Below are 57,671 nucleotides of genomic sequence, written 5' to 3' on the forward strand. Positions count from 1 at the left end.
CAACTCTTGTGGGAATGCTTCCGCTAATGCACTTTCAAGAACTTGTCCAAAGTTTGGAGAAGCACTCGAAATTTTGATCATGGCATGGTTACCAGCCACGAGAGCACAGATGAGTGGCCCAACTGATAAGAGTAATGGGTAGTTCCAAGGTGTAATAATGCCAATAATACCCATTGGTTGATATTGTACCCAACCTTTTGCTGGCTGATGTAATACACTGATATGGCGTTTTGATGGTTTCATCCAACCGGTTAAGTGCTTACTGTAATACTTGATTTGTTCAAGACAAGTAAGCAATTCACCAATTTTGGTTTCCATAATGGCACGATTACCATAATCAAGGTTAATTGCTTCGGCAATCTGATCTTGATATTTTACCAAAACTCTTTTAAGACGAGCTAAACGATCAATACGTTCTTTAGCAGTGGGTACCGGATGACGTAAGTAGGCAATCTTTTGCTGCTCAAGCAAATCATGTAAATGCTTAACATCATAAGGAACCTGAGTCTCTGGATTTGTTTTTGTTTGACTGTTCATCGGTACTTACCAAATATACTGATATACTTAGTTTTTAGAGTAAATACTCTAAAGAGTCAAGTTGATTTCTGTATTCACGTCTTAACCATATGAATTAACGAAGGTTATTGAAATGTCTCTACCTAAAGCTCTGAAGACAAAAGACCGGATTTTACAAATCAGTTTGCAGCTTTTTAATGAGCGTGGCGAACGGTCTGTCACAACCAATCATATTGCTGCAGAGTTGGGGATTAGTCCTGGAAACTTGTATTACCACTTTCGAAATAAGCATGAAATCATTAAGGAATTAATGTATCAGTATCAGGTAGAGACTTTAGAAATGCTCTCTTTACCTGAAGACAGACCTTTAACCACTACTGATAAAATTAACTACTTTCAAGTGTTAAGTGGTCAACTCTGGAATTATCGTTTTATTCATCGTGATGTTTATCACTTAGTTGAAAGCAATGAAGACTTTAAAAAGATCTATCCGAGATTTGCAGGCCAAGTCATGCAACAAGGGCAAAAAATTTATCAAGCCTTTGTCGACGCAGGTCTTATGAAAATGACGGCTTCTGAAATTGAAGCACTCATTATTAACCTTTGGATTGTTTTAACGAACTGGACTAATTTTTTATATATGTCTGGACATATTAGTGACAACAATCATCTTGAAGAGAAATGGGTTTGGCAGGCATTACGTCAGATGGTTTTCTTAGAGGGCCCTTATTTAATGGGTGAAAGCCGTGCCACTTATGAACAACTGCTCGAATCACTTGGGCCTTCTGATCTTTTCGCAAGCTTGTCATCCTTAAAAGATGAATAGTTGTGCTTGTTTATTTAGAGCGCTAGAATACTCGGCTTATCAAAAATTTGTCTCAATTAAGTGATATTAACAAAATGAATATGACCACTGCCAATACAGCCCGTTTACTGATTACTTGTGAAGACAAGCCTGGGATCGTACAGGCTGTATCGAGCTTTTTGTACCATCAAGGTGCAAACATTACCGCGCTTGATCAGTATGCGACGGAAGCTCAAGGCGGGCGTTATTTCATGCGTGTTGAATTTGAACTTGATCATTTACAGTCGCGTAAAGATGCATTAATTCAAACATTTGCTGTCAACGTTGCTGAGCGTTATGGCATGCAATGGCGTCTTGCATTCGTAAACGAAATTAAAAAAGTTGGTATTTTAGTTTCTAAAGTCGACCATGCTTTACTTGAGTTATTGTGGCGTCATGCACGTGGGTCGTTACCTTGTGAAATTACGCATGTGATTTCTAACCATGAAGACTTGCGTGAATCTGTTGAAAACTTCGGTATTCCATTTACTGTAATTAAAGTAACTAAAGACAATAAAGCTGAAGCTTATGCTCAAATTGATGAAATGATGCAAGGTAATGATTTATTAGTTCTTGCACGTTACATGCAGATTTTAAGCGAAGATTTTGTTGCAAAATGGGAAATGAAAATCATCAATATTCACCATTCATTCTTACCTGCTTTTGTTGGTGCAAACCCATATAAGCAAGCCTATGAAAAAGGTGTGAAGTTGATTGGTGCGACAGCTCACTATGTGACTGCTGACCTAGACCAAGGTCCGATTATTGAGCAAGACGTTGAACGTGTAAGCCACGATTATAATGTTGAGCAGTTGCGTGAGCTTGGTGAAGATGTAGAGCGTAATGTATTAGCTCGTGCTGTTAAATGGCACTTAGAAGACCGTATCATTGTAGATGGTAATAAGACGGTTGTTTTCTAATTACCTCATATTTTTAAAAGCATGCTCTTCGGCATGCTTTTTTTATGGCTAAAATAAATTTAAAATGTTATAACGTAACATAAGTTTGATGTTCGATTGCTTAGCCTTAATATTTAATTGTTTAATCAACGCTTATGTTGAGCACAGTTTGATAAATAAGAAATGAACTCAAAGTTTTTAGCGTGCTGTTTATACAAGAGAAAAGTAAGGTGATATCACTTTATGAGGTTAGATAGCACAATACTGGGTAGTGTTTTTCGCGAAAAAGTAGTTGCAAATGAAAACACTTCTCATTTATTATTGTGGCACTTTATTGTTCTATCCGATGTTTGAAATCGTTTCTCTTAATTAAAGGTCGAGATCATCATCCATTAGGTAATTAGATTCTTATGAGTCAATCTTCCGCAGCCTTAAACTCTCCTAATCCGATGAAAAAGAAAGTCATCACGGCCCTAATTGCGGTTGCAATTGGTCATATCGGGGTCTTATGGGCAGTTAGCCACATTAAGCCTGCTGAACTAAAGCCAATTGATAAGAAACCTTTACAAGTCCGCTTTGTAAAAATTCAAGAGCAACCGAAACCACTACCTCCTAAACCAAAGGAGCCGCCTAAAAAGCCGGAACCTAAGAAAGAGGTAAAAGAAGTTAAAGTTGTTGAGAAACCTGTGACTCCACCTAAACCAGTGGAAAAAATCCAGCAGGTGAAAAAGGCTGAAACTCCTAAACAAACAGTAAAGACAGAACCAAAAGTTGAACCCAAAATAGCCGCTCCAGCGACAACTGTTACTGAAAAAGTCGTTGAGAAGCCAAAACCAGTGGTACAAGAAACGCCTAAAGCTCAACCTGCACCAGATCCGTCACCAAAACGCGTTTCAATTGGTGGTTCAGGTGTACAGTGGAGCCGCTCACCACGTTTGACTGTTTCACCAAAAGATTTACAAGGTGAAGCACGCTCAGTTGTTGTACAAATTGAAGCTGACGAAAAAGGCAAAATCATCAACGTGCGTGTGACCCGAAGCAGCGGTATTTCAAGTCTAGATGAAAAAGTAGTCCGCGCTGTACGAGCTGCAAAATTTAAACCTTATATGGAAAATGGTGTTGCTTATCCAATTAAAGCAGAGCAACCCTTTGATTTAACCCCTTAAACGAATTTGAGTCCCAACGGCTAACCTTAATCAGGAGTTCGAATATGAACTTTTCAATCTATTGGCAACATGCAGATGCAGTGAGCAAAACCCTGTATTTCATTTTATTGGCAATGTCGATTGCTACTTGGACAGTTTTCATCTTACGTTTGATGGGGACTCGCCAACTAAAACAACAAGCTTATGCCCAACTTTCTAAGGCTATTACTTCGCTAAAAGCAAAGTTACAACCTTTAAGTTTTGAACAGCGTAAAGCAGTTGCAGAGCAAGCATTATTGCGCCAAATTTCTGCTGAAAAAGTCAATGCTGAAAAAGGTATTTCTGTTTTAGGAACAATTGCTTCAATTGCACCATTCGTTGGTTTGTTTGGTACAGTATGGGGTATTTTCCACGCGTTGGTTGCTGTAGGTAAGAGCGGACAAGCAGGATTGGCTCAAGTAGCTACACCAGTAGGTGAAGCGCTTATTATGACTGGTCTTGGTCTTGCAGTTGCGATTCCTGCAGTATTGGCTTATAACATTTGTGTACGTGCTAATCGTGGTCTTGCTCATGATTTACAAGATCAAGCACACAGTTTGTTAATTGATACCATGTTGCAGCAAGACTCAACTGTAAAGTCTGATGTTAAAACTGCAGAACAAAGTTATGTTGGAGGTCAAGCTTAATGGCTTTTCAATTGGGTGAAGACCACGATAGTGGCATAAATGAGATGAACCTCATTCCGCTAATCGACATTATGTTGGTGTTAATGATCATCTTTTTGGTCACAGCAACAGTTGCCAACCCATCGATTCCATTAACACTGCCTAAAACAACTGCTGAAATTATTGATCCACCACCAAAAGCGATTACGATTAGTATTAATGCAAATGGTGAAGTGGCTTGGGATACTCAAGTAATTAGCCTTGATGAGCTTCAAAAACGTTTCCAAGAAGCAGGTCAAGGTGAGGTTAAACCTACGGTTCAACTTCGTGCTGATAAAGAGTCGAAGTACGATACTGTGGCTCAGGTAATGTCTCGCGCCAGTGAAGCCGGACTGAGCGATATTGCCTTTGTCAGTGAAAACTAAAATTTAGTTGACTCAATAAAAAAGCAACCAATTTGGTTGCTTTTTTATTATTCTGATTTATTGATCTTTCATCAGATGCTGGAATTTACTATATAGCTTTAATAGCTTAGGTGGAATCGCAAAGTTGCAATAACCTTGTGAAGGGTTCTTTGCATAGTAATTCTGATGATATTCTTCGGCTGGATAGAACGTCGGCACAGGAGACAGCTCAGTCACAATATCAAGATCGTCATCTTTTAGCGTTTGAATCGTGTGTTCCGCTGCCTGCTTTTGCTCTTCGTTATAATAGTAAATAACAGAGCGGTACTGAGTACCAATATCATTACCTTGGCGGTTTAAAGTCGTTGGATCATGCGTTGCAAAGAATACATCGAGTAACTGTGAATATGTTACTTGCTTTTCATCAAAATCAACCAAGATAACCTCAGCATGCTGAGTATCGCCTTGACATACTTGCTCGTAGGTAGGGTTGATAGTATGTCCACCTGCGTAACCACTAGTTACTTTTTCTACACCACGGATCTGTAAAAATACGGCTTCGACACACCAAAAGCAGCCGCCGCCAAATAATGCCTGTTGCATTGTGTTTCCCTCTATTTCCTGCCTATTACAATAGGGTCTATCTATTTAGATTACAAAGTAAAGCATGTATAAAAAAGTAAAGAAAAGTGCATTACTTATTTCATTTTGCTTTAGGTAAACCTTGTCGAACGATTTGAGAGAAGTGTTCACTACTCTGATCTGAAAGTTGTTCAAAATGTTCAGTACGTGGATTGATATGTGCGATTTGATACCACTGCTTTAAACTAATATTTTGATTAAGGGCTTTAAGATCATATAAATAATTAGGTAAATAACCTGAGGCTATTAAACGATAATCTTTAGGAAGTTGATATGGATTAATCGCTTGAACCATATCGAAAATCAAGGTTGTACAATTACTTGTGAGCGTATTATACCATTTTGGTTGAGCACGTAGCTCATCTGACTTTTTAAGATATTCTAAAAATAGCGCTTTCTGTTCAGAACGGGGCATATTAATTGGGAAATTATAAACTTGCTCTTTACGAATGTTACTGCGTGTGTAGACAATATCTTTTTCATCGGACGCAATTAAGCTCAGTTCGTATTTTCTAAAAAAACCACCCACTGCCGAAAACTCTTCGTTCTTTTCTTTTCGAATTTCGATTGAAAAAACTAAGGGTTGTTGATTTTTAAACTCAAAACTGACCAGAGTATGGGCAATTTGTGGCCCCATCCAGTAAGAGGTAATAATATTTATGCCATTTAACTTGTTCAGGTTAAAAGTACGGGTTTCCCACCGGACATCATAAGTGCCATCAGGGTGCCAGTTGAAGTTACGGACATTATGCAAGGTAATTACATCGCCGTGTTTTTCGTAACTTAGCATATTGGCAACTTCAGGATTCCAGTCACGGTCTTGACGTGCTGTAATCGAGAAATACCAAACCAAAGAACAAGCAAAAGCTAACAGATAGATCAAAATATCTGTACGACGGCTAATGATATGGCCATTAAAATATAAGCCAGCCATACTTAAAGCAAAGGCAATCCATATGCCAATAATAATGCGGCTGCCTAACCAGCCAAAAGGTTGTTGCACCCAAAGTGCTAAACACACCCAAATGCTAGAAAGCACAATAAACAACGTGAATAGACCATGTAAAGCGCCGAAGAGGAGGGCGATAATAAATTCACGTGTTCCGATATTGTGCATAGGCGGCCATAAAATTATTTTTTATAAGTTGCAAATTCGAATGAAGTTCCTGTTTTTTCATCTACTTGCTGCTCGCTCGCAACTTTATGAAATTCACTCGGTATAGTTGGATAATGTGCATCACCTTGGACATCTAAGTCAACATGAGTGAGTTCAAGACGGTCTGCAATTGACAAGGTTTGCTTAAATATTTCACCACCACCAATGATGAAAAGCGCCTGCTTTTCGGTGTTTTTGGCATCTTCTAAAGCTGCATTTAAAGCATCTTCAATTGAATACGCAATTTTTACACCATCAAAGTGCCAGTTAATGTCACGGGTAATTACCCAGTTCACACGGTTCGGTAGAGCACGGCCCATAGACTCAAGGGTTTTACGGCCCATGATGACCACACCACCCTGAGTGATTTCTTTAAAGTGTTTTAAATCGGCAGAGATATGCCATGGCAACGCATTGCCTTTACCAATACAGTGATTTTTGTCCATTGCGACAACGTGAACAACTTCTACATTTTGCCATGCCATAATCTTATTCTCTAAACCGTAATCTAATGAAATTTAAGCCGTTGTTATACTGCAACTGGTGCTTTAATTGCTGGATGTGACTCATAACCTACAATCTCGATATCTTCAAATTTGAAATCGAAAAGGTTTTTAACTTCCGGATTAAGTTTTAATTGGCAAAGTGGTAATGGTTCGCGGGTTAATTGTAGTCGTGCTTGTTCAAAATGGTTGGCATAAAGATGTGTATCGCCACCAGTCCAAACAAAATCACCTACACCTAAGCCGCACACTTGAGCAATCATATGAGTGAGTAGAGCATAACTAGCAATATTAAATGGCACGCCCAAGAATACGTCAGCACTTCGTTGATAAAGCTGGCATGACAATTTGTTGTCTTGTACGAAAAATTGGAAGAGTGTGTGGCAAGGTGGTAATGCAACTTGTCCAGCTTCATTCGGGTTCCAACCAGAAACGATTAAACGGCGCGAATTTGGGTTAGTTTTGATTTCGTTAATTAACCATTTAATTTGGTCAAAACCATCTTGGTTATAAGTACCATCAGCATTTTTAGTTGCGCCGAAATTACGCCATTGATGACCATAAACTGGGCCTAGTTCATGTTCTGGACGGCCAAAACGTGCTGTTTGTTCTGCTGTTGCCCATTCGTCCCAAATTGAAACTTTATTGTCTTTTAAATATTGGACGTTGGTGTCGCCTTTTAAAAACCAAAGTAACTCAATCACAATAGAACGGAAGTGAACTTTTTTTGTGGTGAGTAAAGGAAAACCTTTAGAGAGATCAAAACGCATTTGATGACCAAATACAGAACGGGTTCCTGTGCCTGTACGGTCGCCTTTGTCACCGCCATTATCAAGGATATGTTGTAGTAGGTCTAAATATGCACGCATAACACTCTCGAATTCGGATTAATTCCATCAAATAAAAGGGAGACGGTTTCTGGATCAATAAACCGTGGAAGATAATAGCATGCTTTAGGAATAGTAAAAACGAGCTAAACTCTATGCTTAAAAACGCTTGGCACGATTTTGATAAATTGAAACAAGAAAAAATCCAACCAGTACAAAGCCTAAAGCTTGTATCGTTAAGATCCAATTGTGCTGAGGCGATAATATCCATACCACAATAGCAACAATAATGAGAGGGTAAATTCTAAGCAGAAACTGGAGTTTAGATTTATATGAGCTGTGCTCTGGAATTTTTGTTTGTAAATATTGCCCGAAATGAAGCCCGAACCCTAACACGAGGCTAAGAACAGTGTAAGTCGACGATAAAGGCTGAACTTGATTGGCTGCATAAATTGCAGCACAAACGACAATAATAAAGATGAGTTTGATGTGACGTGGTGCGTTATACCAATAAGCCAACATAAAAAATGAGCCTATTTGTTAAATAACGATTGTGGTGAAAAAATAAAAGCAGCAAGTGCCATAAATGCAATGCCTTGGACGCCCCAGATCAGCAAGTTAGGCATGGTTTTTACAAAAATAAGTGCAAACAAGAGGGCAATAGGCACCCACGTAAATAGGCGGTAAAGTAAACCAGTCGGGTTACTTTGAGCAAAATGCAATTTAAAGTAACGGCAGATTAAAAAAATAACCCCAGTTCCTGTAAACATTAAAATAGTATCTAAGGGTAATGGTTGATATTGATATAACCCAATACAGATTAAGAGGGTAATAATTAAGATCATTAATTTTTTAAAAGTCGGGACTTGCTTGTTAAACCAGAATTCCAGCATGGCGAATCTTCTTTCTTGGGAGATAAAAACTGTAGCATAAAAAAGAGGAGCCGAAACTCCTCTGATTTAGATGTTAACTGTTCTTTTGAGGACCCCAGTCATAAATTTTCTTTTGATAGGCATACCACATCATCCAAAGGCCAATGAGTAGCATTGGAACGGTAAGGATCTGACCTTTAGTCATCCAGCCAAATAAAATGAAACCTTGGTCGGCATCTGGTTGACGGAAGAATTCCATTACAAAACGTGCAACGCCGTAACCCATCAAGAATAGTGATGAAACGGCCATACGTGGGCGAGGTTTTGAACTAAACCACCATAAGATAATGAATAGAATTAAACCTTCACAAAGCGCTTGATAAATTTGAGAAGGGTGGCGAACCAAATGTAATGGATCGGTTGGGAAAATCATTCCAAATGGATAGTTCGGATCTGTAACCGCACGGCCATATAACTCTCCACCAATAAAGTTACCGAAGCGTCCGAACATTAAGCCTGTCGGTACACAAGGGGCAATAAAGTCGAGTGTTTGGAACCATGTTTTTTGATATTTTTTACACCAGAATAGCATTGCAATCATGACGCCTAAGAAGCCGCCGTGGAAGCTCATACCACCAGTCCAGACTTGGAATAGCCAAATTGGGTTTTCAAGGAATTTATCAAACTCATAGAAAAGCACATAGCCGATACGTCCGCCGAGTACAACACCTAGAGCGCCGTAAAACACCAGATCGGAAACCATGTCCGATGTCCAGCCATCACGCTGTTTGGCACGGTAGGAAGCAAGTCCCCAAGCACATAAAAATGCCAATAAATACATGAGTCCATACCAATGGACTTGAAGAGGTCCTAGATGTATTGCGACCGGATCGATATTAGGATAGGTCAGCATTGCTGCTCCTTGATCTTACGTTTTGACAGATTGTAGCGGAATGATGTGAAAAATGTTGTACATTCAATGTGTAAACATAGGGAACAAGAATCAATGTGTATTGTGGCTTTAGCATGGCATGTTCTGGATGATATGCCCTTGTGTCTTATTTCAAACCGTGATGAGTTTTATCATCGACCAACTGCATTGTTGCATCAATGGGAACATACACCCATCATTGCAGGGCAAGATTTACAGTCAGGTGGTACTTGGATGGGGGTTACGCCGCAGGGCCGATGGGCTGTGTTAACTAATTTCCGTGATGGACGTGATAAACAACAATACGAAACTTCTCGGGGGCATTTAGTTCAGGCTTTTCTAGAGTCTGATTTATTGCCGATTCGCTTTGCTCAGCAATTAGAACAACAGCAACAGAAATTTGCTGGTTTTAACTTGTTTATGGGAACTGCTGATCAGGCGGTTTATATGAGTAACCGCGGAGAAGCACCTCAAGTATTAGCTAACGGCGTGTATGTGGTTTCGAATGGTTTGATGTCCGATCACTGGGAGAAAACCAGACATTTAAGAACACGTTTTACGCAAGAGTTTTTGCCTATGCATCAGCAGAAAACAGAAGAGTTAAGCTTGCAATATGCAGCATGGGATATTTTAGAAGATGAGCGTAAAGTCACCACAGCACTGTTACCAAATACGGGTATTCAACCAGAAATGGAAGAGTTGCTATCATCGACTTTTATTCAAAGCCCCGTATATGGAACCCGGTGTTCAAATTTTTTAAGAATGACTAATCATGACTGGATCTGGTTGGAAAAGACACAGCAAGGCGAACATAGCGGCCAAATTGTACAGCAGCAGGTGCCTCTTAACTTTCAGAAATAAATGAACTTTAAATACAGTAAAAGAAACCTGCATAAAGCAGGTTTCTTTTGAGTTGTGGTAAGAATTATTTTTTCACAACAGATGGTGCTAGAGGATCAGCCGTAATATAACCAACCGCTGCTGCAAAGCGATCCTTGAAGTTTGCACGAATAAGAGGATCAAGAGTCGCTTTTACTTTATCGTGTAATGGAGCTTCCCAGTCACCAGGGTGCTGGAAGTTACTCATAATGTAAGTCCAGCCATTTACCGCATCTACCGCGTGAAGACCTGTCGATTCAGCACCAGCAGGTGTTGATAGAATACGGCTTAATTGTTTGGTATCTACGTTATATGCCCATAAGAAGTTATTTACGTGCATACCACTGTCTTCACCAATGAAGAGCGTACGTAAGTTTTCAGAGAACTTAAGGTTATCTGGGTTGGCAATTTTATCTGCGTTTGCAGTGTTACCTAGAGCGTCAGCAGTAGTTAGGTCTTCACCCACTAAAGCTGCTGGTGGTTCCATGTGAGTTGATACCCATTCACTGTTAATGAGCTGGCCTTTGTTATCGACTTGGCTACCCTTTAACGTATGAGCATAAACTGCACCAGCTTTTGGACCTTGCACTTGAATATCAGTAGTTTTATCAACCATAGAAGTCTGGATGTAAGACATCGCAGAATATGCAATTTTGTCTTTAATGTTGACAGTTGTACCTTCCATCTTGGTGAAACCCATACTTGCACCAACTAAAGCTGCGTAACGATGCGTTTCTAGGAAAGCTGCTTCACGTTCTTTACCTGGTACAAGTTTGATCCAGTTGTCTTTGCCGCTAAAACGGATTTTGGTATAGCTTGCATCTTTTGGATCAGATGTTTTTACATCCATCAGGTCGGTAATCTTGTATTGATCAGCCCAGCTCTTTACTTCAGCACTTGTCGCGTGACCAAGGTTAATCCAAGAAATATCACCCGCACCAGCGCCTACACCTGAGGTTTGCTTCCATTTAGCCACATAGAGTGTACCCGCAGATAAGTCTTTTTCTTTATCGGCAACAAACATGAATAAACCGCCATTGGTTGCATCATCACCCATCAATGCAGTGCGGTTATCTGGCATAACTTGAATAAGTTCGTGTGAAATACGGCCTAAACAGTAATGTTTTTTGATTGAACCCGTACCATCTGTATTTACAGTTACTTCTGGTAAATGACCGTAGTGGTAAGGGTTGCCTTTAGTACTATCACCAAATAAGTTTTTGCTAAATACTGGTAAATAGCTTCCAGCAACGTTGTTTGCGTCTGGTTCGTATTCTTCACTAGAAAGGTGAGTTCCCCATGGAGATAAGCTTGCACCACAAGTAATCCATAGACCGTTTACTTTAGAAGTATCGACATTGTGGTATTTAATAAGCGTTAAATGACCAGTTTTAGGGTCTTGGTCTAAAGTTAAAATCGCAATTGGAGATGGTAATACGCCATACATAGATATAGGCGGCAAACTTTGGTCACGAGTCGTATATTCAAATTGAACAACGTGAAATACAGGGTTACCCGTAACACCTAAAGCTTGTTTGTCTGCATCGGTAAAATCACGACCTGTTGCTTGTTTAAAGCTAATTAAAGAGCTTCCATCTGGACAATCAGAGAAGAACTGACGTTCTTGACCAGGTTTTGATTTATCGATAATCGGCTGGTTATTAATATCAACATAACCACCCGCTAGAATTTTTCCACCTTTACCATCTGCCACAAGATCGCCAGTTGTGAAGAAAGGCTTATACGCTAATGTATAGTCAGTTTTTGAGCCATCTTCCCAACTGATTGAAAGGGTTGAACCGACAGTTGTGGTTGCCATTGCTGCTGGGTTAGCTAAAGAAGGTGCAGCCATTGAGGTAAAGGTTGCATTTTTAAAATTTACTGTTGGCGGTGGAGTAACAACATTTGAATCATTATTGCTGTCATTACAGCCTGCTAACGTTGCTGCCGTAGCCATCGCACCTAATGGAAGAAAAGGAATCCCCGTAAACCATTTTAAAATATCGCGACGTGTTGGGTGGTTAGAAGCAGTTGTCATAATAAATCCGTAACTTTTGTGTATATATTTGTTGAGTTGATTCTATGGATTGGAAATGACACTTTTCTTACATTTTTAAGTCACTTTGAAGACAGTTTACAGTTTGATGATTTAAACAAATGTTCAAAAATAAAAAGCCCAAATTTTAATATCTGGGCTTTTAAAGAAAAGTTGTAAATCATTCAGCAGTCTGGCTTTTTCTCTTTTCAAGAATTCTTCCAAAGAGTAAGCCTATTTCAAAAAGTAACCACATCGGAATCGCTAACATCACCATTGAAATCGCATCTGGTGGGGTAATAAACATGGCAACAAAAAAGCATCCCACAATAATAAAACGTCTCTTTTCAGCAAGACTTTGAGTATTTACTACGCCAATTAAAATCAGTATTAAGGTTGCGATAGGAATTTCAAAAGTGACACCAAACACTAAAAATAGCTTTAAACAGAAACTTAAATAACTATTAATGTCGGTCATTGGTGCTACCGTTTCAGGTGAAACGCTAATAAAGAAATGTAGTATTGCAGGCAGGGTAATGTAATAAGCAAAAGCTACCCCTGCATAAAATAGGACAATACTGCCAACCAGTAATGGAAGTGCTAAATGGCGTTCTTTTTGATAGAGTGCTGGGCGAACAAAAGACCATATTTCATAAAGAATAAATGGCATGGCTAACACAAGTGCGACAAATAAATTTAATTTAAAAGGTGCCATAAAGGTTGCTGTCACATCTGTTGCAATCATTGACGATGATGCAGGAAGTTGTAACCTTAAAGGCTCAGATAGTAATTGGTAAGTATTATTTCGAAAGGGTAGTAAACAAAAAAATAAGAATAATGTTACCCCTACAATCCTGAATAAATGGCGTCTTAAAACGACCAAATGATTCATGATTGGCATTTGGTCTAGGTTTTCTTGACTATTTACAGTGGTTGAAGGCAGTTGGTTCATACGGCAATCTTCAATTCAACAGGAGATGTTTCGGCTATATCAGTTTGAGGAACTAAAGGCGTAATTTTTGCAACATACGGGACCTTGTATTGTTCTGATATAGGAATACATTTCCGAATAGGCTTTTGTGTTGTTTTCGGTTTTTCAGTAACTTCTAAATGCTCAGAAGTCTGCTGTTTTTGTATTTCTTCAAGCTGTTGTTGTACTTTCCGTTCCAATGCTTCGATGCGATTAAGTTCCTCTTGCATTTCTTTGCGGAACTCAGAAAGACGCAGCTCCTGATCAATCTCATTTTGCAAATTGGTAATATATCGTTTTAGTCGAACATACCAACGACCAGCAAAGCGTGCAGCTTCTGGAAGCTTATCTGGACCTAAAACTAAAATTGCAATAATTGCAAAACAGAGTAGCTCTGTCATTCCTACATCAAGCATGGGGGAAACCTTTAGCTTTTCACTGAAGTGCTTTCAGATGTTTTAACTTGTGCATCGATCGTACGAGGAGTATTTAAAGATGTAGCATCATCCTCTTCACGAACTGATTTTTTGAAGTCTTTTACTGCACCGCCTACATCTTTACCGATATTTTTTAATTTAGATGTACCGAACAATAAAATAACGACAATTGCGAAAATAACCACATGCCAAATAGATAAACCGGCCATAATTTTATACCTCTTTTTAGTTCGCTTTATCTCAACAGGTTGCCATGACAAGAATGTGACACTTATATTTCATTTTTAAGACAATATCTAAAGTAAATTAGACAAGATAAGATTTTTAAAAGTATTTCTTATAAAGTTATTTGCTGTTCAGTTCATTTAATCTTAAGGAAAATTTAGGTGAAATCGGTCATACATTTCAAAATTAAAAGGTGTAGCATAACAAACTGTTTTTGATGTGTAGGTGGGGGAAAGCGTGGGATTACTATTGCCAATATTGGCATTTATCACAGGACTATTACTTGCCCAAACTTCTATCTCTGAAACTATAAAACCTATCCTTTCTGCTTGGCTTGCACGACTCCTGATTCCGATTGTGATTATTTACAACATCGTATTTTATCAATCTGGAAGCTTGAGTTTAATGCTTTTTAGTTTTGGCTCAGCGTTTATTATTTTCTTTGCCTATTTGGCTTTATTTAAAGACCGTTTATTGGCGCTTTGCGTAAGTTATACCAATATTGGATGGCTAGGTTTTCCTTTTGCCATGGCTTTATTTGGCCCTAAAGCAACTGCACCAATAGTCGCCTTATATATTGGAATGTCACTGTTTGGCAATGCTTGGGGTGTGACTGCCGTAACAACGGAACCACAGAGTAAGCTCAATATATTAAAAAAGGTTTTAACCTCTCCACCTTGTATTTCAATATTCTGCGCTGTTGTACTCAGACTTTTAGGTGCTCAACATATTGAACACCCTGCCATACACTGGATTTATGATATTGCTAAATTTGCGATGACTTTTGCGGGTATGTGTGTGCTCGGAATGTGGCTACGTCGTACCAGAGTTTATGCAAAAGATTTAATTTACAGTACCAAAGCTCAAGCATTTAAAGTGGCCTGTGGCTTTGTTTTATGTGGGGTAGCGTATAGATTTTTACCCATTCCCAATATAAATCAGCAAATAGGTGTGATGTTTTTAATGTTCTGCCTGCCGCCAGCAGCCAATATTGTAGCGCTAGAAACACATTATCAAGGAACGGGGAGATCGGCGGCTTATATCGCTTCGGGGACGATTGTGAGTTGTGTGTGTATTGCGATTTATGCAGTGTTTTTACATGTAGTATTATAATTAATTTTAAATTTTCTTCCCCACATTTGCTTGTGCGAAGGCGGCATGGATGCCGCCAGTTAGACTGTGGCACAAGGAAGTGCCATCAGTCTAACAAAAGATTTTTGCTTACTTTTCATCTTTGAAAAGTAAGGGTTGTCTATACAAAATCTAATATGTTTTAACGTGGCATATTGTGGCTATATAATCAGCTTACTTCTGTAAGCTCTCTCTAAATAACTGCATCGCTTGTCCACGATGACTAATCTTATTCTTGTCTTCTTTAGACAACTCAGCGCTAGAAACTTGAAGCTCTGGTAACCAGAACAATGGGTCATAACCAAAACCATTTTCACCACGTGCAGCTTCTAAAATTTCACCGTGCCAGATGCCTTGGAAAATTTGTGGTAATGGATCCTCCGCATGCGTTACTAGAGCAAGTACACACACAAACATGCCTTCAATCACTTCACCATTTTTACGGTATGGTAAAAGATCATTTAATAATTTGGCATTGTTCGCTGCATCGTCACCGTGTTCTCCAGCATAGCGTGCAGAGTAAATACCAGGTGCACCACCTAAAACTGGAACACAAATACCAGAGTCATCAGCCATAGCAGGTTTGCCTGAAATTTTAGAGGCATGACGCGCTTTAATAATGGCATTTTCAATAAAGCTTAAGCCGTCTTCAATGGCGTCGGGAATATTAAGGCGACCTTGAGGAATAATTTCTACAGGTAACTTAAGTTGTTCAAAAAGTTTTTCAAACTCTGCGACCTTACCTTTGTTATTGCTGGCAAGAACTAAACTGCCCTGATCAAACCAATGTGGGGTAGACATAATAAAACCAAACTTTATAGCTAATATCGAACATGAGTTATGTTACGTGTTTTTTAAGAGGGGATATAGAGGAAAATAAATAGAATATAAAAACTAAAACCACCTTGTACAGCATACAAGGTGGTTTTAGTCGAGTAAGGTTTTTTACAGATGAACCGTTATTATTGTGCTTGGATCCATTTGTCAGCGCGGTCACGTGCTGTACGAATTTGTTCTTGTGTTAAGTTCGCTGCAAGCGCAGTTTTCTTGCCTTCAGATAAACTAATTACTTTATTGTCTAGCATGCCATCACGAGTTGAAAGCTCATACCATTGGTAAGCACCAACGTAGTTTTTCTTTTGCTCTTCCATCATCGCAAGATTATAGCTTGCACGGTTATCACCGTTGCTTGCTGCTTTTTCGAAGTATTTACGAGCCATAGACTCATCTTTCTTAACGCCAATACCATCGGCGTACATACGACCTACATTTAACTGTGCTGGTGATAAACCTTGGTCAGCAGCAGCTTTAAACCATGCGAAAGCTTGCTTCTCATCTTTTTCTACATCTTTACCATATTGGTAGTGTGTACCTAGGTAAAACTGTGCGCCTGCTTGACCAGATTTTGCAGCTTTCTGAAGGTCACTTACCCCCATTGTTGAAAAACGTGCAGCCTGACTCGCAACCGATTGTGGCTGGGCGATATAATCTGCATGAGCCTGCATACTTAGCAGTCCTGCAAATAGTGTGCTAAATAATGTCTTTTTCATAGTGCACTCACTCGATAAATAGCGACTTCACCAAACAAATTCGGAACATGTTTGCTTAACAGGCTTCCCTGCTGGTTTCCATTGACGGCGAGTCGATTAATAATTTGTATCTGATTTTCAGCACAGAGTGCTTCAAAATCTTTAAATGTACATAAATGAATGTTCGGGGTGTTATACCACATATATGGTAAAGCATCCGACACAGGCATCATTCCTTTTAATGCAAGAAAAGAGCGAGTCTTCCAATGCGCGAAGTTTGGAAAAGTAATAATTGCCTGTTTACCTACACGCACCATGTCTCTTAATAAAACATCGGGTGCATCTACGGCTTGCAAAGCTTGTGCCATTACCACATAGTCAAAAGACTGGTCAGCAAAGCGGCTTAAACCGAGATTCAAATCTTGTTGAATAATATTTAACCCGCGACTGACGGCAATTGCAATCTTTTCTTGATCAATTTCTAAACCATAAGCACGAATTTGATGTTTTTGGCTCATATGAGCGAGTAATTCACCATCACCACACCCTAAATCGAGCACGCTTGAGCCGGGTTTAATCCACTTTTCTGCCAGTTGTTGATCAATACGCATTAGCTTGCCTCCAGTGATGTCGATTTTAAATGTTCTTCACCGCCTAGGAAAGCGCGCATGGTTTTGACATACAGGGGAATCGGAAATAAAAACGAGTCATGACCTTGTTCAGCATCAATATCAAGGTAACTGACCGGCTTATGATTGGTAATAAGCGCGTCTACTATTTCTTGAGAGCGGCTTGGTGCAAAACGCCAGTCAGTTGTGAATGAAACGATGAGGAACTGACATTTGGTTTTACCCATTGCTTCTGTAAGTGAATGACCGTATTCGCGTGAAGGATCGAAATAATCCAAAGCTTTGGTCATAATGAGGTAAGTATTGGCATCAAAGTTACGGCTGAACTGTTCACCTTGATAACGCAGATAGCTTTCAACCTGAAACTCGACATCAAAACCGTACATAAATTTGCCTGATTTTAAATCACGGCCAAATTTTTGTTTCATCGCTTCTTCAGAAAGATAGGTGATATGGCCGACCATACGAGCCAGAATTAGTCCGCGTTTCGGATAGCTATCATTTTCTAAGTAACGACCATGGTGGAAGTCTGGATCAGACAAGATCGACTGACGTGCCACTTCGTTAAATGCAATATTTTGTGCTGAAAGTTTTGGTGCGCTGGCAATAATCACACATTTTTGCAGGCGGTCAGGGTAGTCTACAGACCATTGTAGTGCTTGCATGCCCCCTAATGATCCACCAACAACCGCATACCAGACATCTACAGCCAAACGGTCGGAAAGCATGGCTTGAGTCTTAACCCAGTCGCGTACCGTTACTAATGGAAAATCTGGTCCATAAGGGCGATTGTCATTTTCAGGGTTTGGCGAAGTTGGACCTGTCGACCCACTACAGCCACCAATATTATTGAGCGAAACTACAAAGAACTTATTCGTATCAATTGCTTTACCCGGGCCAATACAGCTATCCCACCATCCAGCTTTTTTATCATCTTCGTGGTGATAACCCGCTGCATGATGATGTCCGGAAAGGGCGTGACAGATTAAAATGGCATTTGATTTATCTGCATTTAAAGTGCCGTAAGTTTCAACCATTAATTCAAAACGTGGTAAAACACGGCCACATTCAAGATGTAATGGTTCTTCAAATTGGAACTTTTGCGGAGTGACTAACCCCACTGAATCAGCTGGAAAAGACACGGGAACATTTCGCCTTTTAAATCTTTCAGGAATAAAAAGAAAGGATACCAAGCTAGGTATCCTTTCAAAAGAGTTTTTTTAAATTAAACAGCGGCGGCAACAACCTGATCTGTACTTAGAACACCTTGATCAATCAAACGGTTGGTACATGCAATAATAGCTTCAATTGATGAGGTGACTGTGTTGTCGTGAACGCCAGCACCAAATGAGCCTCTACCTGTACCTTTCACTTGAAGTTCAATTAAGGTTAATGCTTTGGCATTTGCGCCTGAACTAATACTACGTTCTTCATAGTTCAATACGTCAATTGGTAATTGAAGTGCGTTTAAGAATGCAGAGATAGGACCATTACCTTCGCCACGAAGTTGTTGTGTTTCACCCTCGACATCAACATCAAGTTCGATAATTTGAGTACCGTTAATGTCTGATAACTTGTAGTGTTTGACCGTGTAATGTTGGTTTTTCACATCAACATATGTGTCTTTAAATAATGTCCAGATTTCTTTGGCATTAATTTCTGTACCATTTTCATCAGCGTATTGTTGAACAACCTGACTGAATTCGATTTGCAAACGGCGCGGTAATACAACGTTGTAGTTTGATTCTAATAAGTAAGCGATACCGCCTTTACCAGACTGACTATTTACACGAATGACAGCATCATAGTCGCGGCCCAAATCTTTCGGGTCGATTGGCAAGTAAGGCATATCCCAGATTTCTTCGTTTTTCTGGTACTCGAAGCCTTTTTTGATTGCATCCTGATGTGAACCAGAGAATGCAGTAAATACCAAGTCACCTGCATATGGATGACGAGGGTGTACAGGTAAGCCAGTACATTCTTCAACTGTTGCAATGACTTCATTAATGTTAGAGAAATCTAACTCTGGCGCTACACCTTGGGTATACATGTTCAATGCAATGGCTGCAACGTCAACGTTACCAGTACGTTCGCCGTTACCAAAAACACAACCTTCGACACGATCAGCACCCGCCATAATGGCAAGTTCCGATGCTGCAATACCACAGCCGCGGTCGTTGTGACAGTGAACAGAAATGATCACGCCATCACGACGTGCCAAATTGCGATGCATCCATTCAATTTGGTCTGCATAAACATTTGGAGTTGAAACTTCGACAGTCGCAGGTAAGTTTAAAATCACTTTATGTTCTGGACGAGCATCCCAGATTTCTGTCACAGCATCACAAACATCTTTAGCAACTTCTAATTCGGTTGCAGAGAAACATTCTGGGCTGTACTGGAAAATCCAGTCAGTTTGAGGATATTGCGCTGCATACTCTTTCACTTTTTGAGCTGCATTAATTGCTAATTGTTTCGCACCATTTACATCTACATTCAATACTTTCTGACGGAAAGTTGGAGAGTTCGAGTTATAAATATGTACGATTGCGCGTTTAGCACCTACTAAAGATTCAAAAGTGCGTTCAATTAAATGATCACGTGCTTGCACCAAAACTTCAATATATACGTCATCAGGAATATGATTTTCTTCGATCAACATACGAGTAAAATCGAAGTCAATTTGAGATGCAGAAGGGAAGCCAATTTCAATATGCTTAAAACCGATTTTTACAAGCATTTTGAACATTTTGAATTTTTGTTCCATGTTCATTGGTTCAAAAATTGCTTGGTTACCGTCACGTAAGTCCGTGCTCATCCAAATCGGTGCTTTTGTAATTTCATTATTTGGCCATTGGCGGTCTGGTAAATCGACTCGCTGGTACATACGGCGGTATTTTTTGCTTGGGTCAGCCAACATCATGAGAAAACTCCTTATCTCGTAGCACGGTTGCTCTAGGTATCGTGTGAAAGGCAACGTTCTACAGTTATATATGGTATCTAATACAGAAAAATTAAAGCGAATTTGAAAAGGTCTGCTCTAAAATGCAGAGAAAAAATTATACGCGCGCGAGGCGCAGCATCAGGAGTTCGAGATGATGTCTTGCTTGGATAGGCGGGGCAAACAAGTAATTCGTTTTCATCTATAGACCATGAAATAGTAAGTTTAGTGGTTTGCGAATATGCTCTTTGTCTAGATATACCACATCTGAACAATGATTACACGTTGTGCAAAAGTCTTATACTCATTTTAATTTCAGTGTTCAGAAAATAATTTTCTAATTTTGCGTTGTTTGATGTTTTATGGAAAATAATTTTCATTATTTTGCCTTATTGAGATAAAAATAATTGATTAGACTAAATAAGGCAAAAATAAATAGAGTTACAGTTCTGACCACATACGGATGAGATTATGATAAATATTAGTCAGTTTCATCACTTCAGAATAACTATCGCCATGTGATTTACGTAGTTCACGTATGCTTTCATCTAAGTTAAATAAAAGATGGCGTTTACTATCATCGCGAACCAAACTTTGCACCCAGAAAAAAGAGGCAAAACGAGTACCTGATGTAATACTACTGACTTCATGCAAGCTCGTAGAAGGGTAGAGTACGACATCGCCCGCTGGTAATTTAACTTCGTGATAGCCATAAGTATCTTCAATGACCAGATCGCCGCCTTCATATTCATCAGGTTCGCTTAGAAATAAGGTACAAGATAAATCGGTACGTAGCTGTTCTGAAGTCCCACGTATAAGACGAATTGAGTTATCTACATGGAAACCAAAACTTTCATACTCGTCATAACGGTTAAACAGTGGTGGAATAATTTTGTGGGGAAGGGCTGCTGCTTGAAACACAGGATTTTGCCAAATTGCTTTAATGACAATATCACTTAAGTGATGTGTAAGCGGGTCTTGTTCAGAGAGTTGTTGATTTCTTTTAACGGAGGCAGACAAAGTGCCGGCAGTTACTTTACCACCTACCCAATTTGCCTCTTTCATGAGCTTGCGAAACTCGGCAACTTGCTCTTTGCTTAAAACATTGGGGATATGATGAATCACAGCAAACACCTTTTAAGTAGATACTTTATTTATAAAGATAGCCTCATTACGAGGCTATCTTTATATCTGCTTTAATTAATACCATAAATAAATTATGGAATTAAGTTTTAGTATTTAAAGTTAATGGCTAAAACGGCGTTACGACCATTGCCTTCAAATGCATAGTGAGCTGGGTGAGCACTTGTAAAATAGCGTTTATCAGAAATGTTATTGATATTAAGCTGTAAGTTTACGTTCTTGTTGACATCGTATTTAGCCATAGCATTGTAAATGGTATATGTTGGCAAATATTTGTCTTCAAGCATTGTTGTGCCAGTATTTGTATTGGTAAATACTTTATCACGATACTCGGCACCAGCACCTAGAGTTAACTTAGGTAGTACTCGATAAGTAGACCACAATGTCGCACTATTTTTAGCGACGAATGGCAGAGGTTTGCCTTCTTGAGCAACTGCGTTATAAGCCGCTTTTGTCAGTTCACTATCCAAATAGCTATAACCCGCAGAAACATCCCATTTGTCAGTTACTTTACCGTTGAACCCAACTTCGAAGCCATCAACTTTACTTTCACCAGCATTGGTTGTGGTATTGGCATCAATAGCGATACGAGTATTTTGTTTCTCGGTACGGAAAATAGCAGCTGTTAAGTTTGCACGATTATTGAAGAGATCCCATTTAGTACCAACTTCGAAAGTACGTGCTTTTTCTGGAGATAAATCATTTGCTTGTTGAGAAGAAGTGGATAAGGCATCTGCACCATCACCTTGGTCTACCCCAACTGGGTTTGCAGAAGTTGCGAAACTTGCATAGATACTACCATTTTCAGTTGGTTTGTAGACTAAGCCAGCTTGATAAGAGAAATAGTCACTATCATTTTCGAATTTCTGACCAGCTGCAATACTGATGTCATTTGAGTAATTACCGTTAGTTCCTCCCACAGTTTTATAAATATTTTTATTATATTTACGCTCAGTTTCGAATTTATCCCAACGTACACCCAAATTTAAAAGCCATTGCGGATTAAATTCGATGCTATCTAATGCATAAAGAGAAACAGTACGGCTGCGAGTTGTATATTGATTTTTAATGGTACCTAAAGTATCAGTAAATGCTCCATTCATTGGATTGTCTACTGAAGTACACCAGCCATTCGAAAGCGCACTGCTTACAGGACAACTGGTGTTATGTACTGTTGATGTGGTGCCAGAGGCATCAGTAAACGTATAAACACCTTGATTTGATTGTTGGTAGCTCCACTCGGCACCTGTATTAAAAGAGTGTTTAAGCGCACCTGTATTGAATTTACCTTTTAATGCAAGCTGATCGCTATAACCATCTGTGTCTACAATACGACTTAAAGCACGACGCGAAATAGTACCGTTTTTCGTTACATTGCCTTTTGAATCATCGGCATTGGTATAGATGTAATCTGATTTAGATTTTGTATAAGACATCGTGTTTGATAATGTTAAATCATCAGCAAGATCTTGTTCTAATTTAAACGTGCCGATATGGTTTTCACGTTTATCAAAATCACGAGCTTTCCAACCGTAGTATGTGCCTTGTTTTACATCAATTGGTTTCCCACCAACAGGAAGGAAGGGAATACCTGCATCTGGTTCATCATTACTACGTAAATAGTAGTAGCTCAGTGTTCCACGAGTTGCTGTATCTAGGCCAAATGCAAGACTTGAAGCAATACCAGCGCGAGCATATTCCGCACCGTTGTTTGAACCAGCTTTTTCGTTTTCATGACCCATAACAACAACACGACCAGCAATGCCATTACCAAAGTCTTTGTTTGCATCAAGCTGGATATGGCGATAGTTGTCGGTGCCACCTTGAACACTACCTTGGTAAACATCACCTTCATGGGCGACTTTAGGGATTAGATTAATACTACCTCCAACACTACCACCGCCGCCAAGCGCAGAAGAAGAACCTTTAATGACTTCAACTTGCTCAATAGCGAACATGTCGCGATTTTGAGAAGTTGAATTACGAACACCATCGACATAAACAGATGATTGAGCGCTATAGCCACGAATATATGGCATATCGGTAAATGGAGTACCGCCTTCACCTGCACCTAATGTAATACCTGGTTCATAGCGTAAAGCTTCGAGTAGGGTGTTAGAGTTTGAATCTTTAATTAATTTTTGAGAAAGAATAGAAACGGATTTTGGAGTATCTAAAAGGGGAGCAACTAATTTTGAATTTGCCGACTCATCTACTTTTAAAGATTCTTCGTGAGTTGCTTGAGTATGAATGGTTGGTAATTGGGAAATAGTTTCTTGCGCCATTGCAGTTGTTGCAATCATAGAAAGGGATGATGCGATTGCAGATGAAACAATTTTTTTACGTGTTCTAATCAATGACATGACTTTCAGGACTTAAATACAAAACGTTATGCGAATAATAATAATTCTTATTTATATGTACAGTTTGTGTTAATTGGTTTTGTCGATAGGATTGTGAAGAAAATATGAAAGATTTAATCGGGTTTTGTCGCTAAAAATTGCTAATTAATTAATTATTATTAATTTTTATGAAAAACGATAATTATTGGTAAATTAATTGTAATTTTAGATTTATGAAGAATAACTAAAAAATTACTTTGGCTTAAGATTGAGTTAAAAAAAATTAAAAAATCATAAAATTATTGTGAAATTTACTGAAAAAACGGCCTTCAATTTACTGATCTGATCGGTTAATTTTGTATATCTTGAAAGTTGTCATATAATACAGCACTTTTTTAAAAACTGTTCCTACTAACTAATTTTTATCGAGGAAGCCATGCAAGTAACGACTGAAGCGGTTTCGGGCGTTGCCCGTCGTTTAAATGTTTCTGTACCGACGAGCCGTGTTAACGAGCAATTTGAAGCTCGTTTGAAGCGCACTGCCAAAACTGTGAAGATCAACGGCTTCCGTCCAGGCAAAGTACCTGCAAACGTTGTTCGTCGCGAATACGGTGCAAGTATTTATCAAGAAGTTGTGAATGACATCATTCGTGACAGCGTATTTGAAGCGATTCAACAAGAAAAAATCAATGCGGTAGGTATGCCGAACATTGAGAAAGTTGAACATAAAGAAGATGCTTTAGTTTTTGAAGCAACTGTAGAAGTTTATCCTGAAGTTGAAGTAAAAGCATTTGACGGTTTAGAAGTTGAACGTAAAACAGCTGAAATTAAAGACGCTGACGTTGACACTATGATCGAAAACTTGCAAAAACAACGTCAAACTTGGGCTGTGACCAAGGGTATGGCGAAAAAAGACATGCAAGTGACTTTTGACTTCGAAGGTTCTATCGACGGTGAAAAGTTCGAAGGCGGTTCTGCTGAAGACTTTAAACTTGTGTTAGGTTCAGGTCGTATGATTCCTGGCTTCGAAGACGGCATCGTTGGCATGAAAGCTGGTGAAGAGAAAGTAATTGATGTAACTTTCCCTGAAGATTACCAAGCTGAGAACTTAGCTGGTAAAGCAGCTCAATTCAAAATCACTGTGAAGCAAGTTGAAAAACCTAAACTTCCAGAGATTGATGCTGAATTCTTGAAAATCTTCGGTGTTACTGAAGAAGAAGGCGTTGAAAAATTAAAAGCTGACGTTCGTAAAAACATGGAACGTGAAGTTCGCAATGGTTTACGTAACCAAGTTAAACAAGCTGCATTTGATGCTCTTGTTGCTGCTAACGAAGTTGAAGTCCCAACTGCAATGGTTGCTCAAGAAATTGACCGTCAACGTCAACAAATGGTTCAACAGTTCACTCAACAATTTGGCGGTGCTGGCGCTCAATCTTTCGACAAGAGCATGCTTCCTGACGAATTGTTCAAAGAGCAAGCAGAGCGTTCAGTTAAGCTTGGTATCTTAGTAAGCAAAGTATTAGCTGATGCTAAACTTGAAGTTGACCAATCACGTGTTGATGCTTACATCGACGACATGGCTTCTTCTTATGAAGATCCAACTGAAGTGATCGAATACTTCAAAAATGATGCTCAACAACGTCAACAAATTGAAGCTGTTGTGTTAGAAGATCAAGTTGTTGATCACATCTTAGCTGCAGCTAAAGTGTCTGACAAAGCAGTATCTTACGAAGATTTATTGAAAGAACAACAAGCTCGCCGTATGGGCTAATCTTTTGAGAAATCTGGAAAAGGCGCTATAGGCGCCTTTTTCATTTTTTGGTATGTGGTTAATTTGAGTACGCCATGCAGTACTTAGGTATAAATAATATAATATTTCAGTGCGAACCTTTTGCAATTTGAGAAATTATCCCGCATATTGTTGCCATAGGTTAAGTCACAAAAAATTTAGGAATAAATAACGTATGTATGTTCCAACAATTGAAAATGCTTTAGTTCCTGTTGTGGTTGAACAATCTTCTCGCGGCGAACGTTCTTTTGATATTTATTCACGACTTTTACGTGAGCGCGTCATTTTTCTAACTGGTGAAGTTGAAGACAACATGGCAAATTTGATTGTTGCTCAAATGTTGTTCTTAGAAGCTGAAAACCCAGATAAAGATATTCATCTTTATATTAACTCGCCAGGTGGTTCGGTAACTGCTGGTATGGCGATTTATGACACGATGCAATTTATCAAACCTGATGTAGTAACATACTGTATGGGGCAGGCTGCATCTATGGGCGCATTCTTATTAAATGCTGGTGCTAAAGGTAAACGCTATTGCCTTGAAAATGCACGTGTAATGATTCACCAACCATTAGGTGGGTTCCGTGGTCAGGCATCAGACATTGAAATTCACGCTCGTGAAATTCTATTTATTAAAGAACGCTTGAATCGTTTGATGGCAGAACACAGTGGTCAAGACTATGACACGATTGCCCGTGATACTGATCGTGATAACTTTATGACTGCACAAGCAGCAAAAGAATATGGCTTAGTCGATCAGGTATTAAGTAAGCGTCCATAAGGGGAGTTTTTAAGTGGCTTGAGTTGTTGGAAAACGCCTCCATATAGTCATTTAGCTCTATTGCTTGCCCTCATATTTAAGATTCTATTTGTGGAGAGAATATGTCCGAACATCCTCAAGGACAAAAACATTGTTCATTTTGCGGTAAAACGCAGTCTGAAGTCGGGAAACTGATTGCGGGCGAGGACGCATATATTTGTAATGAGTGTGTAGATGTCTGCTTAGACCTTGTACAAACCAGCCAACAGGTTGAAGCAGGTGACTGGGCGAGCAAGGCATTGCCAAAACCGCATGAAATACGTGCTGCGCTTGATCAATATGTGATTGGTCAGGATCTTGCCAAAAAGACATTATCTGTTGCCGTTTATAACCATTATAAACGTTTGAAAGTCGGGCAATCTGGTCATGTGTCTAAAGATGTGGAAATTGCTAAAAGTAACATTCTACTGATTGGACCTACTGGTTCAGGTAAAACATTACTTGCTCAAACATTGGCTCGTTTATTAGATGTTCCATTTGCGATGGCAGATGCGACCACTTTAACCGAAGCGGGCTATGTCGGCGAAGACGTTGAAAATATTGTACAAAAGCTTTTGCAAAAAGCAGATTACGATGTAGAAAAAGCTCAAAAGGGCATTATCTATATCGATGAAATCGACAAGATTACACGTAAATCTGAAAATCCGTCGATTACGCGTGACGTTTCTGGTGAAGGTGTACAACAAGCATTGCTTAAGATGATTGAAGGTACTGTAGCTTCAATTCCGCCACAAGGTGGACGTAAACATCCGCAGCAAGAGTTCATTCAAATTGATACCTCAAATATCTTATTTATTTGTGGTGGCGCATTTGCTGGACTGGAAAAAATTGTACAACAGCGCCAAGAAAAAGGCGGAATTGGCTTTACAGCTGACGTGAAGAAAAAAGATGAAAGCAAGAAAATTGCTGAATTGTTCCGTCAAGTTGAGCCAACTGACTTAGTGAAATTTGGTTTAATTCCAGAGTTTATTGGCCGTTTACCAGTTATTGCGACGCTTGAAGAGCTTGATGAAGAAGCATTAATGCAAATTTTGACAGAACCAAAAAATGCATTAACTCGCCAGTATCAATACTTGTTCAACATGGAAAATGTTGACCTTGTATTTGAAGATTCAGCTTTACGTGCAGTTGCTAAGCGAGCGCTTGAGCGTAATACTGGAGCTCGTGGTCTACGTTCGATTTTGGAAAATGTTTTACTTGAAACAATGTATGACTTACCAAGCCGTACAGATGTAGGAACAGTTTTCATTAATGAAGCAGTGATTAATGGTGAAGCTGAACCTGTTTACAAGCCAGAACGTCAGCCTAAAGAAACAGCAACTCATGAAAGTGTTGCTAAGGCAGATTTAAAAGTAATTGATTCGAAGTCTGCTTAGATTTCATTCATCTAAAAAGCATGAATCGCGCGAGTGATTCATGCTTTTTTTGTTTTCAATTCATGTAGGTGGTGTTAATCTAAAAAAACAAAATGCGCATAGTTTTGCGATATAGAAAAATCAAAAGAAAACGCTTTGAGGGATGTCATGCGTTATTTAATTATTGCATTAAGTTGTACCGCATTACTTGCGGGTTGCCAGAGTTCATCACACTTGGCAAAGAATCCAGCTGAGCTGACTGCGACTTTACCTAAAGTTGATGTTGATAAAGCACCTGGTGTATTTGATCAATACCATGTGGGTGGTTTTAGCATGGGGGGATGGGTCAACCAAAAACTAGGTCAGACATTTGTACAGATTAAACCGCAAAATGAACATGCAGCAGTAGTCTATCTCTATCGGCCAGATACCAAATGGAACCGTCAGGAAATTGCAGCAATTAATTTATTTGTAAATGGCAAACGAATTCCAAGCTTATTGCATAACCATTATTACTGGATTGAACTGCCAGCAGGAAGTTATCGTATTTCTGCAAGTCGGCCTTTATTAGGTATTCATTTTCAAGAGCCAAAATATATTGATATTACGGTCGATGCAGGAACATCTTATTATTTAAAATACGATGAAGAAAACAAAATGGACCGCGGTGAACACACTGGCCCATTTATGTTAATGCAAGACAACATTGGACGTAGAGAGATTGCTTTTACGGAGCTTAAATCTTCTAGCTACAATTTTGTTGCTGAAGATGCTTCAGGAAAGATTCGACATAAACCGCAAGAGCTAAAACCAGCCAAATATGATGAAAAATCAGATGTCCATCTGATTAAACCATTTAAGTTGTGGAACCCTTTAACGTGGTAATGGCCTACAAAGGATAAAGAAAAGTTAAGACTTTTCTTTATCTTTCATGAGTGGTGCAATAATTTTAAGCATCTCTTCTTGCATATGATCACGTGCTTTAGGGTCATTAAAGGTTTGTTGTCCCAACTCCATCATGTATTCTGAAATTTGCCCCATAATCTGTACGTTTTTACGCGTAATTGATTGACCTTCTGGGGTTTTTAAAAATTTCAGATTTGCCTGAATTTCTTCTTCAGTATATGTCTTTAAATAAATATCTTGTAAGGCTTGCGTGGTTTTTGGGCTACTAATGAGCTGGTTACTCGAATCTTTTAAAAGTAAGCCTAACTTTTTGGCGGCCTCTTTTTCTTTCGGACCTAAAGTTTTGATGCCCGTAATATTAGTGATGATCTGTTCAGCTTGTTGATCATAATAAGGCGTTAATTCATTAATTGATTCTTTCAGTAAATAATCAATTTGGCTCATTTGCATGAGTTCTTTTACTGAGCTTAATTTCGCAGGAGAGGCAAACAAGCTTGTTGTAATACAGCTTAGGCACAGGCTGATTGAGAGATTTTTAAGAATAGGGCGGATAGTCATGAAATGACCTATATGCAATATATGGCGGGTGGGTGTATTTATTAATAACATAGATTAGCGAACTAATTGTTACAATTCTTTTCAATTTCCAAAAAAAATTATAAGGCATAAAAAAAGCACCGAATTCGGTGCTTTTCTTGATTAGCCTGCTGCGGCATCGATTACTGGAATTTTTCCAATTTTCGCTTGCCAGATTTTTGGGGCCACTGCGTGAATTGATGTACCGTTTACATCAACCGCTACAGATACAGGCATATCTTCAACTACAAATTTGTAGATTGCTTCCATACCTAAGTCAGCGAAGGCAACAACTTCAGCTTCACGAACAGCTTTAGATACGAGGTAAGCCGCACCACCAACTGCCATAAGGTAAGTTGCTTTGTTGTCTTTGATCGCTTCAATTGCTGTAGGACCACGGTCAGCTTTACCAATCATACCGAATAGACCAGTATGCTCGAGTACTTTACGTGTGAATTTGTCCATACGTGTTGCAGTTGTAGGACCAGCAGGACCAACAACTTCATCACCCACAGGATCAACTGGGCCAACGTAGTAAATGAATTTACCTTTAAGGTCAACTGGTAATTCTTCACCATTGTCGATCATTTCAACCATACGTTTGTGTGCCGCATCACGACCTGTGTACATTGTACCGCTAAGAAGTAATGTGTCGCCCGGTTTCCAAGAATCCATTTCTTCTTGAGTAATGGTATCAAGGTTTACACGTTTAGACTGTGAAGAGTCCCAAGTGACTGAAGGGTAGTCTTCAAGTTTTGGTGCTTGAATATGAGCTACGCCTGTACCATCAAGCTGGAAGTGAGCATGACGAGTCGCAGCACAGTTAGGAATCATACCAACTGGTTTGCCCGCAGCATGACATGGGTAATCTTTGATTTTAATATCAAGAACAGTGGTTAAACCGCCAAGACCTTGAGCACCAATACCAAGAGCATTTACTTTTTCAAAGATTTCGATACGAAGTTCTTCGATTTTGTTCTCTGGTCCACGGCGAAGTAATTCGTCCATGTTGATTTCTTCCATGAGTGCTTCTTTCGCAAGCATCATGGCTTTTTCAGCAGTACCACCAATACCGATACCGAGCATACCAGGAGGACACCAGCCTGCACCCATAGTCGGAACAGTTTTAAGTACCCAGTCAACAATCGAGTCAGATGGGTTAAGCATCGCAAGTTTAGATTTGTTTTCTGAACCGCCACCTTTAGCAGCAACAGTAATATCTACTTTGTTACCCGGTACGAGTTTGTAGTGAATAACAGCAGGGGTGTTGTCTTTTGTATTTTTACGACCAAATGCAGGGTCAGCAAGTACAGATGCACGAAGAACGTTGCTGTTTTCAAGGTAACCTTGGCGAACACCTTCGTTTACCGCATCGTCTAAGCTCATTGTTAAATCGAATTTAACATCTAAGCCCACTTCAAGGAAAACGTTAACAATACCAGTATCTTGGCAAATTGGACGATGACCTTCCGCACACATGCGAGAGTTAATTAAAATCTGTGCAATTGCATCCTTTGCAGCTTTGTTTTCTTCGCGATCATAAGCACGGCTCATCGCTTGGATAAAGTCTTGCGGGTGATAGTACGAAATAAACTGTAGGGCGTCCTTGATTGATGTAATCAAGTCATCTTGTTTGATAATCGTTGTCATACCAGAAAATCTCTTGAGCGGGCTGTTAGCTAGCGGGCTAAATTATATGACAAAAACACAATCTTGTGGGGGATTGGTTGATCTTTTGACCGAAAGTCGAATAAGACCAATACTAAGTGATTTAAAACTAAGAATAACCAACAGCTAAGGCAGTTATTTGAGAATAAAAAAAGCCATTTGAGCGGACATCAAATGGCGAGAGGTAGAAAAGATTAAATGATATTAATTATTTGGCAGCAGCTTGTTGTTCAGCCTGAATTGCTGTTAAGGCAATAGTAAAGACAATGTCATCTACTAAAGCACCACGAGACAAGTCATTGACTGGCTTGTTTAGGCCTTGCAGCATTGGTCCAACGCTGACTACATTTGCTGCACGTTGTACTGCTTTATAGGTCGTATTACCTGTATTTAAGTCTGGGAAAATAAATACATTGGCACGACCAGCTACGCGTGAGTCTGGTGCCTTTTGGCGTCCTACACTTTCAACAGAAGCTGCATCGTATTGGAGTGGGCCATCAATCAGTAAATCAGGGCGGCGTTGCTGTGCAATTTGAGTTGCTTGCTGTACTTTCTCAACATCAGCACCAGTGCCAGACGTACCAGTCGAATAGCTGATCATGGCAATACGTGGGTCAATTCCAAACGCTTTTGCAGAGTCAGCAGACTGAATCGCAATTTCAGCAAGCTGGTCGGCTGTAGGGTCTGGGTTAATTGCACAATCACCGTAAACATAAACTTCATCTGGTAAAAGCATAAAGAATATGGATGAAACCAGTGAGTAAGAAGGTGCGGTTTTAATGAGCTGGAAAGCAGGGCGTACGGTGTTCGCGGTTGTGTGAACTGCACCAGAAACCAAACCATCTACATGATCTAGCGCCAGCATCATGGTGCCAAGAACTACGGTGTCTTGTAATTGATCTTTGGCTTGTAACTCATTGAGTTTGCCTTTGCGGAGTTCAACCATTGGTGAAACATATTGGTTGCGAATGCTGTCTGGATCAATAATTTCCAAGTCAGCTGGTAGTTCAATACCACGTGCTTTTGCAACGTCTTGAACTGCATCTGGTTTTGCTAGCAAAATACAATGTGCAATACCACGAGCCTGACAAATAGCCGCTGCTTCAATGGTACGTGGCTCATCGCCTTCTGGAAGCACAATTCGTTTTTTAGCTGCAATTGATTTTTGCACTAACTCATGACGGAATGCAGAAGGAGAAAGGCGTGGAGTTGCACCGTTATTACTGTGCTGTTTAAGCCATTCGACATCGATATGACTTGAAACAAAACGAGTCACTTGCTCGGCACGTTCAGTATCATCGATTGGAATTTCATTACCAAAATCAGATAAGCGCTGTGCCGTTTCCAGTGTGTTTAAACGGGTGTGTAAAATTGGTAAGCCTTGTTTGATAGCGCTTTGGCAAAACTCTAAAAGCTCAGGGGCAGGTGCTTCACGTTCGGTCAGTACCAAGCCTGCCAATGGAATACCGTTACTGGTTGCCAAGCTACCTGCAAGTAAAACGTCGGTACGTTCAGACGCACTAATAATCAGTTCGCCAGCAATGAATTTATTCAATTCATATTCAATGCTTGAGGCAATTAAACTTGAGTGCAAAATACGACGCGTTTTTGCTTCGCCTTGATGGACCCATTGACCATCAATCACGTTCGCGATGTCTAAAGTTCTAGGTACGCTTAGTGTATTACTAAATGGAACTAAACCAATAATTGGTAAATCGTTCGATCCAAAGTAGCGATTGTATTTTTGCAGTTCTGTCGTAAATTTTGCGATGTCTTCAGTTGGACGCAGCGATGGGTCGAATGCAACAGGAATCTGAGCTGTTTCTTCAGGTAAGCCGCGTGTACGCATGAAGAGTACACCTGCTGTTCGGTTAGAAGTTGCACCACCAAATTGCCGTAAGTGAGCTTCAACTTTCTCGGCTGTTTTACGTGGGTTTTGAATGTCAGCAGTGCTCACTAAAACTACTTCTGCATCAAGAGCTTGGGCAAGACTAGCATTAAGCTCACTGGCAAAATGGTCTTGCCCATTTGGCAATAAGCCTTCAACAATAATCACATTATTGTCGGCTGCGATACTGCGATGAAGACTTACTGCTTCTTCAAGTAGCTCATCAACTTCACCTGACGCAATGTGTTGGGTTAACTTTTCATGAGAAATCGATTGAACAGTTTTACCTTGAAATAAATGACCAAATAAAGATGTAGTTCGGTCTAAAGTTTCTTGATCTACCTGAGAAAACGGTTTTAAAAAGCCTGCTTTAATCCCATTACAATCAAGTGCATAAATCATACCTAAGCAGGCAGAGGTTAAACCAACCCCTTCACCTGTAGGAATTAATAAAATTGTATTCATATTAACCTATAAATAAATGAATAACGTTCTTTGACTTCTGTAATTAAGCAAGGCTAACTTCAGGAGATGTATTTTGTGAAACGTCTACAACCTGACGAGTTTCTTTGGCAATACGGCCTTCTTCATCGGTTGGAATCACCCAGATTTGTGGTCCTGTACCGCTATCAATACGGCCTTCTGTACCACGTTTTAAATTGTTGTTCTGGTCTTTATCGAGCTGTAAACCAAAGTGAGGTAAATAAGCTAAAGTCTTTTCACGAATGTAAGCTGAGTTTTCACCAATACCACCTGTGAAGATCAGGCCATCAATACTTGGCAAACCACAGCTTAATGCTGCAAGTGATTTTGCAAGGCGGTAGCTAAATACTTCAATTGCAAGACGCGCATCTTCGTTGCCATTTTCAGAGGCTTCAATCACTGTACGCATATCGTTAGAGAGTTGTGATAAGCCAAGTAAGCCACTTTCGTTATTTAAAACTTTATCGATTTTTGCTAAGTCCCAACCAAGATTTTTTGCAAGGAAACTGTGTAAGCTTGGGTCGACATCACCACTACGGGTACCCATTACAACACCTTCAAGCGGAGTAAGACCCATAGAGGTATCAACACTTTGTCCGTTCCATACTGCACAAGTTGAGCTACCATTGCCTAAGTGTGCTGTTAACCAGCCACCTTTTTGGAAATTCCCAGCCAGTTCACTGCCTCGGTCTGACACATACGCATGGCTTGTCCCGTGGAAGCCATAGCGGCGAACGTTATGGTCTGTATATAAGAATTTAGGAATTGCATAACGGTATGCATGCGCAGGCATGGTTTGGTGGAATGCAGTGTCGAATACGGCAACTTGAGGTAATTCAGGAAATAGGCGCATCGTTGCTTCAATCCCGATTAAGTGGGCTGGGTTATGAAGCGGTGCAAGAGGGGTGGCTGCACGAATACGTTCTATAATTTCAGGAGTAAGTAATTCAGCTTTGGTGAGGCTTCCACCATGTACGACACGGTGACCGATTGCTTGAGGTTTATAGTTTGCAAGACGTGCAAGTAAAGTTTCTAAAGCTTTGGCGTGATCAGCATAAGGAATTGAAAGCTCTAGTGGTTCTCCACCGACTGTAATTCCTTTAATACGAGCATCAGCCGCCCCTAAGTTTTCTGCTAAACCATAAATACGATCTTCACGACGGTCTGAAACCAGCGCGTATTTAATAGATGAAGAACCGCAATTAATAACTAATACTGATGTAGCCACGTTGAAATACCCAAGTCCTGATTTAAAAATAGTTTTCCTAACTTCCTGATCAAAAGGCATTAATTGCAACATGCATTTAGAGCAGGTTGTGATGTTTTAACATGTGTTGTTTTTCTGTCCAAGATAGACTTTAGCCCATTAGACTTAAGCACTATCGACCATCAAATTTTTTATAACTAATATTCGTTGAGTATAAAGCTTAACCACTGTATTTATTGTTTTTTTGTAGAAGAATTAAACAGTTTTTTGTATATATTTATGAAAAGTCAATTTTGAATCAATGTAATTTTCAACTATTTGGTATAAATTTTTTAAGAAAAAATAAATGTTGTTATTTTAATCAAACTAGAGGGGAGTATTACAAATAATATACGTAATTGAAATTAAGTTTTAATAGTTTATACATAGGATAAAAAGGATAAATTATAAACATTTTTAATATCTAACTAAGTATAAAAAAGTCAGTGCTCACCCATTTATAATAGATATTTTATTGCTTTGATATTATGAGAAATTTCTCATAGTTATTAATGTTTAATTTACCCGTAAATATAGTCAAAAATAAAATCATTTTCTTGTTTAAAACTTAAACATTATTTGTCTTTAATGCTAAGGCCTAGAGTATTGCTCGGAGTTATAAGGACTTGCATGTCGCTTTTTGCCTTAATAATATTGTTCCTCCCCCTTATCAAATGATGATGAAATATATCATTTGGTCTATTTTGTTTTTCCGGCTTATCCGGTTGTACAGGAGCGTCCAGCATGGACTTGCCGAACCCAATATTGGCAAAAGTTACCGAGCGTGTAATCGCGCGTAGCCAAAAAACTCGTTCTGCATATTTACAACGCATTGAACATGCCCAAGGTAAATTTCCTGCTCGTGGAGCACTCTCATGTGCCAATCTTGCGCATGGTTTTGCCAGCATGGAAGATAATGAAAAATTAATTATTAAAGTTGGCCGTGAACCAAATATTGGCATTGTGTCTTCATATAATGAAATGCTTTCAGCACATGCCCCTTATAAAACCTTCCCAGACATTATAAAAACAGCTGCCCGTGAAAATGGTGGTGTTGCTCAGTTTGCAGGTGGTGTCCCAGCAATGTGTGATGGCATTACTCAAGGTAATGCCGGTATGGAATTGTCATTGTTTTCACGTGAAACAATTGCGATGAGTACAGCAATTGCACTTTCTCATAATATGTTCGATGCCGCATTGTGTCTCGGCGTATGCGATAAAATTGTGCCGGGCTTACTGATTGGTGCCTTACAGTTTGGTTATTTACCGACTATTTTTGTACCTGCGGGTCCAATGAGTAGCGGTTTATCGAATGATGATAAAGCCAAAATTCGTCAACAATTTGCGACTGGTCAAGTGGGCCGTGATGCCTTACTTGAAGCTGAATCGGCTGCCTATCATGGTCAGGGCACATGTACCTTCTATGGTACTGCCAACAGTAATCAAATGTTGATGGAAGTCATGGGATTACATTTGCCAAGCGCTGCATTTGTACACCCTCACACGCCATTACGTGATGCTCTCACTGCCGAAGCGGCTAAACGTGTGCTTGACTTAACTGCTGAGCGAGGCAACTACACACCAATTGGTCATGTGATTGATGAAAAAGCCATTATCAATGGCATTGTGGCTTTACTCGCGACGGGTGGTTCAACCAATCACACATTGCATCTGATTGCGATTGCACGTGCGGCTGGCATCTTAATTGACTGGGATGACTTTGATGAGTTGTCTGCTGTTGTTCCATTGCTCGCAAAAATCTATCCAAATGGTAAGGCCGATGTAAACCATTTCCAAGCTGCGGGTGGGGTGGCATTCCTTATTCGTAACTTACTTGAGGCTGGTTTACTCCATAACGATGTAACGACTGTTGCTGGTAAAGGTTTACAGCACTACACCAAAGAGCCGAAGTTGATTGACGGTAAGCTCACTTGGGTGGATGGTGTGGTTCAAAGTCTTGATGACAAAGTGCTCCGTAGTATTGATGCTCCGTTTCAACCAGATGGTGGTTTGCGTTTAATGCAAGGTCGCCTTGGCCGTGGGGTTATCAAGATTTCTGCTGTTGCGCCAGAGCATCGTAAAGTTAAAGCGCCAGCAATCGTGTTTGACTCTCAAGAAGCAGTACAAGCAGCGTTTGATCGTGGTGAGTTACACCGTGACTTTATTGCGGTGGTTCGTTTCCAAGGTGCTCGCGCGAATGGTATGCCTGAGTTACATCGTTTAACGCCTGTGTTGGGTGTTTTACAAGACCAAGGTTTCCACGTTGCTTTAGTCACGGATGGCCGTATGTCGGGTGCTTCAGGCAAAGTGCCGGCAGTTATTCATTTATCTCCAGAAGCGTTATTGAATGGTCCAATTGCTAAAGTTCAAACCGGAGATATGTTGATGATTGATGCTGAGGCTGGTGTACTCGATATTGAGTTAGATGAGCAAACTTGGCAGTCACGCCCTGTTGCACAGCCAGAACATCAGGCAGAAAACGAAGTTGGCTTTGGCCGAGAATTATTTGGTGTATTCCGTGCAGCAGCAGCACCTGCTGAGCACGGTGCATCTGTGTTTGGTGCGCTTGTTGGCGAAGAGCCACAAACGCATATTTGAGACAAAGGAATTACATAGTAATGAGCAAGATTGAAGATGTTGTCAAATTAGGCCCAGTAATTCCTGTGTTGGCTTTTGACTCTGCCGAACAAGGTGAACATGTCTCACGTGCATTGCATGCGGGTGGTGTAAAAGTACTTGAAATTACTTTGCGTACTGCCGCAGGTCTTGCTGCGATTGAGCGTGCAAGCCAGTTGGCAGATGACATTGTGGTGGGTGTGGGAACAATTACCAAACCAGAACATTGTGCCCAAGCCAAAAAAGCAGGTGCTAAATTCGGGGTATCTCCTGGTTTAACGAAAGATTTGCATTTGGCTGCACAAGATGCTGGCTTACCTCTATTGCCGGGTGTGATGACACCAAGTGACCTGATTCAAGCGATTGAGTTAGGTTATGAGATTGTGAAGTTCTTTCCAGCTCAACAAGCAGGTGGAGTAGAGATGCTAAAAGCATTCTATGGCCCATTTCCAAACTTGCGTTTTTGCCCAACAGGTGGAATTACAGCACAGTCAGCGCCAGATTTCTTAAAGCAACCTAACGTAGTTTGTGTAGGTGGTTCATGGTTAACGCCTAAAGCTGCTGTTGCTGCACAAGACTGGGCTGAAATTACGCGTTTAGCTCAAATTGCGAGTCAGTTGAGAGCATTGTAAATGTAGTCAATATTTATAAAAAATGAAGTGCATTCTATGCGCTTTAAAGGCTGTGTTGATGTGGCCAGTTTGTGCTGGTCACACCTAAATATAAAAAATTAATGTCTTAACAGTAGGAATTACTGTGGTTGAAGACCTTTATTTGGGCAGTATGCCTAAATAATTACTCCAAGGAGAAATGTCACATGGAGACCGTTCAGGGTGGCATGTTGCTTATTTATACTGTAATCGCGATTATTGCATTGGTTGTCATGATCGCGAAGTTCAGAATTTATCCATTTCTGGTTCTTATTATTGTTTCACTCGGTTTGGCCCTTGCTGTTGGCATGCCAATGGGTGATATCGTTAAATCATATGAAGCTGGTACCGGTAAAACTTTGGGTCACCTTGCGATTGTAATCGCACTAGGAACGATGCTCGGCAAGATGATGGCCGAGTCGGGCGGCGCAGAGCGAATAGCCATTACTTTAATTAAATGGTTTGGTGAGAAAAATATTCACTGGGCCATGATGTTTATTGCCCTTATTGTTGGTCTTCCCGTATTTTTCGAAGTCGGTTTTGTTCTACTCATTCCAATTGCATTTAATATTGCGAAACGGACAGGCAAGTCCTTACTGGTTGTTGGTTTGCCGATGGTGGCTGGTTTGTCGGTTGTGCATGGTTTAATTCCGCCACATCCAGCAGCTTTGCTGGCGGTGCAGGCATATCATGCCGATATTGGTAAAACGATTGCCTACAGTTTAATCGTGGGTGTTCCAACAGCTATTGTAGCTGGGCCTTTGTATGCACTCTGGATTAATAAATACGTCAAATTGCCTGAAAATAACCCGTTAGCAAAGCAGTTCGTTGAAGCAGATACGAATAGGACACGTGAGCTACCAAGCTTTGGGATTACCTTATTTACGATTATGTTGCCTGTTGTACTCATGTTAATCGGAAGTTGGGCTGATCTATTCTTTGCGCCAAAGACTTTCGCAAATGATGTACTACGTTTCATTGGTACTTCTGATATCGCATTGCTTATTGCCGTACTGGTCAGCTTTATTACCTTTGGTACGATGCAGGGCTTTAATCGTGAACAAATTGAAAAATTCTGTGGTGGCTGTTTAGCTTCTATTGCTGGGATTATGTTGATTGTAGGTGCTGGTGGTGGATTTGGTGGCATTTTGCGTGACACTGGTATTTCTGATGAGATTGTATCTACAGCCTTAAAGGCAAATTTGTCGCCGTTATTATTGGGCTGGTTTGTCGCAGCATTGATTCGTTTGGCTACAGGATCTGCAACGGTTGCTATGGCTACCGCTTGTAGTATTGTTGCTCCAATTGCAGCTACGGCTGGCGTTGCTGTTAGACCAGAACTTTTAGTTCTTGCGACGGGTTCGGGTTCATTAGTGTTCTCACATGTAAATGACGCAGGATTTTGGCTAATCAAAGAATATTTTGGTATGACAGTAGGGCAGACACTCAAAACTTGGTCGGTATTAGAAACGATCATTTCGGTGTTGGGTTTATCTTTCACGCTACTGCTTAGCACTATTTTATAATTAAAGGTGAGTAATCCATGATTGTGATTGCAATGGGTGTCTGTGGAACAGGTAAAACCCTAATCGGTGAGTTGTTATCAGAGCGTTTGGCTTGTGAGTTCCTCGATGGCGATACGCTTCATTCGGCTGCAAATAAAAGCAAAATGAGCCAAGGTATTCCTTTAACTGACGAAGACCGTTTGCCGTGGTTACAAGCTATTCGTAAGGCAATTGAAGAAAAACAACAAGCAGGTGAAACGGCTGTATTTACTTGTTCTTCACTAAAACGAGTCTATCGCGATATTCTACGTGGTCATGACCAGAACATTAAGTTTGTATACTTAAAAGGTTCTTATGAGTTGTTGCAGCAACGACTTGCTGAGCGATCGGGTCATTTCTTTGATCCTTCATTGTTACAAACTCAGCTAGATACATTAGAAGAACCTGATGTGAATGAAGCAATTGCTATTGATATTGCGCTCACACCTGAACAAATCGTTATGCAAGTCATGCAGAAACTGGAGGTAACTGACAGCGTGTGTCGCGGTTAACCTCGGTTAGAAACCCACATTTTAATGGCTCTATAGCCTGAGGCCCAAGCAAGGTGAATACCGGTAACGGTACTGGTATTCACACAAACTAGACCTGTTCATAACGGGCTAGGTTTACATTTATAAATAATTGGAGATAAGAATAATGAGCCATTCAAATAATTTACAACATAAATTTCCCTCAGTAGATAGTATTCCTGACAGCGTACGTCTGCCATCTCAGATTCATCAGCGTATCTCGTTAGTGGATGGTGAATTGAAGTTATGGGCTGGTTCAACCAAGAAGACATTCTCTCCAATCTGGATTCAGCAGCCTGACGATAGCTTGCAACAAGTTGAGCTTGGTAGTTATCCAGTCATGGGTGAGAAAGAAAGTGACGAAGCTTTAGAAGCGGCAGTACGCGCCTACAATAATGGTCGTGGTGAATGGCCAATGATGAAAGTTGGTGAGCGCATCGCTTGTATGCAAAATTTCATTCAGCGTATGGTGGAACAGAGAGACCTCATTGTTAAACTAATCATGTGGGAAATTGGTAAGAGCTTGGCGGACTCCGAGAAAGAGTTCGACCGTACTGTGACCTATATGCGTCAAACCATAGATGCCCTGAAAGATTTGGATAATGCCAACTCCCGCTTTGTGATTGCTGAAGGTACCATTGGTCAAATCCGTCGTACCCCACTGGGTGTGGTGTTATGTATGGGACCATATAACTACCCATTGAATGAAACCTTTGCTACCTTGATTCCAGCCATGTTGATGGGCAACACGATTATCTTCAAACCACCTCAATTTGGTACTTTATTGTTTGAACCGTTGTTGGAAGCATTCCGTGATTCATTTCCGAAAGGCGTGATCAATACCATTTATGCACCAGGTTCATTGGTAGTACCACATCTTTTGGCATCTGGAAAAATTAATGTATTGGCATTGATTGGTTCTAGTAAAGTGGCCGATCATTTGAAAAAACAACATCCAAAATCTCACCGTCTGCGTGCGATTCTAGGATTAGATGCAAAGAACGCAGCCATTATTTTGCCAGATGCTGACTTAGACCTGACAGTGAAAGAATGTCTACTGGGTGCATTGTCATTCAATGGTCAGCGTTGTACTGCTTTGAAAATGCTGATGGTACACCGCTCAATAGCCGATGAATTTGTTAATCGTTTAACGACTGAGCTGGCTAAACTGAAAGTAGGTATGCCGTGGGAAAAAGGTGTATCTATTACGCCGTTACCGGGTATGCACCGTACCGCCTACATGACTGAAGTGATTGAAGATGCTGTGGCAAAAGGGGCTAAAGTGGTTAATCCGGAAGGTGGTGAATTCTGCAAAACCATGTTCTATCCAGCTGTCGTTTATCCAGTGACTGAGGGGATGAGACTATATCGCGAAGAACAGTTTGGGCCAGTGGTACCAGTTGCTGTTTATGATGATATTGAAACAGTATTGGACTATGTCACTACTTCTGATCATGGTCAGCAGGTGAGTATCTTTGGTAGTGACCCAGCGCAAATTGGTCATTTGGTCGATACACTGGTACATCAAGTTTGTCGTGTAAATATCAACTGTCAATGTCAGCGTGGTCCTGATGTATTCCCATTTGGTGGTCGTAAAGATTCTGCAGAAGGTACACTGTCTGTGCATGATGCGCTTCGTGCATTCTCGATCCGCTCTATGATTGCGGCTAAACAGACTGATGACAGTAAAGGTATGCTGGCTTCTATGGTGTCTGAGCACTATTCGAAATTTGTGAATACTGACTTTATTTTCTAATTAATATACGATTAAAAAAACCAGCCTACGGGCTGGCTTTTTTATGGGAAATAACAAAATAAAAACGCCTGATATGGATCAGGCATTTTTATTTAAATAAGGGATTTATTGACGAATTTGACCGTCACCTAACACAATCCATTTTTGAGAAGTTAAACCTTCTAAGCCAACAGGGCCGCGTGCATGGATTTTATCAGTTGAGATACCAATCTCAGCACCTAAACCATATTCAAAGCCATCAGCAAAACGAGTTGAGGCATTAACTACGACAGAGCTTGAATCTACGCGAGCCAAGAACTGACGAGCTAAAGTATAGTTTTCAGTCACAATTGCATCGGTATGATGCGAACCATATTTATTGATATGGTCAATTGCTTCATTAATCCCGCTAACCACTTTAACTGCAAGAATTGGTCCTAAATATTCGGTATACCAGTCTTCTTCTGTTGCAGGTTTGACAGTCGTACCCAAAATACGACGTGTTTCTGGACAGCCGCGTAACTCAACTTGTTTTTCAGCATAAAGTTCAGCAATGCGTGGTAAGAAAACATCTGCAATTTTTTCATCAACAAGCAGTGTTTCCATCGCATTACAAACACCGTAACGATGAGTTTTGGCATTTAAAGTAATCGGTAATGCTTTTTGCAAGTCTGCTTGTGCTTCTACAAACACGTGGCAGTTACCATCAAGATGCTTAATCACAGGAATACGGGCTTCGTTGGTCACACGCTCAATTAAGCTTTTACCACCGCGTGGAACAATGACATCTACATACTCAGCCATGGTAATGAGGTGACCAACTGCCGCACGGTCAGAAGTTTCAATCACTTGTACTGAATGCTCAGGTAAACCAGCAACTTTTAAACCATGTTTAACTGCTTCTGCGATTGCTTTGTTTGACTCAAGTGCTTCTGAACCACCACGTAAAATAATGGCATTGCCCGATTTAATCGCTAACGAGGCAGCTTCAAGTGTTACGTTTGGGCGTGATTCATAAATCATACCTACTACACCCAAAGGCACACGCATTTTCCCAATTTGAATGCCTGTGGGGCGATATGCAAGATCCGTAATTTCCCCAATTGGATCGACGAGAGCGATCACATCTTTTAAACCTTGCAACATCCCCTTAAAACGTGCGGGCGTAAGTTCAAGACGATCAAGTAAGGCACTGTCAAGTTGGTTACTACGGCCTTTTTCCATGTCGAGTTGATTCGCCGCCAAAATCGCTGCCTGATTATTTTCTAAAGCAGTGTAAATAGCAGAGAGTGCATGATTTTTAAGCGAAGTCGAAGCACTTGTTAAAACACGTGAAGCCTCACGTGCTTGTTGCCCGACTTTTTGCATATATTGTTCAATTGAATCTTGCATAGCAGTTTTTAATCATTTACCAATGACTACGATAGTAGCAGTCAAATGCGGAACAATGAATGGCTTTTTTTGAAAAATGTGACCGCTATAAAAAAACATTTAAATATTTTGCAAACTATTCGCGGCTTAAACAAGATGAGCGGTCATTTCAGCGATTGCGTATATTTCAGACAATTGTTTAGAATGGACTTGTGCAATACAAACTAATACAAATTTTAAAGATTTGTGCATAAAAGATTACATGTTCAAGAAGGAACTCTTGCAGCATAAAAAAATTACAGCAAGGAGGAAGCAAGGATATGAATTCCATTATTCAAATGGATTCGGAGATAAACCAAGCTTATGCCGGTTTTGGGTTTTTCGATATCTACCATAGAGATAGTTTTAAACAGCCAGCTCGTACCACATGGATTGACGGTTGGAAAATTGAATACATGGCGATTGCAGACCCAAAAACCATTCACAAAACACCGATTGTGATTGTTGGTGGTGCTTTTCAAAATTTTAACTCTTATAAATATTGTGTTGAGCAACTGTTTGAAAGTGGCCCGGTCATTTTAATCGACTTGCCATCTATGGGCGCAAATCAACAAATTACCAATCGGGATACTGGAATTTCTGCTGGAACATTAGAATTACCTGATTTATCAGAAATGTTAGGTCGCTGGTTAGACATTGTTGGAATTCAAAAAGTTTCTGTAATGGGCATGTCGTTGGGTTCAGTCGTTGCTTCTTGTTTTGCTTATCACCGTCCAGATTTAATGGACCGTATGATTTTGATGGGGGTTATGCAAAAAACGCGTAAAAGCTGGCGAATGATTTTGGAAGAATCACTCAAACTCATGCAAGAAAACCGCATGGAAGAGTTCGGGCAAGCGGTCATTTTATATTTGGTCAATCATGCCAAGTTAGATAAAACACGCATGTCTCCGACAGCTAAAAAACTTTTTTTTAGGCAAATGGCTGAGTTCACGGGTACTGAGCGCGAACGTTATGACATTAACTGTAATCGTCTTCTACGGTTAACAAATGTGCCAATTCCAGAGTGTAAAACACTGGTTGCAGCGGGGCAGTATGACAGTTTTACTCTGCCTCATGAAAATGCGAACTTTGCTTTGCAATGTCCTGATATGGAGTTTGCACTCATTGCGAATGCTGATCATGTACCACAGCTCCAGCGTCGTAAAGAAACCATGAGTTTGTTTACTTCATTCTTAAAAGGTGAATCTATCCAAAATCTGGATGGCATTATTCCAATGACGCGCGAACAAATGCAAAGCATGGAGCGTCGAGGTGAAGAGCGGATTTCAGTCCTCCAACCTAAAACCAAATTGAGCCACCGTGAATGTAAAACGGAAGTGCCAGTAACGATTGCAGATGTCACTTTCTTTGGAATGTACTTAAAGTTAGATGATGTAACACAGCTCGACTTTATAAATGAACACCCACGGGATCTGGCTCTGCATCTAGAAGATGAAGAAGGCCCTTTCTCGATTGAATGTTTAATCTTTGAAGCTACTGAACAAGGAATACGTGCTTTATTTAAACATGGCAGTTTTGAGCTTGCTGATCGTTTAAGTCGTTTTATTGCTCGTCAAAAGCTAGCCGCATAAATTTTAATTTTTCATAAAATGGAAGTCTCAAAAATTATGAGACTTCCATTTTTTTATTTTAATTGAGCATGAATAGTCCAGACTAAATCACCTAAATGCTCTTCATTGCTCTCTTTAGAAATTTCCCCAAAGAATATTTGTGGTTGCTCAATACTCACCTGACTAAATCCTGCATCTTCAAAAAAGCCTTTCACTTCAAGTGGTGTTTTAAAATGAAAACTAAATGAGCTGCGAGACATGAGTTTAAGTAATTTACTACTGTTCCAGATAATGCTGGCAAGTTTATTTTTAACAGGTTCAGGGTAAAGGTCGGTTAAGTAATGGAACTTTTTAAAAGAAGTCCCATAGTGAGCAATTGACTGGATCAGTTGTTTTAATAAGTGTTTATCAAAATAATTAATCAAACCCTCACTAATCACAACCAGTGGACGGTTAGGATTAAACACTTCAAATGCTTGAGCAAAGGCTTCGGTAAATAAATCAACTGATAAAATCTCAGGTGCATTTTTTTCAATTTGTTGTAATGCATTTTGTTTGGTTTGTGCCATATCGGGTAAATCAAGCTCCCGATAGGTAATCGAAGGATAATGCTGCCTAAACCACCAGCCGCGTGGTGATAAACCACAAGCAATTTCAAGCACCTGTAAATCAGGGTTTTCTTGAATTAACTTCTCTAAATCATGATCGAGCATGGTATGGCGTTGTTTGAGCGTAGTGCGCATGCTGCCGCCCACATATTTTTCTGCCCATGATTCTAATGGGTGAACTAAATATGCCAACGATTTGCCTTTGCTGGTAGCAAGTGCTTCGTGTGAGATCCCCATTTGATACCAGATATAACCCGTATAGTGGGCTGTAAAAGAGATGTGGCGGTGTTTTGAAAGGTGTTGTGTCATTCGTCCTGAACTCGGTTTATTGTTTTTGTGTGATCTTCATTATTAATAACAATGAAGAGGTTCTAATGCATTGATGGTGAATGAACCGGCATGACGGAGTCCTGTCAATTAGGTTGGCATTCTGGGATGAGCTTTCAGTTGGAGTTACTTTTCTTTCGGGAAAAGTAACCAAAACCTGAGGTACGAATAGCAAAGATTAATTATCTTTGCCGTACCGTAAAACGAAAGCTATGCTTGAGTAAATGCTACGCACTTCGTTTGTCTTGCGCAATGCGAAAGCGCTAACGCTTTTGCATTGCTCAGGTTGCAGATGACACTTTCACGTATCCATATTATGGATTAGTGCTTAGTTAATTCCTCATTAAATTTAGAATGAATTTTTAAACTCTTCAATGGCTGTTTTGACAGCTTGCCAGTGTTCGCCAAGCGACAAGGTTTCACCAATCTGAATTTGTGGAATTTGACCGCGCATGCATTCAAGGCGTTCTTGGTTTGGTAGCTCTAAGTGAGCAATACCTTCAAGAGCTGTACATGCGGCACTACGGTCATTACACACCAGCCCCATATCACAGCCAGCTGCGAGAGCTGCTTGAATACGCGCATCTGCACCACCAGCGACGCAAGCAGCTTGCATGCTTAAGTCATCAGAGAAAAGTACGCCATCAAATTTCAAACGGTTGCGTAGAACTTCTTGAATCCAGAAAGGTGAGAAACCTGCCGGATTTGGGTCAACTTGATCATAAATCACATGTGCAGGCATGAGTGCGTCTAGCTCAGGCATAAGCTTAATGAAGCTTTGCATGTCATGGTTATAAATTTCATCATAGCTACGGCTGTCGATAGCAGCTGCGACATGTGAGTCGGCTTTGACCGAACCGTGACCTGGAAAGTGTTTGCCGGTATTTGCCATTCCAGCTTTTTTCATACCGCGCATAAATGCGCCAGCAAGCGGAGCGATATCTTCAATATTTTTAGAGAATCCACGGTCACCAATCACATCGCTAATAGCATTAAGGTCTAAAACTGGTGCAAAACTAAAATCGATCCCCACAGCTAAGACTTCAGTTGCCATTAACCAGCCACATTGTTCAGCCAGTTCAAGAGCCTTTTGGGGTTGAGTAATATAGAGTTCGCCAAAGCGACCCATTGCTGGCAATAGAGTAAAGCCAGATTTTAAACGTTGAACTCGACCACCTTCTTGGTCGACAGCAATTAAAATATCTGGGCGAACTTGGCGCATATGGTCGGTTAAAGCACGGACTTGTTGTGGTGATTCAATATTTCGTGCAAATAAAATCATGCCACCGACTTGCGGAGCTTGTAATAGTTCAATATCTTCTTTAGTAAGTTCTGTGCCGGCAATGTCCAGCATCAACGCGCCAATCATATTGGTTCCATTTGAATTTTGATTGAAAAACAATAAGCGAATTTTGCAATGATTTGCTACATTTTGTCAGTACAGAATATGATAAAACTACACGGTATAAACAATTTAGTTGGTTAAGATGTTGAATCTGCTTAGTTCATATCGAAAACAGAGCGTGTAAGATACGAACACCCAAGGAAGTATTAAGAATTTATGAAACTTCAAACTATAGCTTGTGCAGTAGCAATCGCGACTGGCGGTTTATTCTTCTCTCATACGATGAACGAAGCAAGAGCAGCAACTAATACTGCTGCTGTTTCTCAATCGATCCAGCCAACGCAAGAGCAGGCCTTGGTGGCTCGTCAACTGGCAACTTTAGTTGATCGCCAACATTATTTAAATATGCGACTAGATGCGAATACATCTAATCGTATTCTCGATATGTACTTAGACAGTCTTGATCCAGACCACTCATTATTTTTAGACGCTGAAGTTCAAAATTATAAAAAACTCTATGGTTCAAATTTTGGTGCTTCATTAAAAGCGGGGAACTTAAATGGACCGTTTGCAATTCACCAGCAATATCGTGAACGCTTAAAACAATTTTACGAGTTCATGCTGGCTGAGTTAAAACAACCACAAAATTTAAAACAGCCAAATAGCTATATTGAAGTAGATCGCGAAAAAGCGCCGTATTTTAAAACAACGGCTGAGCAGCAAAATCACTGGCGTAAAATGCTGGTATCACAGTTAATCAATTTGACGATTAGCCGTGAAGAGGAACAAGCAAAACAAAAGGCGCTTAAAGAAAACCCGTCACTTGCTGATGGTCAAGACTTAACAGGCCCAGAAGATTTAACACCAGCGCAGACTTTGACTAAGCGTTATACACGTCAGCTTGAAAGAATTAGCCGTGTGAAAAGCGACGATGTTTTAGATAAAACATTAAATGCAATGTTGGCGACTTATGATCCGCACAGTAATTATTATCCACCAATTGATGCGATAGAACTAAATCGCCAAACGACCTTACAACTTGAAGGTATTGGGGTATCGATTCGTCCAGAGCGTGGCAATGAAGATTACACCAAGATTGAAACCATTGTAGAAGGTGGTCCTGCAAGTAAGTCTGGTCAAGTGAAATCAGGAGATCGAATCGTTGGAGTCGCTCAAGAGGGCGGTAAAATGATCGATGTGGTGGGTTGGTCAAGTTCGGAAATTGTTGGACTTATTCGTGGTAAACGTGGCACTAAAGTAACGCTTAAGCTTCTTGGTGCGGGTGCATCAATGAGTCAGGCACGTAATGTGACTTTAGTGCGTGATGTTATTCAAGAAGAAGATGCTGGTGTTCGTTCACGTACAGTAGAAGTAACACGCGACGGTAAAAAGCACTTATTAGGTGTCATTGAAATCCCATCGTTCTATTTTGACTATCGTTCACGTCGCGCTGGTCAGCAATATCGTTCAGTTTCTGAAGACACTGCAAATGCTTTTGAGGCATTAAAAGCCAAGAAAGTAGAAGGTATTATTATTGACTTACGTAATGACCCAGGTGGTTCATTAGAAGAAGTTGCACGTATGCTTGGACAGGTAATTAAGTCAGGTCCGGTTGTGCAAATTCGTGACGGCAATGGCAATGTCAGTGTATTTGAAGACAACGATGGCGGTCAGCAAATCTATACAGGTCCACTTGCTGTATTGGTGAACTTAGCATCAGCGTCTGCAAGTGAGATTTACTCTGCGGCAATTCAAGACTATGAGCGTGGCATTATTATTGGTAGTACAACTACAGGTAAAGGTACAGCTCAAGTTCAACTTGATACTTTGGCATACGGTCAAGCGACCTTAACTCAGCGTAAATTCTACCGTGTTACTGGTGGTAGTACCCAAAACAAAGGTGTAGTGCCAGATATTAAGCTTGTCGATATCTATAACGAAGAGTTTGGTGAGCGTAAATCGAAGAATGCGTTGAAGTGGGATACGATCCCGACTGCGCCATTTAAACGTGAAGGTTCTGTTCAACCGTATGTTGCGAAGTTGTCTCAACTTTCAGAACAGCGTGTAGGAGTTGACCCACAGTTTAAATATTTAAATAAACGTACGGCTATCGCGAAGGTTACGAGTGACCAAAAGCAAGTTGTACTTGATATTGATAAGCGCCGTGCTGAGCTTCTTGGTTTAGAAAAGCAAACTTTAGATGCTGAAAATGAGCGTCGTGCAGCAACAGGTCAAAAGCCTTTTGCAAACTGGGAAAGCTATCAAGCTTCATTAGATGCGTTAGCTGAATCTCGTGCCAAAATGAAAGCTAACCAACGTCCTGCGTTGCCAGAAGAAGAAACATTTGTGAATGAAGCGGCAAATGTACTTATGGACTATGCAAAATTGCAAAACCGTTAAGTTCTTTTGTCTGTTTTACGAAAAAGCGCGCTGTTCTCAGCGTGCTTTTTTAATTTTTGATGTCAGTAAACTGTCATGCATTTATCATCAAAGTGTCAAGAAAGCTGCTTAATCTTTAAGCATGAAAATAAATACATTGATGGATGGCGCTATGCAAGGCTCATTCGCGACAGCACTATTAAAACAACAGCAACTTCCTGAAAGCTTCCAATTCCATTTCAAACAAAAACAGCAGTGGTCTAATACTCAGGGATTGCATCAACTCCATGATTTAGTCCGTCCACGTTTAAAAATTGCCATTGTGACAGAGACATGGCCACCAGAGATTAATGGTGTTGCACTCTCGCTATTACAGTTGTGTCAAGGTTTGCAAAAACAAGGTCATAAAATTTTACTGGTTCGACCAGAACAAAAAGCCAAATGTCATGATTTTTTGCCAGAACAAGAATGTCTGGTTATGTCACAAGCCATACCAAAATATCCAACTTTGCAATTTGGCTGGCCTCAATATTTAAAAGTTTCAAAAGCTTTTGAAAAGTTTGTCCCTGATGTTGTACACATTGTGACGGAAGGGCCTTTGGGCTTAACTGCCATGCAAGCTGCCAAGGCAAAAGATATTCCAGTTTCTAGTGGCTTCCATTCACCATTTCAAGATTTTAGTCGATTCTTTGATTTGGCTTTCTTGGTTAAGCCAATCCAAAAATACCTTTGCTGGTTTCATAACAATACTCAAGTGACCTGTGTGCCGAGTAAAGATACAGAGGAAGCCTTACGTGGTTTTGGTATTACCTGCCCACTTATTGTGGTTGGACGAGGGGTTGATACCACGCGCTTTTCACCAAAGCATCGCTCAGAAAGCTTACGCCAGCAATGGGGTGTCGATGCCGATACACGTGTCATGCTGTATGTAGGGCGTTTATCACCAGAAAAAGAAGTGCAATTGATTGTTGAAAGTTATGCAGCCATGCAAAACATGCAGCAACATAAAACTAAATTGGTGGTAGTAGGAGATGGCCCAGATCTGGCTCGACTAAAAGCACTGCCAGAAGCGAGAAATGTTGTTTTTACTGGTAGTTTGCGTGGACATGAGTTGGCGACTGCCTATGCAAGCGCAGACGTATTTGTGTTTGCGAGTCAAGTTGAAACGTTTGGTAACGTAGTTTTAGAGGCAATGGCAAGCGGTTTGCCAGTTATCGCGTATGATTATGCTTGTGCACATCAATATTTAGTCCATAACGTAAGTGGCTGGTTAAGTCCACTTGGACAGAAAGACCATTTTATACAACAAATTTATCAACTCCCTTCAGTACAACAACTTAGAGAAATGGGCATACAAGCCTGTCGTAAAGTACAGCAAAGCGGTTGGCAACTTCCGGTACAGCAATTAGAACAGGCATTTTATCAGGTAGTGAAGGAATCCTCGGTGGACTTCACCTAAGTATCCTAAAATAGGAGAACGACCATGAAATTAAAGAATGCAAAAATAAAAATACTCGATCTCGATTTGAGAGGCTGTTTATATCTCAATCATTTTTCTCACTCACAACGTGTGGCTTTATTCTTCAAAATTATTAGCCGTGCGGGCGATGGGCCATTTTGGTACCTCATGCTAGCAATTGTATGGGGAATGCATGGCATTACCTACAGTTTGCAAATTATCTATTTGTTAATTGGCGGCTCAATAGGAACGGCAATTTATAAATTTCTAAAACATAAAACGACGCGTCCACGTCCTTATCAAGTACATCAGGTGATTGTGCTTGGTGAAAGACCACTTGATCACTTTAGTTTTCCATCAGGTCATACGTTGCATGCAGTGATGGTGACAATTGTGTTGGGGTATATCCAACCTGTGTTGCTAGCCGCTATGTTACCGTTCATGGTACTTGTTGCTTTGTCTCGTATGGTGCTTGGACTTCATTATCCAAGTGATGTGATTGTCGGGGCTCTTATTGGTGCATCAGTGGCAAGCATCATTATATTTGTAGCGCCATTATTAAACATTGCTTTATAACGAACAGTAATTTTTATCAGCTTAAGCTATCGATTAGGTTTATGGATTTGCTAAAGTACGCAGTTCGTGATTTAGCAGATTAAACAGATAGGAGCCGCTATGGGCTTACGTTGGACAGATACGATTGATATTGCCATTGAATTGTCAGAAGCACATCCAGAAGTTGATCCGCAATGGATCCGTTTTACCGATTTACATGCATGGGTATGTGCATTACCAGACTTCAGTGATGACCCAAATAAATCAACCGAAGGATTGTTAGAAGGTATCCAAATGGCTTGGATAGACGAAGTTCGTTAAAAACAGTAGAAAAAATCGCAACTTTTACACATTCAAAGCTGATTATTACCTATGACATCGGTATAATGCTGCAAATTTTTTAAAGTTTAAATCTTAAAATAAAGGAGCCACTCATGGCTATTGAACGTACTTTGTCTATCGTAAAGCCTGATGCTGTGTCTAAAAACCACATCGGTGAAATTTTTGCTCGTTTCGAAAAAGCGGGTTTAAAAATTGTTGCGACTAAAATGAAACACCTTTCTCAAGCTGATGCTGAAGGTTTCTATGCAGAGCACAAAGAACGCGGTTTCTTTGGTGACTTAGTTGCATTCATGACTTCTGGTCCAGTTGTAGTATCTGTTCTTGAAGGCGAAAACGCAGTTCTTGCTCACCGTGAAATTTTAGGCGCTACAAACCCTAAAGAAGCGGCTCCTGGTACTATCCGTGCTGATTTCGCTGTAAGCATCGACGAAAACGCTGCTCACGGTTCTGACTCAGTTGCTTCTGCAGAGCGTGAAATTGCGTACTTCTTTGCTGACAACGAGATCTGCCCACGCACTCGTTAATCGAAAGCATTCAAACCAGATAAGTGGTATACTACTTATCTGGTTTTTTTATTCTCTCAAGAGCATATTGTCTGATTCTTGAACAATATCTTCTGTTTTTGACATGGTTTAGGTAAATACACATGAGTTCTGCAGTGGTCGTTTCATCTGAAAATCTTGATGGACAGCAGCAATCTTCGTCCACGCCAGCATCGCCTGCTGCCGAAAAAGTGAATTTACTCGGCATGTCACGCGCGCAATTAGAAAAATTCTTTGAAGATATTGGTGAGAAAAAGTTTCGTGCCGGACAGGTCATGAAATGGATTCATCAGTACTTTGTTACTGATTTTGCTGAAATGACCAATATTTCAGGAAAGTTGCGTGCAAAACTTGAACAAATTTGTGAGATTAAAGCTCCTGAAGTTGTTCACCGTCACTATTCAAAAGATGGCACACGTAAATGGGTGTTTCGCGTAGGTGAGGGGGCAGGTTCTTTAGTTGAAACTGTATTAATTCCTGCCGAAGATAAAACAGGCTTACGCAAAACTTTGTGTATTTCATCACAAGTAGGCTGTGCATTGGACTGCTCATTTTGTTCAACAGGTAAGCAAGGTTTCCAACGCGATTTAACGCCAGATGAAATTATTGGGCAACTCTGGATGGCAAACTATTCTTATATGGAAGAAGTGCCTGTTGCTGACCGTGAACGTTCAGTGACCAATGTCGTGATGATGGGTATGGGCGAACCTTTGCTCAACTATGATGCTGTATTAAGCTCAATGCAGATTATGCTTGATGACTTTGCTTATGGTATGTCAAAACGTCGTGTGACCTTATCAACTTCAGGTGTTGTACCGAAAATTGACCAACTTGCGCAAGATATTGATGTTGCATTAGCAATTTCTTTACATGCACCAAACGATGAGTTGCGTAATGAACTTGTGCCTATTAATAAAAAATATCCATTGGCTCAGTTGATTGCAGCATGTCAGCGTTATATTGCCAAAGATGGTAATGAAAGTACGCGTAAACATGTGACCATTGAATATGTGATGTTAGAAGGCGTGAATGATCAGCCTGAACATGCACAGCAAATGATTAAATTATTAAAAAATTTACCAAGTAAAATTAACTTGATTCCATTTAACCCATTCCCGCACGCGCCATATGGCCGCTCAAGTCGAAATCGTATTATCTCGTTCCAAAAAACTTTGTCTGATGCCGGATTTGTGTGTACGATTCGTCAAACACGTGGTGATGATATTGACGCTGCATGTGGACAGTTAGTGGGTCAAGTGGCTGATAGAACCCGCCGTGCTGAACAATGGCAGAAAAAAGTGACACAGCGTCAAGAGATTTTACGTACACAAGGATAAAGTTGAGGGAAGACTTTGAGTACTCCGAAGTTAAAGATCATGTTATGTATGGGGGTTGCAGTTGCATTTCTGGCAAGTGGTTGTCAGACGTCGCCAACACTAAAAAAGGACCCGGAAAAAGCAGTTAAGGTGCGTACGCAGCTTGCTGCAGAATACATTCGTTCTGGTGACTTGGACTCAGCAAAACGTTCCCTCGACCAAGCTCTAAGTATCGAGAGTCGTGATGCAACGGCAAATATGATGATGGGTATTTTATTGCAACAAGAAGGCAGTAAACCCAATTTAGAAAAAGCAGAACATTATTTTAAACGTGCAATTTCTTCTGAGCCAGATAATGCTCAGGCGCGTAATAATTATGGTACGTATTTGTACCAAATGGAACGTTATAATGATGCTGTCGAGCAGTTCCGTATTGCTGGTGCAACATTAGGTTATGACCAACGTTACCAAGCCTTAGAAAATCTGGGGCGGATTTATTTAAAATTAGGTGATATTGCGAGTGCTGAAAAAACATTCAAACAAGCGCTCTTTGCTAACCGTGACTCTTACATTTCAATGTTAGAGTTAGCAGAAATTTTTTATTTGCAGCAGCAGATTCCGGCTGCTACACAAATGTATGAGCAATATGTTCGTACAGTGGGGCAGAAAAATCAGGGTGCTCGTGCACTTTGGATTGGTTTAAGAGTGGCTCGAGCCAATGCGGATAAAATGGGAATGCAAGTTTTAGTAAATCAATTACGTGCTTTATTCCCGGAAAGTCCAGAATATCAACGTTATTTGCAATTACAGTATAGTACTGAGGCCGTATGGAAATAAATCCTAATTCACAGCAGCCAACTGGCTCAAGCTTACCGACTTCTGCTTTAGGAAATATTCAACGTCCTGGTGAGTATTTACGTCAAATTCGTGTTTCTCAGAAAAAAGAATTAGAGCAAGTATCTTCAGACTTAAATATGCCGTTGAAAACGCTAAGTGCATTAGAGCAAGACGATTATAAATCTTTGCCAGAAGCAACTTTTATCAAAGGTTATTATCGTTCTTATGCAAAATATTTAAATGCTGATGCAACTGCAATTATTCAGCGTTTTGATGAGATTTATGCAAATGATACAGGCCTTTTGCCAAATCATGCTTTAAACAATTCACCAATTAAAATCATGGGTAAATTACCGGGTTCTAATAGTGATCGTAATAAAAAATGGTTAAAGCGTGCATTGCTTGCGATTTTGATTATTGCTGTAGTGTCATTGATCGTGATGGGCGTTCAAAAATGGACTTCAAACAAAGGTGAGACTGAGGTGCCAAAAGCAAATCAGTCTAATGTTGAAGTTTTACCTATGAAAGGAAATGGCTCTGCAACAGCAGGCGATCAATTGGTGTTAAACTTTAACCGTCCAACTTCTGTTCATATTGTAGATGCAACAGGTAAGGTTTTAGCGACAGGTCGTCAGGCATCGACTTTAACCTTAAATGGGGAGTCTCCATTCCAGATTCGTCTTGATGATGCAACAGCTGTGTCATTAAGTCTAAACCAAGAACAGATTTCATTGTCTCCATATACGGTAAACGGTAAAGCTGAATTCCGTTTATCCCGCTAATACCATGAGTTGAGCGATACAATGATAGAGAACCCAATTAAACGTCGACCAACACGTAAAATTCGTGTTGGTTCGGTCTATGTCGGTGGCGATGCACCTATTAGTGTGCAAAGTATGACAAATACCGAAACTTGCGATGTCGATGCAACTGTGGCTCAGATTGAGCGTTGTGTTGACGCAGGTGCAGATATTATGCGTGTTTCAGTTCCTTCTATGGAAGCAGCTGAGGCTTTTGGTGCAATCCGTAAACGTGTTTCAGTTCCACTAGTGGCTGATATTCACTTTGACCATAGAATTGCTTTGGCAGTTGCAGACTATGGTGCAGACTGTTTGCGTATTAACCCAGGTAATATCGGTTCAGACCAGAAAGTTCGTGAAGTTGTTGCTGCTGCACGTCATCACGGCATTTCTATGCGTATTGGTGTGAATGCGGGTTCTCTAGAAAAAGATTTACAGAAAAAATATGGCGAGCCTACAGGGCAGGCACTGCTTGAGTCAGCTTTACGTCATATTGATATTTTAGACCGTCTAGATTTCCATGAGTTTAAAGTCAGCGTAAAAGCATCAAATGTATTTTTGACCATGGATGCTTATCGTTTGCTTTCTCAACAAATTGATAATCCATTGCACTTAGGTGTAACCGAGGCTGGTATTTACCGTACAGGTACTGTGAAATCAGCGATTGCTCTTGGCGGGTTGTTGATGGAAGGTATTGGCGACACCATGCGTATTTCGCTTGCTGCTGAACCTGAAGACGAAATTAAGATTGGTTTTGATATCTTAAAATCGCTTGGTCTACGTTCTAACGGGATTAATTTTATTGCTTGTCCAAGTTGTTCTCGTCAAGAATTTAACGTGATTCAGGTGATGCAAGCCTTAGAAGAGCGTTTAGAAGATATCCGTACGCCAATGGATGTGTCAGTGATTGGTTGTAAGGTAAATGGCCCGGGTGAAGCAAAAGAAGCAGATATCGGGGTTGTTGGGGCTGCGCCTCGCTCACTGGTTTATCGTAATGGTGAGAAAAGCCATTTAATCGATACCGATCAATTGGTTGATGAAATCGAAACAATGGTTCGTCAACGTGTTCAAGAGCTTGAAGAAGCTAAATCTAAAGAAATTATTCGTAGTTCATCATGAGTTCAATAGTCGCAATCAAAGGTTTTAATGACGTCTTACCAACGCAAACATCAGCGTGGAGACGTCTCGAGCAGCATTTAGCATTGTTAATGGATGCTTATGGTTACCAACAAATTCGTTTGCCGATCGTTGAACAAACGGGACTGTTTAAACGTGCTATTGGTGATGCAACCGATATCGTTGAAAAAGAAATGTACACATTCTTCGATAAAGGAAACCCACCTGAATCATTAACTTTGCGTCCAGAAGGGACGGCGGGTTGTGTACGTGCGTTGGTTGAACATAACTTATTGCGTGGTGCTACGCCGCGTGTGTGGTATATGGGACCTATGTTCCGTTATGAAAAACCACAAAAAGGCCGTTACCGTCAGTTCCACCAGTTCGGTGTTGAAACTTTTGGTGTGGCAACTCCTGATATTGATGCTGAATTGATTCTGTTGACAGCTCGTTTGTGGAAACGCATGGGCGTTGATCACATGGTTCAGCTTGAGTTGAATACGTTAGGTGAAACAGATGAGCGTACAGAATATCGTAATGCTTTGGTTGCGTTCTTAAATGAGCATAAAGATGCTTTGGATGAAGATTCACAGCGTCGTTTAACGACTAACCCATTACGTATTTTAGATTCTAAAATTGAATCGACTCAGAAAATTCTGGAAAATGCGCCGAAATTACATGATTTCTTAAAAGAAGATAGCTTAAGCCACTTTCAACAATTACAAGATTATTTGACTGCTGCTGGCGTTAAATTTGTAATTAACCAAAAATTGGTACGTGGTTTAGATTACTACAATAAAACTGTTTTTGAATGGACAACAACATCGTTAGGTTCGCAAGGCACAGTATGTGCAGGTGGACGCTATGATGGTTTAGTTGGTCAGCTGAAAGGTAAGGCAGATCAATCTGTACCTGCTGTTGGTTTTGCAATGGGGATGGAGCGTTTATTGCTTCTACTTGAGCAAGTTGAACAAGCTGAAACTGTACGTGATTGTGAAGTGTTCTTGGTTGCAGAGCCTGCTTACCAAGCTAAAGCATTGGTTTTGGCAGAGCAATTACGCGATCAGCTAGAAGCAGCGAATAGCAATGTTCGCATTAAAACGGGTTCACAAGGCAGCATGAAGAGTCAGATGAAAAAAGCTGATCAGGCTGGGGCTGTTTACGCCATGATTTTAGGCGAGCGTGAATGGGAAGCACAGCAGCTTGCTATCAAAGAGTTAGCAACAGCTGAGCAGACACAAGTTGCAATAGCTGAACTCGTACCATTCTTAATTGAAAAATTTACAAAATAAACTGAAACATCTGGAAAAGGACAATCACATGAGCTTAAGTGATGAAGAACAATTCGACAGCTTAAAGTCGTTCGCCAAAAAATATGGTTCTGCCATGATTAGCGGGATTCTCATTGCATTGATTGCCTTTTTTGGGTGGGAATATTGGCAAAAAAGAAATCTTGCAACGAGTCAGACTGAAACTGCAAAAGTACAGCAGTTAATGGATGAGGCAAATGCAACAGCCGATAATCCAAATGCTTTAGCTTCAATAACAGCTTCGGCAGATAAACTTGTAAAAGACGATATTGATTCAGTT

The 57,671-nt window shown here is 40.3% G+C and carries 54 protein-coding genes (2 of these 54 cut by a window edge); 28 read left to right on the forward strand and 26 right to left on the reverse strand.

All coding sequences use genetic code 11. The features are described 5' to 3' along the window. On the reverse strand, positions 1-537 hold the 5' portion of the coding sequence (locus B554_RS0110740; RefSeq protein WP_019458047.1) for a coniferyl aldehyde dehydrogenase. Its footprint begins 912 nt before the window's first position; the window shows 537 of its 1,449 coding nt (coding positions 1-537); the start codon lies at positions 535-537; its stop codon lies beyond the left edge, outside the window. Positions 538-649: 112 nt separating this feature from the next. Between B554_RS0110740 and B554_RS0110745 the strand changes: the two genes are divergently transcribed. The 5 genes from B554_RS0110745 (at position 650) to B554_RS0110765 (ending at position 4,494) form a co-directional block, all read left to right on the forward strand. Beyond that, on the forward strand, positions 650-1,342 hold the full coding sequence (locus B554_RS0110745; protein WP_019458048.1) for a TetR/AcrR family transcriptional regulator: 693 nt from the start codon (positions 650-652) through the stop codon (positions 1,340-1,342). A gap of 74 nt (positions 1,343-1,416) precedes the next feature. Continuing rightward, positions 1,417-2,280 carry a formyltetrahydrofolate deformylase gene (gene purU, locus B554_RS0110750; RefSeq protein WP_004698860.1) on the forward strand — a complete coding sequence of 288 codons (864 nt, stop codon included), beginning with the start codon at positions 1,417-1,419 and terminating at the stop codon, positions 2,278-2,280. A 389-nt stretch (positions 2,281-2,669) separates the two neighbouring features. Beyond that, positions 2,670-3,425, forward strand: coding sequence for an energy transducer TonB (locus tag B554_RS0110755; protein ID WP_019458049.1), 756 nt, complete (start codon positions 2,670-2,672; stop codon positions 3,423-3,425). A 44-nt stretch (positions 3,426-3,469) separates the two neighbouring features. Next, entirely contained in the window at positions 3,470-4,090 is a 621-nt protein-coding gene (locus tag B554_RS0110760) for a MotA/TolQ/ExbB proton channel family protein (protein ID WP_019458050.1), read from the forward strand. After that, positions 4,090-4,494: an ExbD/TolR family protein gene (locus tag B554_RS0110765; protein ID WP_004698850.1), complete on the forward strand. Its 405-nt coding sequence runs from the start codon at positions 4,090-4,092 to the stop codon at positions 4,492-4,494. The genes B554_RS0110760 and B554_RS0110765 overlap by 1 nt, the downstream gene beginning before the upstream one ends. Before the next feature lie 57 nt (positions 4,495-4,551). Here the strand turns inward: B554_RS0110765 and msrA are convergent, their stop codons facing one another. The 7 genes from msrA to lgt all read right to left on the reverse strand — a co-directional run bounded on the left by msrA (position 4,552) and on the right by lgt (position 9,386). Continuing rightward, entirely contained in the window at positions 4,552-5,076 is a 525-nt protein-coding gene (gene msrA, locus B554_RS0110770; RefSeq protein WP_019458051.1) for a peptide-methionine (S)-S-oxide reductase MsrA, read from the reverse strand. Positions 5,077-5,176: 100 nt separating this feature from the next. After that, positions 5,177-6,232 (reverse strand): DUF4105 domain-containing protein, encoded by a 1,056-nt coding sequence (locus B554_RS0110775; RefSeq protein WP_019458052.1) that lies wholly within the window; start codon positions 6,230-6,232, stop codon positions 5,177-5,179. Positions 6,233-6,246: 14 nt separating this feature from the next. Further along, positions 6,247-6,756, reverse strand: a complete 510-nt coding sequence (locus tag B554_RS0110780; RefSeq protein ID WP_019458053.1) for a dihydrofolate reductase — start codon at positions 6,754-6,756, stop codon at positions 6,247-6,249. A 44-nt stretch (positions 6,757-6,800) separates the two neighbouring features. After that, positions 6,801-7,643 carry a thymidylate synthase gene (gene thyA, locus B554_RS0110785; RefSeq protein WP_019458054.1) on the reverse strand — a complete coding sequence of 281 codons (843 nt, stop codon included), beginning with the start codon at positions 7,641-7,643 and terminating at the stop codon, positions 6,801-6,803. Positions 7,644-7,760: 117 nt separating this feature from the next. Further along, the gene (locus tag B554_RS0110790) at positions 7,761-8,123 is read right to left on the reverse strand and encodes a hypothetical protein (RefSeq protein WP_019458055.1); all 363 of its coding nucleotides are present in this window, start codon (positions 8,121-8,123) and stop codon (positions 7,761-7,763) included. Between the two features lie 11 nt (positions 8,124-8,134). Further along, positions 8,135-8,494: a hypothetical protein gene (locus B554_RS0110795; protein WP_004710678.1), complete on the reverse strand. Its 360-nt coding sequence runs from the start codon at positions 8,492-8,494 to the stop codon at positions 8,135-8,137. Between the two features lie 73 nt (positions 8,495-8,567). Continuing rightward, positions 8,568-9,386 carry a prolipoprotein diacylglyceryl transferase gene (lgt, locus tag B554_RS0110800; RefSeq protein ID WP_004698831.1) on the reverse strand — a complete coding sequence of 273 codons (819 nt, stop codon included), beginning with the start codon at positions 9,384-9,386 and terminating at the stop codon, positions 8,568-8,570. 93 nt (positions 9,387-9,479) lie between these two features. Between lgt and B554_RS0110805 the strand changes: the two genes are divergently transcribed. Beyond that, entirely contained in the window at positions 9,480-10,265 is a 786-nt protein-coding gene (locus B554_RS0110805; RefSeq protein ID WP_019458056.1) for an NRDE family protein, read from the forward strand. Between the two features lie 64 nt (positions 10,266-10,329). On the opposite strand, the gene B554_RS0110810 is transcribed toward B554_RS0110805, so the two are convergent. From B554_RS0110810 to B554_RS0110825, 4 genes are all read right to left on the reverse strand, one after another. Continuing rightward, positions 10,330-12,321, reverse strand: a complete 1,992-nt coding sequence (locus tag B554_RS0110810) for a PhoX family protein (protein ID WP_019458057.1) — start codon at positions 12,319-12,321, stop codon at positions 10,330-10,332. Between the two features lie 178 nt (positions 12,322-12,499). Beyond that, positions 12,500-13,270, reverse strand: a complete 771-nt coding sequence (gene tatC / locus B554_RS0110815) for a twin-arginine translocase subunit TatC (RefSeq protein ID WP_019458058.1) — start codon at positions 13,268-13,270, stop codon at positions 12,500-12,502. Further along, on the reverse strand, positions 13,267-13,704 hold the full coding sequence (gene tatB, locus B554_RS0110820; RefSeq protein WP_019458059.1) for a Sec-independent protein translocase protein TatB: 438 nt from the start codon (positions 13,702-13,704) through the stop codon (positions 13,267-13,269). The genes tatC and tatB overlap by 4 nt, the downstream gene beginning before the upstream one ends. An 11-nt stretch (positions 13,705-13,715) precedes the next feature. After that, positions 13,716-13,934 carry a Sec-independent protein translocase subunit TatA gene (locus tag B554_RS0110825; protein WP_004698818.1) on the reverse strand — a complete coding sequence of 73 codons (219 nt, stop codon included), beginning with the start codon at positions 13,932-13,934 and terminating at the stop codon, positions 13,716-13,718. A 253-nt stretch (positions 13,935-14,187) separates the two neighbouring features. On the opposite strand from B554_RS0110825, the gene B554_RS0110830 reads away from it, so the two are divergent. After that, the gene (locus tag B554_RS0110830; RefSeq protein ID WP_019458060.1) at positions 14,188-15,063 is read left to right on the forward strand and encodes an AEC family transporter; all 876 of its coding nucleotides are present in this window, start codon (positions 14,188-14,190) and stop codon (positions 15,061-15,063) included. 192 nt (positions 15,064-15,255) lie between these two features. Here B554_RS0110830 and rdgB read toward each other — a convergent pair whose 3' ends face one another. From rdgB to B554_RS0110865, 7 genes are all read right to left on the reverse strand, one after another. Next, positions 15,256-15,882 carry an RdgB/HAM1 family non-canonical purine NTP pyrophosphatase gene (gene rdgB, locus B554_RS0110835; protein WP_004698813.1) on the reverse strand — a complete coding sequence of 209 codons (627 nt, stop codon included), beginning with the start codon at positions 15,880-15,882 and terminating at the stop codon, positions 15,256-15,258. Positions 15,883-16,043: 161 nt separating this feature from the next. After that, entirely contained in the window at positions 16,044-16,631 is a 588-nt protein-coding gene (locus B554_RS0110840; RefSeq protein ID WP_019458061.1) for a tetratricopeptide repeat protein, read from the reverse strand. Further along, positions 16,628-17,221 carry a methionine biosynthesis protein MetW gene (metW, locus tag B554_RS0110845; protein ID WP_001217230.1) on the reverse strand — a complete coding sequence of 198 codons (594 nt, stop codon included), beginning with the start codon at positions 17,219-17,221 and terminating at the stop codon, positions 16,628-16,630. The genes B554_RS0110840 and metW overlap by 4 nt, the downstream gene beginning before the upstream one ends. After that, positions 17,221-18,381, reverse strand: coding sequence for a homoserine O-succinyltransferase MetX (gene metX / locus B554_RS0110850; protein WP_019458062.1), 1,161 nt, complete (start codon positions 18,379-18,381; stop codon positions 17,221-17,223). Before metX ends, metW begins: the two co-directional genes overlap by 1 nt. Positions 18,382-18,464: 83 nt before the next feature. After that, positions 18,465-20,162 (reverse strand): 2-isopropylmalate synthase, encoded by a 1,698-nt coding sequence (gene leuA, locus B554_RS0110855; protein WP_004698805.1) that lies wholly within the window; start codon positions 20,160-20,162, stop codon positions 18,465-18,467. 459 nt (positions 20,163-20,621) lie between these two features. Continuing rightward, a complete protein-coding gene (locus B554_RS0110860; protein WP_004698804.1) occupies positions 20,622-21,305 on the reverse strand; it encodes a Fe2+-dependent dioxygenase in 684 nt (227 codons plus the stop codon). A 107-nt stretch (positions 21,306-21,412) separates the two neighbouring features. Then, entirely contained in the window at positions 21,413-23,686 is a 2,274-nt protein-coding gene (locus tag B554_RS0110865) for a TonB-dependent receptor (RefSeq protein WP_019458064.1), read from the reverse strand. Between the two features lie 415 nt (positions 23,687-24,101). Between B554_RS0110865 and tig the strand changes: the two genes are divergently transcribed. From tig to B554_RS0110885, 4 genes are all read left to right on the forward strand, one after another. Then, positions 24,102-25,436, forward strand: a complete 1,335-nt coding sequence (gene tig / locus B554_RS0110870) for a trigger factor (protein ID WP_004698800.1) — start codon at positions 24,102-24,104, stop codon at positions 25,434-25,436. Positions 25,437-25,629: 193 nt separating this feature from the next. Beyond that, the gene (gene clpP / locus B554_RS0110875) at positions 25,630-26,235 is read left to right on the forward strand and encodes an ATP-dependent Clp endopeptidase proteolytic subunit ClpP (protein WP_000289452.1); all 606 of its coding nucleotides are present in this window, start codon (positions 25,630-25,632) and stop codon (positions 26,233-26,235) included. Positions 26,236-26,336: 101 nt separating this feature from the next. Next, a complete protein-coding gene (gene clpX, locus B554_RS0110880; protein WP_002053318.1) occupies positions 26,337-27,650 on the forward strand; it encodes an ATP-dependent Clp protease ATP-binding subunit ClpX in 1,314 nt (437 codons plus the stop codon). 147 nt (positions 27,651-27,797) lie between these two features. After that, positions 27,798-28,514 carry a DUF2846 domain-containing protein gene (locus tag B554_RS0110885; RefSeq protein WP_019458065.1) on the forward strand — a complete coding sequence of 239 codons (717 nt, stop codon included), beginning with the start codon at positions 27,798-27,800 and terminating at the stop codon, positions 28,512-28,514. A gap of 24 nt (positions 28,515-28,538) precedes the next feature. On the opposite strand, the gene B554_RS0110890 is transcribed toward B554_RS0110885, so the two are convergent. The 4 genes from B554_RS0110890 to B554_RS0110905 form a co-directional block, all read right to left on the reverse strand. Then, complete coding sequence (locus tag B554_RS0110890; RefSeq protein WP_004698794.1) at positions 28,539-29,093, reverse strand: DUF2059 domain-containing protein; 555 nt, start codon at positions 29,091-29,093, stop codon at positions 28,539-28,541. A 141-nt stretch (positions 29,094-29,234) separates the two neighbouring features. Further along, positions 29,235-30,761 carry a fumarate hydratase gene (locus tag B554_RS0110895; protein WP_004883333.1) on the reverse strand — a complete coding sequence of 509 codons (1,527 nt, stop codon included), beginning with the start codon at positions 30,759-30,761 and terminating at the stop codon, positions 29,235-29,237. 226 nt (positions 30,762-30,987) lie between these two features. Further along, entirely contained in the window at positions 30,988-33,132 is a 2,145-nt protein-coding gene (pta, locus tag B554_RS0110900) for a phosphate acetyltransferase (RefSeq protein WP_019458066.1), read from the reverse strand. Positions 33,133-33,175: 43 nt separating this feature from the next. Next, positions 33,176-34,378 (reverse strand): acetate/propionate family kinase, encoded by a 1,203-nt coding sequence (locus B554_RS0110905; protein WP_019458067.1) that lies wholly within the window; start codon positions 34,376-34,378, stop codon positions 33,176-33,178. A 762-nt stretch (positions 34,379-35,140) separates the two neighbouring features. Here B554_RS0110905 and edd point away from each other — a divergent pair. The 5 genes from edd (at position 35,141) to B554_RS0110935 (ending at position 41,492) form a co-directional block, all read left to right on the forward strand. Next, complete coding sequence (gene edd / locus B554_RS0110915) at positions 35,141-36,994, forward strand: phosphogluconate dehydratase (protein WP_019458069.1); 1,854 nt, start codon at positions 35,141-35,143, stop codon at positions 36,992-36,994. A 20-nt stretch (positions 36,995-37,014) separates the two neighbouring features. Then, positions 37,015-37,644: a bifunctional 4-hydroxy-2-oxoglutarate aldolase/2-dehydro-3-deoxy-phosphogluconate aldolase gene (gene eda / locus B554_RS0110920; RefSeq protein WP_019458070.1), complete on the forward strand. Its 630-nt coding sequence runs from the start codon at positions 37,015-37,017 to the stop codon at positions 37,642-37,644. Between the two features lie 185 nt (positions 37,645-37,829). After that, complete coding sequence (locus tag B554_RS0110925; protein WP_019458071.1) at positions 37,830-39,188, forward strand: gluconate:H+ symporter; 1,359 nt, start codon at positions 37,830-37,832, stop codon at positions 39,186-39,188. Positions 39,189-39,205: 17 nt separating this feature from the next. Further along, positions 39,206-39,718, forward strand: a complete 513-nt coding sequence (locus B554_RS0110930; protein ID WP_019458072.1) for a gluconokinase — start codon at positions 39,206-39,208, stop codon at positions 39,716-39,718. 145 nt (positions 39,719-39,863) lie between these two features. Next, positions 39,864-41,492, forward strand: coding sequence for an NADP-dependent glyceraldehyde-3-phosphate dehydrogenase (locus B554_RS0110935; protein WP_019458073.1), 1,629 nt, complete (start codon positions 39,864-39,866; stop codon positions 41,490-41,492). Positions 41,493-41,597: 105 nt separating this feature from the next. On the opposite strand, the gene B554_RS0110940 is transcribed toward B554_RS0110935, so the two are convergent. Further along, a complete protein-coding gene (locus B554_RS0110940; RefSeq protein WP_006580437.1) occupies positions 41,598-42,863 on the reverse strand; it encodes a glutamate-5-semialdehyde dehydrogenase in 1,266 nt (421 codons plus the stop codon). A 299-nt stretch (positions 42,864-43,162) separates the two neighbouring features. On the opposite strand from B554_RS0110940, the gene B554_RS0110945 reads away from it, so the two are divergent. After that, entirely contained in the window at positions 43,163-44,476 is a 1,314-nt protein-coding gene (locus tag B554_RS0110945) for an alpha/beta fold hydrolase (protein WP_019458074.1), read from the forward strand. A 53-nt stretch (positions 44,477-44,529) separates the two neighbouring features. Here B554_RS0110945 and B554_RS0110950 read toward each other — a convergent pair whose 3' ends face one another. Together B554_RS0110950 and nagZ are read right to left on the reverse strand one after the other, a co-directional pair. Continuing rightward, on the reverse strand, positions 44,530-45,372 hold the full coding sequence (locus B554_RS0110950) for a class I SAM-dependent methyltransferase (protein WP_019458075.1): 843 nt from the start codon (positions 45,370-45,372) through the stop codon (positions 44,530-44,532). Between the two features lie 367 nt (positions 45,373-45,739). Next, positions 45,740-46,759, reverse strand: coding sequence for a beta-N-acetylhexosaminidase (gene nagZ, locus B554_RS0110955; protein ID WP_019458076.1), 1,020 nt, complete (start codon positions 46,757-46,759; stop codon positions 45,740-45,742). A gap of 192 nt (positions 46,760-46,951) precedes the next feature. Here nagZ and B554_RS0110960 point away from each other — a divergent pair, with 192 nt between their 5' ends. The 11 genes from B554_RS0110960 to B554_RS0111010 form a co-directional block, all read left to right on the forward strand. Next, a complete protein-coding gene (locus tag B554_RS0110960) occupies positions 46,952-49,135 on the forward strand; it encodes a carboxy terminal-processing peptidase (protein ID WP_019458077.1) in 2,184 nt (727 codons plus the stop codon). A gap of 139 nt (positions 49,136-49,274) precedes the next feature. Beyond that, entirely contained in the window at positions 49,275-50,573 is a 1,299-nt protein-coding gene (locus B554_RS0110965; RefSeq protein ID WP_081400363.1) for a glycosyltransferase family 4 protein, read from the forward strand. Positions 50,574-50,597: 24 nt separating this feature from the next. Beyond that, positions 50,598-51,149 carry a phosphatase PAP2 family protein gene (locus B554_RS0110970; RefSeq protein ID WP_019458079.1) on the forward strand — a complete coding sequence of 184 codons (552 nt, stop codon included), beginning with the start codon at positions 50,598-50,600 and terminating at the stop codon, positions 51,147-51,149. Positions 51,150-51,248: 99 nt separating this feature from the next. Continuing rightward, positions 51,249-51,449, forward strand: a complete 201-nt coding sequence (iscX, locus tag B554_RS0110975; protein ID WP_004698764.1) for a Fe-S cluster assembly protein IscX — start codon at positions 51,249-51,251, stop codon at positions 51,447-51,449. A gap of 113 nt (positions 51,450-51,562) precedes the next feature. After that, complete coding sequence (gene ndk, locus B554_RS0110980; protein WP_000963851.1) at positions 51,563-51,994, forward strand: nucleoside-diphosphate kinase; 432 nt, start codon at positions 51,563-51,565, stop codon at positions 51,992-51,994. Between the two features lie 122 nt (positions 51,995-52,116). After that, positions 52,117-53,349 carry a 23S rRNA (adenine(2503)-C(2))-methyltransferase RlmN gene (gene rlmN / locus B554_RS0110985; protein ID WP_004698763.1) on the forward strand — a complete coding sequence of 411 codons (1,233 nt, stop codon included), beginning with the start codon at positions 52,117-52,119 and terminating at the stop codon, positions 53,347-53,349. A gap of 15 nt (positions 53,350-53,364) precedes the next feature. Then, positions 53,365-54,165, forward strand: coding sequence for a type IV pilus biogenesis/stability protein PilW (gene pilW, locus B554_RS0110990; RefSeq protein WP_193760137.1), 801 nt, complete (start codon positions 53,365-53,367; stop codon positions 54,163-54,165). Beyond that, complete coding sequence (locus tag B554_RS0110995; RefSeq protein WP_004698761.1) at positions 54,156-54,947, forward strand: helix-turn-helix domain-containing protein; 792 nt, start codon at positions 54,156-54,158, stop codon at positions 54,945-54,947. Before pilW ends, B554_RS0110995 begins: the two co-directional genes overlap by 10 nt. Positions 54,948-54,968: 21 nt before the next feature. Further along, positions 54,969-56,084, forward strand: a complete 1,116-nt coding sequence (gene ispG, locus B554_RS0111000; RefSeq protein ID WP_004698760.1) for a flavodoxin-dependent (E)-4-hydroxy-3-methylbut-2-enyl-diphosphate synthase — start codon at positions 54,969-54,971, stop codon at positions 56,082-56,084. After that, positions 56,081-57,373 carry a histidine--tRNA ligase gene (gene hisS / locus B554_RS0111005; protein ID WP_019458081.1) on the forward strand — a complete coding sequence of 431 codons (1,293 nt, stop codon included), beginning with the start codon at positions 56,081-56,083 and terminating at the stop codon, positions 57,371-57,373. Before ispG ends, hisS begins: the two co-directional genes overlap by 4 nt. A 28-nt stretch (positions 57,374-57,401) precedes the next feature. Then, positions 57,402-57,671, forward strand: partial view of a YfgM family protein gene (locus B554_RS0111010; protein WP_002053293.1) — the start only. 429 nt of this gene lie beyond the right edge of the window; the window shows 270 of its 699 coding nt (coding positions 1-270); it begins with the start codon at positions 57,402-57,404; its stop codon lies off the right edge, out of view.

This window comes from Acinetobacter sp. GG2 (assembly GCF_000292385.1).
Taxonomy (GTDB): Bacteria; Pseudomonadota; Gammaproteobacteria; order Pseudomonadales; family Moraxellaceae; genus Acinetobacter; species Acinetobacter seifertii.

Excerpts from the sequence above, each read along its gene's own strand:
- edd (WP_019458069.1), top strand. The coding sequence starts at position 35,141 with ATGGACTTGCCGAACCCAATATTGGCAAAAGTTACCGAGCGTGTAATC.
- B554_RS0110895 (WP_004883333.1), bottom strand. The coding sequence starts at position 30,761 with ATGACAACGATTATCAAACAAGATGACTTGATTACATCAATCAAGGAC.
- B554_RS0110795 (WP_004710678.1), bottom strand. The coding sequence starts at position 8,494 with ATGCTGGAATTCTGGTTTAACAAGCAAGTCCCGACTTTTAAAAAATTA.
- nagZ (WP_019458076.1), bottom strand. The coding sequence starts at position 46,759 with ATGATTGGCGCGTTGATGCTGGACATTGCCGGCACAGAACTTACTAAA.
- B554_RS0110965 (WP_081400363.1), top strand. The coding sequence starts at position 49,275 with ATGGATGGCGCTATGCAAGGCTCATTCGCGACAGCACTATTAAAACAA.
- B554_RS0110865 (WP_019458064.1), bottom strand. The coding sequence starts at position 23,686 with ATGTCATTGATTAGAACACGTAAAAAAATTGTTTCATCTGCAATCGCA.
- tatB (WP_019458059.1), bottom strand. The coding sequence starts at position 13,704 with ATGCTTGATGTAGGAATGACAGAGCTACTCTGTTTTGCAATTATTGCA.
- ndk (WP_000963851.1), top strand. The coding sequence starts at position 51,563 with ATGGCTATTGAACGTACTTTGTCTATCGTAAAGCCTGATGCTGTGTCT.
- B554_RS0110925 (WP_019458071.1), top strand. The coding sequence starts at position 37,830 with ATGGAGACCGTTCAGGGTGGCATGTTGCTTATTTATACTGTAATCGCG.
- rlmN (WP_004698763.1), top strand. The coding sequence starts at position 52,117 with ATGAGTTCTGCAGTGGTCGTTTCATCTGAAAATCTTGATGGACAGCAG.
- iscX (WP_004698764.1), top strand. The coding sequence starts at position 51,249 with ATGGGCTTACGTTGGACAGATACGATTGATATTGCCATTGAATTGTCA.
- purU (WP_004698860.1), top strand. The coding sequence starts at position 1,417 with ATGAATATGACCACTGCCAATACAGCCCGTTTACTGATTACTTGTGAA.
- B554_RS0110775 (WP_019458052.1), bottom strand. The coding sequence starts at position 6,232 with ATGCACAATATCGGAACACGTGAATTTATTATCGCCCTCCTCTTCGGC.
- B554_RS0110945 (WP_019458074.1), top strand. The coding sequence starts at position 43,163 with ATGAATTCCATTATTCAAATGGATTCGGAGATAAACCAAGCTTATGCC.
- pta (WP_019458066.1), bottom strand. The coding sequence starts at position 33,132 with ATGAATACAATTTTATTAATTCCTACAGGTGAAGGGGTTGGTTTAACC.
- clpX (WP_002053318.1), top strand. The coding sequence starts at position 26,337 with ATGTCCGAACATCCTCAAGGACAAAAACATTGTTCATTTTGCGGTAAA.
- B554_RS0110805 (WP_019458056.1), top strand. The coding sequence starts at position 9,480 with ATGTGTATTGTGGCTTTAGCATGGCATGTTCTGGATGATATGCCCTTG.
- B554_RS0110940 (WP_006580437.1), bottom strand. The coding sequence starts at position 42,863 with ATGCAAGATTCAATTGAACAATATATGCAAAAAGTCGGGCAACAAGCA.
- thyA (WP_019458054.1), bottom strand. The coding sequence starts at position 7,643 with ATGCGTGCATATTTAGACCTACTACAACATATCCTTGATAATGGCGGT.
- B554_RS0110755 (WP_019458049.1), top strand. The coding sequence starts at position 2,670 with ATGAGTCAATCTTCCGCAGCCTTAAACTCTCCTAATCCGATGAAAAAG.
- B554_RS0110960 (WP_019458077.1), top strand. The coding sequence starts at position 46,952 with ATGAAACTTCAAACTATAGCTTGTGCAGTAGCAATCGCGACTGGCGGT.
- B554_RS0110890 (WP_004698794.1), bottom strand. The coding sequence starts at position 29,093 with ATGACTATCCGCCCTATTCTTAAAAATCTCTCAATCAGCCTGTGCCTA.
- rdgB (WP_004698813.1), bottom strand. The coding sequence starts at position 15,882 with ATGTCTACCCCACATTGGTTTGATCAGGGCAGTTTAGTTCTTGCCAGC.
- tatC (WP_019458058.1), bottom strand. The coding sequence starts at position 13,270 with ATGAACCAACTGCCTTCAACCACTGTAAATAGTCAAGAAAACCTAGAC.
- B554_RS0110760 (WP_019458050.1), top strand. The coding sequence starts at position 3,470 with ATGAACTTTTCAATCTATTGGCAACATGCAGATGCAGTGAGCAAAACC.
- B554_RS0110970 (WP_019458079.1), top strand. The coding sequence starts at position 50,598 with ATGAAATTAAAGAATGCAAAAATAAAAATACTCGATCTCGATTTGAGA.
- B554_RS0110825 (WP_004698818.1), bottom strand. The coding sequence starts at position 13,934 with ATGGCCGGTTTATCTATTTGGCATGTGGTTATTTTCGCAATTGTCGTT.
- hisS (WP_019458081.1), top strand. The coding sequence starts at position 56,081 with ATGAGTTCAATAGTCGCAATCAAAGGTTTTAATGACGTCTTACCAACG.
- B554_RS0110935 (WP_019458073.1), top strand. The coding sequence starts at position 39,864 with ATGAGCCATTCAAATAATTTACAACATAAATTTCCCTCAGTAGATAGT.
- B554_RS0110780 (WP_019458053.1), bottom strand. The coding sequence starts at position 6,756 with ATGGCATGGCAAAATGTAGAAGTTGTTCACGTTGTCGCAATGGACAAA.
- tig (WP_004698800.1), top strand. The coding sequence starts at position 24,102 with ATGCAAGTAACGACTGAAGCGGTTTCGGGCGTTGCCCGTCGTTTAAAT.
- lgt (WP_004698831.1), bottom strand. The coding sequence starts at position 9,386 with ATGCTGACCTATCCTAATATCGATCCGGTCGCAATACATCTAGGACCT.
- B554_RS0110995 (WP_004698761.1), top strand. The coding sequence starts at position 54,156 with ATGGAAATAAATCCTAATTCACAGCAGCCAACTGGCTCAAGCTTACCG.
- B554_RS0110810 (WP_019458057.1), bottom strand. The coding sequence starts at position 12,321 with ATGACAACTGCTTCTAACCACCCAACACGTCGCGATATTTTAAAATGG.
- B554_RS0110790 (WP_019458055.1), bottom strand. The coding sequence starts at position 8,123 with ATGTTGGCTTATTGGTATAACGCACCACGTCACATCAAACTCATCTTT.
- ispG (WP_004698760.1), top strand. The coding sequence starts at position 54,969 with ATGATAGAGAACCCAATTAAACGTCGACCAACACGTAAAATTCGTGTT.
- msrA (WP_019458051.1), bottom strand. The coding sequence starts at position 5,076 with ATGCAACAGGCATTATTTGGCGGCGGCTGCTTTTGGTGTGTCGAAGCC.
- B554_RS0110950 (WP_019458075.1), bottom strand. The coding sequence starts at position 45,372 with ATGACACAACACCTTTCAAAACACCGCCACATCTCTTTTACAGCCCAC.
- B554_RS0110885 (WP_019458065.1), top strand. The coding sequence starts at position 27,798 with ATGCGTTATTTAATTATTGCATTAAGTTGTACCGCATTACTTGCGGGT.
- B554_RS0110745 (WP_019458048.1), top strand. The coding sequence starts at position 650 with ATGTCTCTACCTAAAGCTCTGAAGACAAAAGACCGGATTTTACAAATC.
- metW (WP_001217230.1), bottom strand. The coding sequence starts at position 17,221 with ATGCGTATTGATCAACAACTGGCAGAAAAGTGGATTAAACCCGGCTCA.
- eda (WP_019458070.1), top strand. The coding sequence starts at position 37,015 with ATGAGCAAGATTGAAGATGTTGTCAAATTAGGCCCAGTAATTCCTGTG.
- leuA (WP_004698805.1), bottom strand. The coding sequence starts at position 20,162 with ATGATGTTGGCTGACCCAAGCAAAAAATACCGCCGTATGTACCAGCGA.
- B554_RS0110930 (WP_019458072.1), top strand. The coding sequence starts at position 39,206 with ATGATTGTGATTGCAATGGGTGTCTGTGGAACAGGTAAAACCCTAATC.
- B554_RS0110840 (WP_019458061.1), bottom strand. The coding sequence starts at position 16,631 with ATGAAAAAGACATTATTTAGCACACTATTTGCAGGACTGCTAAGTATG.
- clpP (WP_000289452.1), top strand. The coding sequence starts at position 25,630 with ATGTATGTTCCAACAATTGAAAATGCTTTAGTTCCTGTTGTGGTTGAA.
- B554_RS0110765 (WP_004698850.1), top strand. The coding sequence starts at position 4,090 with ATGGCTTTTCAATTGGGTGAAGACCACGATAGTGGCATAAATGAGATG.